This window comes from Rodentibacter sp. (assembly GCF_057314195.1).
Genome location: NZ_DBHLAM010000045.1, coordinates 1 through 57,671 on the forward strand (window position 1 = coordinate 1; position 57,671 = coordinate 57,671).

At 45.9% G+C, this 57,671-nt stretch carries 50 protein-coding genes (1 of these 50 running past the window's edge); 20 read left to right on the forward strand and 30 right to left on the reverse strand.

The genetic code is table 11. From position 1 onward, the window contains the following. Positions 1-2,894: DNA-directed RNA polymerase subunit beta' (locus ACO59Y_RS06255; protein WP_486131614.1), on the forward strand; the 2,894-nt coding region annotated here is incomplete at its 5' end. A gap of 91 nt (positions 2,895-2,985) precedes the next feature. Here the strand turns inward: ACO59Y_RS06255 and pepD are convergent. Further along, positions 2,986-4,440: a beta-Ala-His dipeptidase gene (gene pepD, locus ACO59Y_RS06260; protein ID WP_486131616.1), complete on the reverse strand. Its 1,455-nt coding sequence runs from the start codon at positions 4,438-4,440 to the stop codon at positions 2,986-2,988. A 102-nt stretch (positions 4,441-4,542) separates the two neighbouring features. Here pepD and gpt point away from each other — a divergent pair, with 102 nt between their 5' ends. Beyond that, positions 4,543-5,010 (forward strand): xanthine phosphoribosyltransferase, encoded by a 468-nt coding sequence (gene gpt / locus ACO59Y_RS06265; RefSeq protein ID WP_373603427.1) that lies wholly within the window; start codon positions 4,543-4,545, stop codon positions 5,008-5,010. A 289-nt stretch (positions 5,011-5,299) separates the two neighbouring features. Here gpt and nudE read toward each other — a convergent pair whose 3' ends face one another. After that, complete coding sequence (gene nudE / locus ACO59Y_RS06270) at positions 5,300-5,851, reverse strand: ADP compounds hydrolase NudE (RefSeq protein WP_486131618.1); 552 nt, start codon at positions 5,849-5,851, stop codon at positions 5,300-5,302. A 66-nt stretch (positions 5,852-5,917) separates the two neighbouring features. Between nudE and hslR the strand changes: the two genes are divergently transcribed. From hslR to ACO59Y_RS06325, 11 genes are all read left to right on the forward strand, one after another. Beyond that, positions 5,918-6,304, forward strand: a complete 387-nt coding sequence (gene hslR / locus ACO59Y_RS06275) for a ribosome-associated heat shock protein Hsp15 (RefSeq protein WP_373603429.1) — start codon at positions 5,918-5,920, stop codon at positions 6,302-6,304. Positions 6,305-6,392: 88 nt separating this feature from the next. Continuing rightward, positions 6,393-7,310 carry a dialkylresorcinol condensing enzyme gene (locus ACO59Y_RS06280; RefSeq protein WP_486131620.1) on the forward strand — a complete coding sequence of 306 codons (918 nt, stop codon included), beginning with the start codon at positions 6,393-6,395 and terminating at the stop codon, positions 7,308-7,310. 1 nt (position 7,311) lies between these two features. After that, complete coding sequence (locus ACO59Y_RS06285; RefSeq protein WP_486131622.1) at positions 7,312-8,472, forward strand: beta-ketoacyl-ACP synthase III; 1,161 nt, start codon at positions 7,312-7,314, stop codon at positions 8,470-8,472. Further along, positions 8,462-8,854: a DarG family dialkylresorcinol biosynthesis protein gene (locus ACO59Y_RS06290; protein WP_486131624.1), complete on the forward strand. Its 393-nt coding sequence runs from the start codon at positions 8,462-8,464 to the stop codon at positions 8,852-8,854. The genes ACO59Y_RS06285 and ACO59Y_RS06290 overlap by 11 nt, the downstream gene beginning before the upstream one ends. Next, positions 8,844-9,836, forward strand: a complete 993-nt coding sequence (locus ACO59Y_RS06295) for a virulence RhuM family protein (protein WP_486131626.1) — start codon at positions 8,844-8,846, stop codon at positions 9,834-9,836. Before ACO59Y_RS06290 ends, ACO59Y_RS06295 begins: the two co-directional genes overlap by 11 nt. Positions 9,837-9,843: 7 nt before the next feature. Continuing rightward, on the forward strand, positions 9,844-10,836 hold the full coding sequence (gene darH / locus ACO59Y_RS06300; protein ID WP_486131628.1) for a BtrH-related acyltransferase DarH: 993 nt from the start codon (positions 9,844-9,846) through the stop codon (positions 10,834-10,836). After that, positions 10,833-11,555, forward strand: coding sequence for an ABC transporter ATP-binding protein (locus ACO59Y_RS06305; protein ID WP_486131630.1), 723 nt, complete (start codon positions 10,833-10,835; stop codon positions 11,553-11,555). The genes darH and ACO59Y_RS06305 overlap by 4 nt, the downstream gene beginning before the upstream one ends. Beyond that, complete coding sequence (locus ACO59Y_RS06310) at positions 11,549-12,790, forward strand: ABC transporter permease (RefSeq protein ID WP_486131632.1); 1,242 nt, start codon at positions 11,549-11,551, stop codon at positions 12,788-12,790. The genes ACO59Y_RS06305 and ACO59Y_RS06310 overlap by 7 nt, the downstream gene beginning before the upstream one ends. Next, positions 12,790-13,080, forward strand: coding sequence for an acyl carrier protein (locus ACO59Y_RS06315; protein WP_486131634.1), 291 nt, complete (start codon positions 12,790-12,792; stop codon positions 13,078-13,080). Before ACO59Y_RS06310 ends, ACO59Y_RS06315 begins: the two co-directional genes overlap by 1 nt. After that, positions 13,080-14,066, forward strand: coding sequence for a beta-ketoacyl synthase N-terminal-like domain-containing protein (locus ACO59Y_RS06320; RefSeq protein ID WP_486131636.1), 987 nt, complete (start codon positions 13,080-13,082; stop codon positions 14,064-14,066). The genes ACO59Y_RS06315 and ACO59Y_RS06320 overlap by 1 nt, the downstream gene beginning before the upstream one ends. After that, the gene (locus ACO59Y_RS06325) at positions 14,063-14,653 is read left to right on the forward strand and encodes a hypothetical protein (RefSeq protein ID WP_486131638.1); all 591 of its coding nucleotides are present in this window, start codon (positions 14,063-14,065) and stop codon (positions 14,651-14,653) included. The genes ACO59Y_RS06320 and ACO59Y_RS06325 overlap by 4 nt, the downstream gene beginning before the upstream one ends. Positions 14,654-14,820: 167 nt before the next feature. On the opposite strand, the gene ACO59Y_RS06330 is transcribed toward ACO59Y_RS06325, so the two are convergent. The 18 genes from ACO59Y_RS06330 to ACO59Y_RS06415 are packed head-to-tail and all read right to left on the reverse strand — an operon-like array spanning position 14,821 to position 30,007. Beyond that, entirely contained in the window at positions 14,821-16,065 is a 1,245-nt protein-coding gene (locus ACO59Y_RS06330; protein ID WP_486131640.1) for a beta-ketoacyl-ACP synthase, read from the reverse strand. A gap of 22 nt (positions 16,066-16,087) precedes the next feature. After that, positions 16,088-16,816: a 3-oxoacyl-ACP reductase FabG gene (fabG, locus tag ACO59Y_RS06335; RefSeq protein WP_486131642.1), complete on the reverse strand. Its 729-nt coding sequence runs from the start codon at positions 16,814-16,816 to the stop codon at positions 16,088-16,090. A 36-nt stretch (positions 16,817-16,852) separates the two neighbouring features. Next, positions 16,853-17,311, reverse strand: coding sequence for a hotdog family protein (locus ACO59Y_RS06340; protein WP_373603443.1), 459 nt, complete (start codon positions 17,309-17,311; stop codon positions 16,853-16,855). Beyond that, positions 17,304-18,524 (reverse strand): beta-ketoacyl-ACP synthase, encoded by a 1,221-nt coding sequence (locus ACO59Y_RS06345; protein WP_486131726.1) that lies wholly within the window; start codon positions 18,522-18,524, stop codon positions 17,304-17,306. Before ACO59Y_RS06345 ends, ACO59Y_RS06340 begins: the two co-directional genes overlap by 8 nt. Before the next feature lie 8 nt (positions 18,525-18,532). Next, positions 18,533-19,012 (reverse strand): hypothetical protein, encoded by a 480-nt coding sequence (locus ACO59Y_RS06350; RefSeq protein ID WP_486131644.1) that lies wholly within the window; start codon positions 19,010-19,012, stop codon positions 18,533-18,535. Between the two features lie 52 nt (positions 19,013-19,064). After that, positions 19,065-21,362, reverse strand: a complete 2,298-nt coding sequence (locus tag ACO59Y_RS06355) for an MMPL family transporter (RefSeq protein ID WP_486131646.1) — start codon at positions 21,360-21,362, stop codon at positions 19,065-19,067. 6 nt (positions 21,363-21,368) lie between these two features. Then, positions 21,369-21,962: an outer membrane lipoprotein carrier protein LolA gene (locus tag ACO59Y_RS06360; protein WP_486131648.1), complete on the reverse strand. Its 594-nt coding sequence runs from the start codon at positions 21,960-21,962 to the stop codon at positions 21,369-21,371. 9 nt (positions 21,963-21,971) lie between these two features. Beyond that, positions 21,972-22,412 (reverse strand): acyl-CoA thioesterase, encoded by a 441-nt coding sequence (locus tag ACO59Y_RS06365; RefSeq protein WP_486131650.1) that lies wholly within the window; start codon positions 22,410-22,412, stop codon positions 21,972-21,974. Then, positions 22,409-23,332, reverse strand: coding sequence for a lysophospholipid acyltransferase family protein (locus ACO59Y_RS06370; RefSeq protein ID WP_486131652.1), 924 nt, complete (start codon positions 23,330-23,332; stop codon positions 22,409-22,411). Before ACO59Y_RS06370 ends, ACO59Y_RS06365 begins: the two co-directional genes overlap by 4 nt. Next, positions 23,332-24,060, reverse strand: a complete 729-nt coding sequence (locus tag ACO59Y_RS06375) for a glycosyltransferase family 2 protein (protein WP_486131654.1) — start codon at positions 24,058-24,060, stop codon at positions 23,332-23,334. The genes ACO59Y_RS06370 and ACO59Y_RS06375 overlap by 1 nt, the downstream gene beginning before the upstream one ends. Beyond that, positions 24,041-25,357: an AMP-binding protein gene (locus tag ACO59Y_RS06380; protein WP_486131656.1), complete on the reverse strand. Its 1,317-nt coding sequence runs from the start codon at positions 25,355-25,357 to the stop codon at positions 24,041-24,043. The genes ACO59Y_RS06375 and ACO59Y_RS06380 overlap by 20 nt, the downstream gene beginning before the upstream one ends. 3 nt (positions 25,358-25,360) lie before the next feature. Further along, positions 25,361-25,897 (reverse strand): COG4648 family protein, encoded by a 537-nt coding sequence (locus tag ACO59Y_RS06385; protein WP_486131658.1) that lies wholly within the window; start codon positions 25,895-25,897, stop codon positions 25,361-25,363. After that, the gene (locus ACO59Y_RS06390) at positions 25,898-27,565 is read right to left on the reverse strand and encodes an ApeI family dehydratase (RefSeq protein ID WP_486131728.1); all 1,668 of its coding nucleotides are present in this window, start codon (positions 27,563-27,565) and stop codon (positions 25,898-25,900) included. It lies immediately after the preceding gene. Next, positions 27,562-27,819, reverse strand: a complete 258-nt coding sequence (locus ACO59Y_RS06395; RefSeq protein WP_486131660.1) for an acyl carrier protein — start codon at positions 27,817-27,819, stop codon at positions 27,562-27,564. The genes ACO59Y_RS06390 and ACO59Y_RS06395 overlap by 4 nt, the downstream gene beginning before the upstream one ends. Before the next feature lies 1 nt (position 27,820). After that, a complete protein-coding gene (locus ACO59Y_RS06400; protein WP_486131662.1) occupies positions 27,821-28,084 on the reverse strand; it encodes a phosphopantetheine-binding protein in 264 nt (87 codons plus the stop codon). A 2-nt stretch (positions 28,085-28,086) separates the two neighbouring features. Next, positions 28,087-28,857, reverse strand: a complete 771-nt coding sequence (locus ACO59Y_RS06405; protein WP_486131664.1) for a lysophospholipid acyltransferase family protein — start codon at positions 28,855-28,857, stop codon at positions 28,087-28,089. Continuing rightward, positions 28,842-29,576 carry a beta-ketoacyl synthase chain length factor gene (locus ACO59Y_RS06410; RefSeq protein ID WP_486131666.1) on the reverse strand — a complete coding sequence of 245 codons (735 nt, stop codon included), beginning with the start codon at positions 29,574-29,576 and terminating at the stop codon, positions 28,842-28,844. Before ACO59Y_RS06410 ends, ACO59Y_RS06405 begins: the two co-directional genes overlap by 16 nt. A 2-nt stretch (positions 29,577-29,578) precedes the next feature. Next, complete coding sequence (locus tag ACO59Y_RS06415; RefSeq protein WP_486131668.1) at positions 29,579-30,007, reverse strand: hypothetical protein; 429 nt, start codon at positions 30,005-30,007, stop codon at positions 29,579-29,581. Between the two features lie 146 nt (positions 30,008-30,153). On the opposite strand from ACO59Y_RS06415, the gene ACO59Y_RS06420 reads away from it, so the two are divergent. Next, a complete protein-coding gene (locus ACO59Y_RS06420; protein ID WP_486131670.1) occupies positions 30,154-30,579 on the forward strand; it encodes an excinuclease ABC subunit A in 426 nt (141 codons plus the stop codon). Positions 30,580-30,704: 125 nt separating this feature from the next. On the opposite strand, the gene lysA is transcribed toward ACO59Y_RS06420, so the two are convergent. Both lysA and lptM read right to left on the reverse strand, forming a co-directional pair. Then, complete coding sequence (lysA, locus tag ACO59Y_RS06425) at positions 30,705-31,952, reverse strand: diaminopimelate decarboxylase (protein ID WP_486131672.1); 1,248 nt, start codon at positions 31,950-31,952, stop codon at positions 30,705-30,707. Positions 31,953-32,015: 63 nt separating this feature from the next. Continuing rightward, positions 32,016-32,135 carry an LPS translocon maturation chaperone LptM gene (lptM, locus tag ACO59Y_RS06430; RefSeq protein WP_373603459.1) on the reverse strand — a complete coding sequence of 40 codons (120 nt, stop codon included), beginning with the start codon at positions 32,133-32,135 and terminating at the stop codon, positions 32,016-32,018. A gap of 96 nt (positions 32,136-32,231) precedes the next feature. Here lptM and cyaY point away from each other — a divergent pair, with 96 nt between their 5' ends. After that, positions 32,232-32,537, forward strand: a complete 306-nt coding sequence (gene cyaY / locus ACO59Y_RS06435) for an iron donor protein CyaY (protein ID WP_486131674.1) — start codon at positions 32,232-32,234, stop codon at positions 32,535-32,537. Position 32,538: 1 nt separating this feature from the next. Continuing rightward, the gene (gene recQ, locus ACO59Y_RS06440; protein WP_486131676.1) at positions 32,539-34,395 is read left to right on the forward strand and encodes a DNA helicase RecQ; all 1,857 of its coding nucleotides are present in this window, start codon (positions 32,539-32,541) and stop codon (positions 34,393-34,395) included. A gap of 25 nt (positions 34,396-34,420) precedes the next feature. On the opposite strand, the gene ACO59Y_RS06445 is transcribed toward recQ, so the two are convergent. After that, positions 34,421-36,649 (reverse strand): UDP-glucose:protein N-beta-glucosyltransferase, encoded by a 2,229-nt coding sequence (locus tag ACO59Y_RS06445; RefSeq protein ID WP_486131678.1) that lies wholly within the window; start codon positions 36,647-36,649, stop codon positions 34,421-34,423. 23 nt (positions 36,650-36,672) lie between these two features. Then, positions 36,673-38,010, reverse strand: a complete 1,338-nt coding sequence (rimO, locus tag ACO59Y_RS06450) for a 30S ribosomal protein S12 methylthiotransferase RimO (RefSeq protein ID WP_486131680.1) — start codon at positions 38,008-38,010, stop codon at positions 36,673-36,675. 167 nt (positions 38,011-38,177) lie between these two features. On the opposite strand from rimO, the gene ACO59Y_RS06455 reads away from it, so the two are divergent. The 3 genes from ACO59Y_RS06455 (at position 38,178) to ACO59Y_RS06465 (ending at position 41,182) form a co-directional block, all read left to right on the forward strand. Further along, on the forward strand, positions 38,178-38,897 hold the full coding sequence (locus ACO59Y_RS06455) for an MgtC/SapB family protein (protein ID WP_486131682.1): 720 nt from the start codon (positions 38,178-38,180) through the stop codon (positions 38,895-38,897). A 167-nt stretch (positions 38,898-39,064) separates the two neighbouring features. Next, positions 39,065-40,180, forward strand: coding sequence for an aspartate-semialdehyde dehydrogenase (gene asd / locus ACO59Y_RS06460; protein WP_486131684.1), 1,116 nt, complete (start codon positions 39,065-39,067; stop codon positions 40,178-40,180). Between the two features lie 57 nt (positions 40,181-40,237). After that, a complete protein-coding gene (locus ACO59Y_RS06465; protein ID WP_486131686.1) occupies positions 40,238-41,182 on the forward strand; it encodes an alpha/beta fold hydrolase in 945 nt (314 codons plus the stop codon). Between the two features lie 264 nt (positions 41,183-41,446). On the opposite strand, the gene ypfJ is transcribed toward ACO59Y_RS06465, so the two are convergent. Next, positions 41,447-42,274 (reverse strand): KPN_02809 family neutral zinc metallopeptidase, encoded by an 828-nt coding sequence (gene ypfJ, locus ACO59Y_RS06470; protein ID WP_486131688.1) that lies wholly within the window; start codon positions 42,272-42,274, stop codon positions 41,447-41,449. A gap of 137 nt (positions 42,275-42,411) precedes the next feature. Between ypfJ and lysM the strand changes: the two genes are divergently transcribed. After that, positions 42,412-42,855, forward strand: a complete 444-nt coding sequence (gene lysM / locus ACO59Y_RS06475) for a peptidoglycan-binding protein LysM (protein ID WP_486131690.1) — start codon at positions 42,412-42,414, stop codon at positions 42,853-42,855. Positions 42,856-43,405: 550 nt separating this feature from the next. Here the strand turns inward: lysM and ACO59Y_RS06480 are convergent. From ACO59Y_RS06480 to trkA, 5 genes are all read right to left on the reverse strand, one after another. Further along, positions 43,406-43,732 carry a hypothetical protein gene (locus ACO59Y_RS06480; RefSeq protein ID WP_486131692.1) on the reverse strand — a complete coding sequence of 109 codons (327 nt, stop codon included), beginning with the start codon at positions 43,730-43,732 and terminating at the stop codon, positions 43,406-43,408. Between the two features lie 2 nt (positions 43,733-43,734). Continuing rightward, positions 43,735-53,829, reverse strand: a complete 10,095-nt coding sequence (locus tag ACO59Y_RS06485) for a two-partner secretion domain-containing protein (RefSeq protein ID WP_486131694.1) — start codon at positions 53,827-53,829, stop codon at positions 43,735-43,737. 82 nt (positions 53,830-53,911) lie between these two features. Next, positions 53,912-55,750, reverse strand: coding sequence for a ShlB/FhaC/HecB family hemolysin secretion/activation protein (locus ACO59Y_RS06490; protein ID WP_486131696.1), 1,839 nt, complete (start codon positions 55,748-55,750; stop codon positions 53,912-53,914). Between the two features lie 159 nt (positions 55,751-55,909). After that, positions 55,910-56,296, reverse strand: a complete 387-nt coding sequence (gene mscL, locus ACO59Y_RS06495) for a large-conductance mechanosensitive channel protein MscL (RefSeq protein ID WP_373603476.1) — start codon at positions 56,294-56,296, stop codon at positions 55,910-55,912. A gap of 68 nt (positions 56,297-56,364) precedes the next feature. Further along, positions 56,365-57,671, reverse strand: the 3' portion of a protein-coding gene (gene trkA / locus ACO59Y_RS06500; RefSeq protein ID WP_486131698.1) for a Trk system potassium transporter TrkA. Its footprint extends 70 nt past the window's final position; only the last 1,307 of its 1,377 coding nucleotides appear in the window; its start codon lies off the right edge, out of view — the gene reads right to left on this strand; it ends in the stop codon at positions 56,365-56,367.

A 57,671-nucleotide genomic window follows, 5' to 3' on the forward strand; every position in this document is an offset into this window, starting at 1 on the left:
ACGCGGACTTCGATGGTGACCAAATGGCGGTTCACGTTCCATTAACGTTAGAAGCGCAATTAGAAGCGCGTGCGTTGATGATGTCTACCAACAACGTACTTTCACCGGCGAACGGCGATCCGATTATCGTGCCATCACAAGACGTGGTGTTGGGTCTTTACTATATGACCCGTGAAAAAGTGAACGGTAAAGGCGAAGGAATGTTATTGCAAGATCCACGCGAAGCGGAAAAAGCGTATCGTACCGGTGAAGCAGAATTACATTCTCGCGTAAAAGTGCGTATTACTGAGTATGTGAAAAATGAAGCCGGCGAATTTGATGCGAAAACCACACTTACCGATACCACCATCGGTCGTGCAATTTTATGGATGATCGCACCAAAAGGTATGCCATATTCCTTGTTCAACCAAACATTAGGCAAAAAAGCCATTTCAAAACTGATTAACGAAGCCTATCGTCGTTTAGGTTTGAAAGAAGCGGTCATGTTTGCTGACCATATTATGTACACCGGTTTTGCTTACGCGGCACGTTCCGGCTCATCTGTTGGTATCGACGATATGGTGATCCCGGCGAAGAAATACGAAATTATTTCTGCAGCAGAAGAAGAAGTTGCAGAAATTCAGGAACAATTCCAATCCGGTCTTGTGACTGCAGGCGAACGCTATAACAAAGTGATCGATATCTGGGCGGCAGCGAACGAACGCGTTGCGAAAGCCATGATGGAAAACTTGTCTCAAGAAGAAGTGATCAACCGTGAAGGTAAACCGGAAAAACAAGCGTCTTTCAACAGCATCTTTATGATGGCGGATTCCGGTGCGCGTGGTTCCGCGGCACAGATTCGTCAGTTAGCGGGTATGCGTGGTTTGATGGCGCGCCCGGATGGTTCAATCATCGAAACCCCAATCACCGCGAACTTCCGTGAAGGTTTGAACGTATTACAGTACTTTATTTCAACCCATGGTGCGCGTAAAGGTCTGGCGGACACCGCATTGAAAACAGCAAACTCCGGTTACTTAACCCGTCGTTTAGTTGACGTGGCGCAAGACTTAGTGATCATCGAAGACGACTGTGGTACACACGAAGGCTTAGTGATGACCCCATTAATCGAAGGTGGTGATGAAAAAGTACCACTTCGCGAATTGGTGTTAGGTCGTGTGGTAGCGGAAGACATCTTAAAACCGGGGACAGAAGAAGTTTTAATTCCACGTAATACCTTATTAGATGAAAAACTCTGTGATGTGTTAGATGAAAACTCCGTGGACAGCGTGAAAGTTCGTTCTGTTGTAACCTGTGATACCGACTTTGGTGTATGTGCGAAATGTTACGGTCGTGACCTTGCGCGTGGTCATCTTATCAACCAAGGTGAAGCGGTGGGCGTTATCGCGGCACAATCTATCGGTGAACCGGGTACACAGTTAACCATGCGTACGTTCCACATTGGTGGTGCGGCATCTGCCGCAGCCAAAGAGTCTAGCGTACAGGTGAAAAATACCGGTACATTACACTTAATGAACGCGAAATTTGTGACTAACGATGAAGGTAAATTAGTCTTAACTTCTCGCAACACGGAATTAACCATTACCGATGCATTCGGTCGTACTAAAGAACACTATAAAGTGCCTTACGGTGCGGTGTTAAGCAAAGGTGACGGTCAAGAAGTGACTGCTGGCGAAACCGTAGCGAACTGGGATCCACATACTATGCCGGTTGTGTCTGAAGTGGCGGGCTTCGTGAAATTCATCGACATCGTGGACGGCTTGACCGTCACACGTCAAACCGATGAATTAACCGGTCTTTCATCTATCGTGGTGCAAGACGTGGGTGAACGTGCAACCGCAGGTAAAGATTTACGTCCAACCATCAAATTGGTAGATGCAAACGGTAACGATATCTTCTTACCTGAAACGGATGTATTAGCCCAATACTTCCTACCGGGTAAAGCAATCGTCAGTTTAGACGATGGCGCGGCAGTGAAAGTGGGTGAACCATTAGCCCGTATTCCACAAGAATCTGTAGGTACCAAAGATATTACCGGTGGTCTTCCACGCGTGGCAGACTTGTTTGAAGCGCGTAAACCGAAAGAGCCTGCAATCTTGGCAGAAATCTCCGGTATCGTGTCCTTCGGCAAAGAAACCAAAGGTAAACGTCGTTTATTAATCACCCCAACTGAAGGTGAAACTTACGAAGAAATGATTCCAAAATGGCGTCAGCTCAACGTATTTGAAGGCGAAATGGTACAACGTGGTGACATCATCTCTGACGGTGCGGAAACGCCACACGATATTTTACGTTTACGCGGCGTGCGCGCAGTCACCGAGTACATCGTCAACGAAGTGCAAGATGTTTACCGCTTACAAGGGGTAAAAATCAACGACAAGCACATCGAAGTTATCGTACGTCAAATGTTGCGTAAGGCGATTATCACCAAAGCTTACGACTCCGAATTCCTCGAAGGGGAACAAGTGGAAGTGGCTCGCGTGAAAATCGTGAACCGTAAACGTGAAGCGGAAGGCAAACCACCGGTTGAATTCGAGCGTGAATTATTGGGGATCACCAAAGCGTCTCTTGCAACGGAATCCTTTATCTCGGCGGCATCGTTCCAAGAAACTACACGTGTTCTTACCGAAGCTGCGGTGGCAGGTAAACGTGACGAATTACGCGGTTTGAAAGAGAACGTCATCGTGGGTCGTTTAATTCCGGCCGGTACCGGTTTCGCGTATCACCAAAACCGCATTAAAAGCCGCCAAAAAGCAGCAGAATTAGCGGTAGAAGCGATCGAAGAACCAATCTCCACCTTCGCAAATGATGCTGATATTGAAGCAGAATTTGAATTCATTGCTGATGACGCAACGCAAAGTTTAGCAGCATTATTAAACTCCGAAATGGAAGATTAATATTGTGAAATAGGTAAATAAAAAAGCCCCGAAAGGGGCTTTTTTGTTAAACAGAAATCAATTAATGTAAAAATACTTTTATAGATTATTTTTACTTAGCTGAAATATCCCCCAATACTCTCGTCAACAAATCCCAATAGGTTTCTACCGTGGAAATTTGAACTTTCTCATCCGGCGAGTGGGCGTTGCGGATGGTTGGACCGAAAGACACCATTTCGATATTCGGATAATGTTCTTTGAGAAGACCGCATTCAAGGCCGGCGTGGATAACCTTAATGTCCGGCTGCTTGCCTAACACATCGGCATAATGTTTCATGGAAAGTTTTAAAATTGCGGAGTCGTTTACCGGTTTCCAGCCCGGATAAGGTGCGGAGAATTCGGTTTTAGCGCCGGCGAGGGAGGCGACCGAATCCAATAATTCGGTGACATAGGCCTTGCCGCTTTCAATTAATGAACGCACCAAAATCGTACCCTGCACATGAGTGCTGTTAGTTTTTAACACGCCGATACTGAGCGAACTTTCTACCACGTTTTTAATCACATCGCTGTTGCGAATCACGCCGTTTGGTAAGGCGTTCAATAAATTAATCACGGTTTGTGTACTTTGCGCATCAAACACGCTTTGCGGTTTGGCAATCGGTTCTAAGAATAAGGTCAAATTCGGCTCGGCAATCGCTAATTCTTCTTTTAATAAAACCTGCAAATTTTGAACCGTGCTTTCAAAGGCGTTTACTTCGCCGTCAAATGCCAAAATTGCTGCTGCTTCGCGCGGAATCGCGTTACGAATGGAGCCGCCACGGATTTCCGCAAGCCGGAAGTGCGATTGATGTTGTGAAAGTTTGGCTAACACACGGGCTAACATTTTAATCGCATTGGCGCGTCCGGTATGAATGTCCACGCCGGAATGGCCACCGCGCAAGCCTTTTAACACAAGCTGAAAGCTATGCGCAAATGTATTGACTTCGCATTGTACGGGAATCTCTAATTCGGCATTAATTCCGCCGGCGCAACCGATATAAATTTCACCGATTTCTTCGGTATCCGTATTAATCAAAATTTCCGATTGCAACCAATTACGACGCAAATTTAAGGCACCATCCATGCCGGTTTCTTCTGTCATAGTGAGCAATACTTCGAGCGGCGGATGGGCGATATCGTCGCTTTCCAACACTGCCAAGCAAGAGGCCAAACCGATGCCGTTGTCGGCGCCCAAGGTAGTACCTTGCGCTTTCACCCAATCACCGTCAATGTAAGGGCGAATCGGATCTTTGGTAAAGTCGTGTGAATTGCCCTCATTGGCTTGCGGCACCATATCCAAGTGCGCCTGCAACGCTACCGGAATGCAGTGTTCCATACCGGTGCTTGCCGGCTTACGAATCAGTACGTTACCGACTTCATCGCGTTCCACAAAAAACCGTTTTTCTTGCGCCCAGTTCACAATAAAATTCGCCAATTTGTCTTCGTGATGAGACGGGTGGGGAATCGCACAAATTTGCTCAAACCATTGCCATAATAATTGCGGTTGCAATGTCGTAATTTCAGACATATTCGCTCCTTTTTGCGTAAAATCGCACGAAATAATAGCATAAAACCCTGTTTCGCGTTATCCTTACGCCATTTTTATTTATCGACAAAATAAGGTATCAAAATGAGCGAAAAATATGTGGTGACTTGGGATATGTTCCAAATGCATGCCCGCAAATTATCAGAACGTTTACTTCCGGCCTCTCAATGGAAAGGCATCATCGCGGTGAGCCGCGGCGGTCTATTTCCGGCCGCGGTATTGGCGCGCGAATTAAGCATTCGCCACGTACAAACCGTTTGTATCGCCAGTTATCACGATCACAAAAATCAAGGCGAGTTGCAGGTATTGCATGCTGCCGAGGTGCCGAACGGCGGCGAAGGTTTTATCGTGGTGGACGATTTAGTGGACACCGGCAATACCGCGCGTGCAATTCGCGAAATGTACCCGAACGCAAAATTCGTTACCGTATTCGCCAAACCGGCCGGTGCACAATTAGTTGATGATTACATTGTCGATATTCCGCAAAACACTTGGATCGAACAGCCTTGGGATTTAGGTTTAACCTTTGTGCCGCCTCTCGCCAGAAAATAATTCAAGTTGTAGCGTTACAGAAAAGTGCGGTGAATTTTTGAAATAATATTGCAGTTACGTAAAACGGAAATTGCCTCACAAAATAGCACCGCATTGGAGCCGCTTCCAATGCGGTGCTATTTGTTAAGTACAAAATTCATGCGTCGTTTTGCATATTCAGTAGCTCACGAGATTATTACAACCTTTGCGCGCCGATATTAATGTAGTGAAAATCTAAGCGATACAAGTGTGTTCTATGTTTATGAGTAATTTTTCAGGTTTTAGAATTTGTTAAAAATTAAACCGTTTTTTATTTTGCTAAGTTGTTCAGATAATCCCTTAACGCATAAAGTGCAGTTAAATTTCGTGCTTCTGTAAAATTCGGATCGGCGAGTAACTCATCAATATTTGCCAATGGGAAACGCACGATTTCTAACGGCTCCGGTTCGTCGCCTTCCAGTCGGCAAGAATAGAAATCCCGTGCAATGAAAATATGCATTATGTTGCTCATATAACTCGGATTTGTATTGACTGTACGAAGAAAATGAATTTGTTTGGCGCCTAGACCAAGCTCTTCCTTCAGCTCACGATTAGCCGCGTCTTCCGGCTTCTCGCCCGCATCCACGCCGCCTTTAGGAAAGCCTAGTTCATAGCGCTCCGTGCCAACTGCATATTCGCGAACCAGCAAAAGCCAATCGTCGTCAATAGGCAGCATCATAACGGCGTGATGCTCGCTAGGTTTAAGGCGTTCATAAGTGCGCCGTTCACCGTTAGAAAATCGTAAATCGACAGATTGGATTTCCAACAAGCGGGATTTCGCGGCTGTACGAACGGCCAAAATTTCCGGTTGATTTTGCGACATAACCTTTCCTTTATTCTGTGATACCATCGCACATAATCTATCACAAATGACACTGAGAAATTTAACATGGACAAAAAAGAAGTCAGACTTGACAAGTGGCTTTGGGCCGCACGTTTTTATAAAACCCGCAGTATCGCCAAAGCAATGATTGAAGGCGGTAAAGTACATTACAACGGACAACGCGCCAAAGTCAGCAAAATTGTCGACGTGGGTGCGGTGCTAAAACTGCGTCAAGGTAATGAGGAAAAGGAAGTGGAAGTATTGGCGCTCAGTGATCAACGACGCGGCGCGCCGGAAGCTCAATTACTTTATCGCGAAACTGAACAAAGCGTAAAAAAACGCGAAGAAACAGCTTGGGCGCGTAAAAATAACATGCTTTCCATGCCGCATCCGGATCGCCGGCCTAACAAAAAAGAACGACGGGATTTGTTGAAATTTAAGCATCAAGAATAAATTGAATCTATCTTTTCAATCATATAAAGATTATGATGCGCTTGATAGTTATTGCTCTATTTTTCACGAATTCGTATTCAAAACGACCATGCTTAAAACCAAAAACATTCTCGTTGTTTCCTATTCCCAAACCGGGCAACTCTCCCGTTTGACGGAAAATTTTCTCGTACCGTTGCAAAATCAATCCAATATTTGTGTAGAACATTGTGTTATCAAACCGCAAAAACCTTACCTCTTCCCTTGGAAATTCATGACGTTTTTTAACCAATTTCCCGAATCTGTGCATTTAAGACCGGCGCCTATTGAGCCCCCGCAATTACAACGAAAAAACTATGATCTGGTAATCATCGCCTACAGCGTCTGGTTTCTCTCACCATCACAACCAATCACCGCATTTTTACAGTCGGAACAAGCACATATCCTGAAAGACACGCCGGTAATTACGCTGATCGGTTGCCGCAATATGTGGCTGATGGCACAGGAAAAAATGAAGAAAATATTGACCGCACTTGGCGCGAGTTTAATCGGCAATATTGTCAAAACCGATCAATCCAATTCATGGGCGAGTTTTATTACCACGCCGGCGTGGATGTTTAGCGGAAAAAAACGTTATTTTTCATGGCTACCGAGCGCGGGTATCAGTGATGCCGAAATACAGGATATGCAACGTTTCGGTGAAAAACTTTCGCACACTTTCAAACAGAATATACTGCTTGATCAAACCCTATTTCAGAATATGGGCGCAGTAAAAATTGATGAAAAATTGATGATGAGCGAAAAAGTCGGTCATCGCAGTTTCTATTTATGGGGCAAATTGCTGTTAAAGTGCGGTCAAATTTCACCGCGTTTTCGTCGTGTCGTTCTCTATTTTTACATTCTCTTTTTAATTGCGTTAATTCTCACCGTAGTGCCGTTTTCCGCGCTCATCAAACGCTTACTTAAGCCATTGTTAAAAGAAAAATTAGCGCACCAAAAACGCTATTTTGCCGAACCTTCAGGAGAATAAGTTGACTGCTTTAACCGATGTTTATATCAACCGTGTTGCCGCTTTTTTGCCTAATGCACCAGTGGAAAATGATCAAATCGAACAGATTTTAGGGCAGATCGGTGAGTTACCATCCCGCGTACGAAAAATGATTTTGCGTTCTAATGCAATCAAAACCCGCCATTATGCGATTAATCCGATCACACGAGAAACCACACACAGCGGTACAGAGCTTGCAGTAGAAGCAATCAAAGGCTTATTTGCCCAAGGCTTAAAAGCAGATGAAGTGAGCTGTTTAGCGTGCGGCACTTCTTACCCCGATCAAATTATGCCGGGGCAAGGCGTGATGATTCACGGTTTAATTCCTGACGCGCCACCTTATGAAGTACTCACCACCGCCGGCGTCTGTGTTGCCGGCATGGCGGCGATGAAACACGCTTACAACGGCATTCGTACCGGCGAACACCACAACGCCATCGCGGTCGCATCTGAAAGTGCCTCGGCAATTATGCGTAGCGAACATTTTGAAGCGGAAATCGATCAGAAAAAATTAGAGGATGCGCGCCCGGAAATCGGTTTTGAAAAAGATTTTCTTCGTTGGATGCTTTCCGATGGTGCAGGCGCAGTGCATTTAAGCAACAAGCCCAATCCGCAAGGAATTAGTTTCAAAATTCATTGGATTTATCTGATTTCTTACGCCAACGAAATGCCGGTTTGTATGTATGCCGGTGCCGAGTTACAGCAAGGAAAATTTGTCGGTTGGAAAAATGTGGATAAACAGACCCGCGATGCACGTAGTTTTATGGCAGTGAAACAAGATGTGAAATTGCTGAATGAAAACATTGTGCGTTGTACGGTAGAAAAGACATTGTTGCGTTTAATCGACAAATACGCTTTAAAAGCTGATGAAATTGATTATTTCCTGCCGCATTATTCTTCAGGCTTTTTCCGCGATAAATTATTGGAAGGATTGAAAAACATCAATTTCGTTATCCCGCAGGAAAAATGGTTTACCAACCTTGAAAGTAAAGGAAATACGGGATCAGCTTCCATCTATATTATTTTGCAAGAGTTTCTCGAAAAATACCCGCTTGTGAACGGACAAAAAGTGCTCTGTTATATTCCTGAGAGCGGTCGTTTTTCTTCTTGTTTTATGCTGCTTGAGGTCGTCGATGGACGTTAACGATATCCCGCAAGACGACAGCAAAATCTTCAAAGGACAGCGTAAAGTCATCTACGCCACCCAAAACGGCAACTACCAAACCGCCACCACTAACGGTTGGGAAATGGAAGAATTCGCTACCGAACAGGCGGTAGAAGAACTCAACCGACTCACCACCGAAGCGTTAGCCGCCGTAAAACTCGGCGAAAAGTCACCGCTCTTTTATTATATGTACCGCTACCGCTTCGACCTCCCCAGCCTCGCCCAAGCCACCGGCTTCTGGCAATGGCAAATCAAACGCCACTTTAAACCGCAAGTATTCGCGAAGTTGTCGGATAAGGTGTTGGAGAGATATGCGGAGGTTTTTGGGATAAGTCTTGAGGAAATAAAAAATGGCAGATAATGACATTATTATTTACACCACCGATGATGGGTTTTCGCAATTTACTTTGCGCGAACTGGGGCAGCAACTTTGGTTGAATCAACTAGAGTTGGCAGAGCTTTATCAAACCTCAAAGCAAAATATTAGCAAGCATATTAAAGCGATTTTGGCAGAAAATGAATTGGATGAAGCTTCAGTTGTCAACTTTCAGTTGACAACTGCCACTGATGGCAAGCGATATAATACTCAAATTTATGCGTTACCGATGATTTTAGCCATCGGTTATCGCGTCCGCTCCGCTCGAGGCACGCAATTTCGACAATGGGCAACGCGAACATTAACGGAATATATTCAAAAAGGCTTTGTTTTAGATGAAGAACGCTTAAAAAATCCACCTATCGGAACAAATCAAGCAGAGGATTATTTCGATCTTTTATTAGAAAAAATTCGGGATATTCGAGCAAGCGAGCGCAGAATGTATTTACGCGTTCGTGAAATTTTTACTTTAGCAGCAGACTATCAACCTTCATTTAAAGAAACGACGCAATTTTTCCAAAAAATCCAGAACAAATTACATTTTGCTTGCACGAACAGCACCGCATCGGAAATCATATTTCAGAGAGCCAACGCAAGTTTGCCCAATATGGGGCTGACAAATTTTCGTGGTACCGATGTGGTAAAAAAAGATGTAACCGTGGCGAAAAATTATTTGAATGAAAAAGAAATCACCGCATTAAACCGAATCATATCAATGTGGTTGGATTTCGCCGAAGATCAGGCTTCCCGCAAAAAACAATTTTTCTTAAAAGATTGGACGCAAAAGCTAGATGAATTTCTCGCTTTCAATGATCGTCAAGTATTGCAAAACGCCGGCTCAATCAGTAAACAACAAGCGGACGAAAAAGCCTATTTAGAATACGATAAATTTGCCAAAAATCGCCGGCAAGAAAAAGAGCGGCTAGGCGAAATTTACGTTGAAAAATTATTTAAATTAAAAAAATAACTTAACGATGAACAACAACTTCCACCACCAACACACCGCCCACTGCGAAAGCGGCGTCATGTCCACTCTGCTGAAAGCGCACGGCGTGGATTTTAACGAAGCCATGGTTTTCGGCTTGGCATCAGCGTTGACCTTTGTTTATATTCCGTTGGTGGAAATTAACGGAATGCCGCTGATTTCTTATCGAATGCCGCCGCGTTCGATTATCAAAAAAGTCTCAAAACGGCTGAAAGTGCGGTTAAAAATACAGAAGTTTCGCTCGCCGGAAATCGGGCTGCAAGCACTTGACAAGGCGTTGGCTGAAAATAAATTAGTGGGCTTGCAAACCTCGGTTTTCTGGCTGCCTTATTTTCCGCCTGAAATGCGTTTTCATTTTAATGCGCATAATTTAATCGTGTATGGCAAAGAGCAAAACGACTATCTGATTAGCGATCCTGTGTTTGAAAGCGTGCAACGTTGCGCAACGGAAGATTTGCAACGGGCGCGTTTTGTAAAAGGTGTATTAGCACCAAAAGGATTGATGTATTACTTTGAAAATCAACCGAATTTAGTCCAAATAGATTTACCTGCCTTAATTCATAAAGCCATTCGTAAGAACGCCAAACAAATGCTGGCGCCTCTATTTTTCGTCGGCGTTAAAGGCATCCGCACTGTCGCCAAACAAATTGAAAAGCTCGCAAATCACCCTTCGGAAAAATACAAACGCCTATACCTCGGGCATATCGTGCGTATGCAGGAAGAAATCGGCACCGGCGGCGCAGGTTTCCGTTATTTGTATGCCTATTTCCTCGAACAAGCTGCTGATATTTGCCAACAATCGAAGTACAAACAGGCATCCGAACAGATGACGGAAATCGGCGATATGTGGCGTCAATTTGCAGGATTATGTGTGAAACAATGCAAAAAGCCATCGGCGGAAGGCTATAACATGGTGGCGGACTATTTGCGGGAGATTGCGGATAGGGAACAGGCGCTTTGGCTGGAATTACGCACACTATGATTACGGTTCAAACCCTTTCACATCGCTACCCCAACGCCCAAAACCTCGCGTTGCGCGACATCAATTTCAGCATTGAAAACGCATCCACCATTGGCTTACTTGGCCCTAACGGCGCGGGCAAAACGACACTTATGTCGCTGCTTGCCGGGTTGCAGTCCGTGCAGCAGGGACAGATTTATTTCAATGCGGTACCATTTGCACAGTTGACCAAAAAGCAACGCCATCAAATTTCCTTGGTGCCACAGGATTTTGCTTTTTATCCGTTGCTGACGGTGTGGGAAAATCTGAAATTTTTTGCCGCACTTTATGAGGTGAAAGACAAAAATTATCTGCAAGCCTTGCTGGAACAGGTGGATTTAACGGCGCATAAAAACAAACTTGCGAAACATTTATCCGGCGGTTTAAAGCGCCGCTTGAATTTTGCCATCGGTTTAATTAATCGCCCGAAAGTGATTTTTTTAGATGAGATTACGGTAGGCATCGACCCACAATCCCGCCAGTTTATTTTGAATAGCGTAGCGGCGTTGAAACAGCAAGGTGTCACCGTGATTTATACCTCCCATTATTTGCAGGAAATCGAACAATTATGCGATAAATTGGTGCTGCTGAACGAAGGCGAATTGATTTATCAGGGATCGGTGCAGGACATTTTAAAAGAAGGGCAAAGTCTGGAACGTTTTTATTTGGATTTTTTAAATAAGGCAGAAAAAACGTGTTAATTGCTTCGATTGCCAAAGAAATGCGTCTATTAAGTCGCGATCTGCACGGTGTCGCCGTATTATTTATCATGCCGATTTTGTTCATGCTGATTATGTCGGCCGCGTTGAGCAATGATAATGCCTTAAGCAATCGCTCGGAAATTATGCTACTGAGTGAAAAAAATGCGCTTAACGATGCCTTTTTAGATGCGCTCAAAAATGAAAAACTTGCCGTTCATCAAGCGCCACCGGAAGAGCTGGCGCAATACCAAGAGGCGCTACAAGCAGGGAAATTTGATTTGCTAATTTTCAATCCGAATAAAAAACAGACCGCACTTTCCGAAGAACAAAATCTGCAACTTTGGCTTAATCCGAGCGTGGATCGCAGTTGGTTGTTGGGTGTGAAAGGCGTGTTGCAAAAGCATTATTCGCAACTGCGTTTAAACGATTATTTGGCAGACAATCACATTACGTTAGAAAATAACAAACGTAAGCCAATTAAAGAGATTCAAAATAAAGTCAATAAAGAACTGGATAGCAAATTCGCCCAAATTAACGATTATCTGGCAAAAGATTTATGGCAGGAAATTTATGTGAATCGGCAAGGGAAAGCAGTTTCCAAGCCAAATTCCGTGCAACATAGCGTGCCAGCCTGGCTGATTTTCGGTATGTTCTTTATCATGATTCCCCTGTCCAATGTGATGGCGATGGAACGCCAAACCAACACGCTTACCCGTCTGCGCATGGCGCGCACCTCTGCATGGAGCCAGATTGTTGCCAAATTGATTCCGTATTTCCTCATCAACCAACTGCAATTTGTCGGCATGGTGGCGCTCGGTTATTTTGTATTGCCAGCGCTGGATATGCCGGCGTTTGGGTTAACGGGCGATTGGTTGCCTTATTTTGTGCTATCCGGCGCCGTTAGCCTTGCCGCGTTGGGTTATGGTTTGCTGGTAAGCGTTCTGGCGCGTACCACCGAGCATGCCGTAGTATTGGGCGGTGGCGGCATTATTATTATGGCAGCAATCGGGGGGATTATGGTGCCCGTTTATGTCATGCCCGAGATCATGCAAACTGTAGCGCAATTTTCCCCGATGGGCTGGGCATTAAGCGGTTTTCAGAATTTATTGCTGAATCATTACGCGCTTAGCCAAATTCAGCAACCGCTCTATTTGTTAAGCGCTTTCGGCATTGTTACGCTACTTTTAGCCACATTAATTTATCAACGACAATTGACGACACAAGCGAGATTCTAATGGCTTATCTTTTCACGCTGGAGCATCCGGCATTAGAACAGGAACTCAAAAAACTGATTATCCAAGAAACGGAAAAAGATGAATTTGACCCGACAGAAATCAGCGACGAAGAACCGTTATTTGGCGAACAAAGCCGCATTCAGTTAGATTCTTTAGATGCTTTGCAGATTGTCGTGGCTTTGCAAGCCCATTTCGGCGTACGTTTGCAGGGCGATCGCATGGTGCGTAAACATATGATGAATGTGCGAGATCTTGCCGCCTTTATCCGCGAACAGCACCAAAAAGTCTGATGAATATTTATCTCAACGCCACCTCCGCCAAGTTTGCCGACAGTTTAGGGCAGCGCACCTCCAATATGTTGGGGCAACCGCTCCGTTTTCCGTACTTCAATGCTTTTGAGGAGCCTTTGCTTTCCCTTGAACAGCTTTACGCGTATTTTGATGTGGAAATCGACCGCACTTTACAGGAGGCGGGCTGGAATAAAAGCGAGTTGAAGCATATTCCCATTCTGCTCGGTTCCACCGCTTATGTTATCAGCGATTGTGAAGCCCGCCTGGCGCACAATCTCCCATTGCCGGAAGAACATAGTCTGGCGGTGATTGCCGATGATTTACGTGCCCGTTATCAAACGGAGGTGTTCAGTTTCGCCACCTCTTGTACTTCTTCCGCACAGGCAATGGGTTACGCTTACAAAATGCTAAAAAGCGGCATGTATGAAAAAGCCTTGGTTATTGGCTTTGAGATGTTTAATCGCCTGACGTTTGAGCATTTTCAGGCGATGAATTTGTTATCACAGGAAGCGCAATATTCGCCGCTCACAAACCCAACGGGCATTGTGTTAGGCGAAGGCATCGGCTGTGTGGCGTTATCTACTCAAGCGAATCCACAATTGCCTTGCGAAATAGTGGGCGTCACGACGCTAACCGATAACGAAAATCTCACCAACAGCAGTGAATCGGCATTGCGTAACCTGATTAATGCCTGCCTCAATAATGCCAATTTCACGCCGGCCGACATTGACGGTGTAAAAGTCCATGGCGTTGGCGGCAACAGCGATGAAATGGAGCTACGGTTTTTACAAGAAATTTTCCCTCTCGCGCAATGGCTTTCCATAAAAGCCCAAACGGGACACACCCTTGGCGCAAGTGGGGCGCTTGAAAGCGCCATTTTATTCAATCAATTGAAAAGCGAACCTCAAAAGTGCGGTCGTTTTTTAAATTATTTTTTAGGTTTCGGTGGAAGCAATATAGCTTGGGTGCTTGAGGTAAACAAATGACCTACTTTATCCGACAAATCCATCAGTTCATCAGCAACGATATGGACGACAAAACCTTGCGCCAACAACTCAAAGCACATGGCGTTGATGCCCGTCGTTTAAGCCGCTTCACTCAACTTGCTCTTCTAGGCGCATTACCGCTAAAGCCTTATTTAACGGAGAAAAGCGGTATTTATCTCGGCTCACCGTTTAATTCACCCAGTAAATTCGACAAAATGTTCCACCAACTCACGGCACAAAACCTGCCAAGCCCGTTGGATTTTATGGCGAATATCAATAACGCGGCGACCTTTCAACTGGCGCAAACCTTGCAAATTCATGGCAATTCGCTGTTTTTGGCGGTAAATCAGCAAACCATTTGGCAACCGTTACGGTTGGCGTTGCTGGATCTGGAACAGCAAGAGATGCCATCCGCGCTGGTCGGTTGGGTGTTGGAGAACGACAACGGACAACAAGAAGGGGCGTGCTTTTGGATAGTGTCGAAGGACGCAGAAGGTGCGCTCGAAAAGTTGAATAATCTGCCGAATATTGACAATACGCAAGAGATGGATTTTTTATCTATTGTATTAAATCCGACATTTGTTTAACGCGAAACGCTTGGCTTGAACCAATTATTGAAAGTCCAAAACAGCACCGCATTGAAATGGCTTCAATGCGGTGCTGTTTTGGATGAACGAACGGTAAACCCGGTTGAAATTACGCATGGCTCGAGGTCAGCAAACCTAATTTCCGCGTCCTACCGCCGATTTTATTTTTATCCCTGCCAACGCTTAAAAATCAACGAGGTATTCACGCCACCGAAGGCAAAGTTGTTATTCATCACATAATCCGTGTCAATATAGCGTCCGTCGCCTTGGATGTAGTCCAGTTTACCGCAACGTTCGTCAATGTTATCCAGATTAATGGTCGGTGCAAACCAACCATCACGCATCATTTCAATAGAAAACCAGGATTCCAATGCACCGCATGCCCCGAGCGTATGGCCTAAATAACTTTTTTGCGAGCTTAACGGAATCTTGCCGAACACTGCTTCGGTGGCGAGGGTTTCCGCAATATCGCCTTGCTCCGTCGCCGTGCCATGTCCGTTCACATAACCAATTTTTTGTGGCGATAAATTCGCATCTTTTAACGCCAATTCCATGCAACGTTGCATGGTGTCCTTTTGCGGGCGAGTAACATGCGCGCCGTCACTGTTGGCACCATAGCCCACCACTTCTGCGATAATATTGGCATTGCGCGCGAGGGCATGTTCCAGTTCTTCCAACACGAAAATTCCGGCACCTTCACCGATCACCAAACCATCACGATCTCTGTCGTAAGGACGCGGGGTTTGTTTTGGCTGATTGACATTACGGCTTGCCGCATAAAGAGAATCAAACACATACACTTCCGACGGACAAAATTCCTCGGCACCACCGGCAAGCATCATCGGAATTAAGCCGTATTTAATCGATTCGTAAGCATAACCGATACCTTGGCTGCCGGAAGAACAGGCGCTGGAAGTAGGAATAATACGCCCTGTTAAACCAAAGAAAATACCAATATTGGCGGCGGTGGTGTGTGGCATCATGCGCACATAGGTGTTGGCGTTAAAGCCGTCGGATTTACCGGTCATCAGTAGTTCGGCGGCATCTTTAATATCGTTGGTGGAACCGGTGGAAGAACCACAGGCAACGCCCATTCGGCCATCTTTCAAATAAGCCTGGATTTCACCGTTTTCATCCAATAACCCGGCATCGGCTAACGCGCGTTCGGCGGCTTCCACGGCAAATTGCGACACCCGCCCGAGGCTGCGTAATTGTTTACGATTCCAATGTGCCGGCGGCTGATAATCGAAAATTTCCGCGCCTAAACGGGCTTCCAGCTCAGGATAGCGCGTCGCCCAATCCGCTTTGGCCTGCACGGCGTTTTGCTTACGTCGAAAAGCCGCTTGGATGTCCCGCCATTCTTTACCGAAGGCAGTCACTGCACCGATGCCGGTGATCACAACTCGTTTCATGTTAATTCGTCTCTTTGCTTATTTAACACAAACCGCCGTTTACGGCGATCACTTGGCGGGTAATATATGCGGCTTTTTCGTCCATCAGAAAATTTACGGCGTGCGCGACTTCTTCCGGATCACCCATACGCCCGGCGGGAATCATTTTCAGAATTTCATCAATAGGTACATTTTCATCCAGAATATCCGTGTCAATTAAGCCGGGCGCCACACAATTAACAGTGATTTTACGCTTCGCCAATTCCACCGCCAGCGCTTTCGCGGCGCCGATAATACCCGCTTTGGAGGCGCTGTAATTGACTTGACCGCGATTGCCGATTAAGCCCGATACGGAGGTAATACACACAATGCGTCCCGCTTTGCGACGACGAATCATCGGCATCATAATCGGGTGTAACACATTATAAAAACCATCCAGATTGGTCCGCAGTACCTTGTCCCAATCCTCATCCGTTAACGCCGGAAAGGCGTTATCGCGGGTTAGACCGGCGTTTAACACCACTCCGTAATACGCGCCGTTGGCTTCCACATCGGCAATCAGTTTTTCCGCCGTCTCGACGCGATTACTTACATCAAACTGTAACACGCGGGCATTTTGCCCTAGTTCGCGTACCGCCTGAGCCACCGCTTCCGCTTCTACCGCGCGGTTGCGACAATGCACCACAATATCAAATCCCGCTTGTGCCAAACGTAAGGCAATGGCTTTGCCGATACCTCGGCTGGAACCTGTAATTAAAATGGTTTGCTTCATCTTCTTTCTCAAATTTTCTAAAAAGTGCCGTCAAATTTACGCTTGTTCTTCGCTATGCCGAGGACGAAATACATTTAATGCGCCGTCTAACAGCACGTTACCACTTTCGGCTTCGACCAGTTCACAATCAAACACACCGAATCCGGAAGCGTCTTCAATGGATAATTTCACGCGAATTCGTAATGCCGTGCCAACCGGAATAAACGGCTGATGTTGCGTTAAACGACGCGAACCAAGCCAATAACCCAAGCCAATCGGCTTGCCGGCCCGCACGCATTGATAACCCGCCCAAGCAGCAATGCCTTGCGCGAGAATTTCCGCGCCCATAAAGGTGGAAAGTTGCCCGTTACGGACCAATAAATTATCAGCGCGCAGATAAGTTTCGGCAATCAAATGTTCGCCATCAACTTCCGTGATCGCGTCTAACAACACCATTTCTCCACTATGCGGAATTAACGCGGCGACTTCGGTTATTGGACAAGTTAAATCAATCATCGGCTTCTCCTAAAATCAGTACCGTATTATTGCCGCCAAAAGCAAAAGAACTGCTAGCGCCAATGCGGTGCCCGTACGGCCAGTAATCGTTTCGACTCGTTAAATGAATTTGTGCGGTAACCTCATCGGCTTGATTGTCCCAGCGTTGCGCAGGTAATTTGCCTGACGGATTGGTTTGCGGAGCAATTACCCCCCATAAAATCGCTGCCTCAATCGCTCCAGCCGCCCCCAAGGTGTGTCCGGTATAAGGTTTGGTTGTGCTACAAGGTGTTTGCGAACCGAAAATATGTTTTACTGCGATGGCTTCCATTTGGTCGTTATGGAAAGTGCCGGTGCCGTGCAAATTAATCCAGCCGATTTGGTCGGCGGTCAATTTGGCTGATTTAAATGCGGTGCTAAAAGCCGAGATCGCACCTTCGCCCGCCGGATGCGGCGACGACATATGATAGGCATCGCTGCTGGTGCCGTACCCCAACAGCGCAACAGAAGATTCATCCAAGGCTTCTCTGCTCATCACGAAAACAGCGGCGCCTTCGCCTAAATTAATGCCGTTGCGATTGGCGGAGAACGGGTTGGTTGGTTGCGTCGATAACACGGACAACGAATGAAAACCGACCAACGTGAGTAAAGAAAGCGTATCTACACCGCCACAAATCACCGCGTCGCACAAATTTGCCTTCAATAACCGTGCGGCGCTGATTAAGGCTTTAGCACCCGAAGTGCAAGCAGTGGAAATGCCGTAGCAAATGCCCGATAAACCGTATTGATACGCGATGAAATCCGCAGCGGCGGAAAAGTATTGTTGTTGCTGATTAAACGGAACGCCCGACCAATCATTGTGTCGTGCGGCATATTGAAATACCGGCAAGTTTTCATCCACCCCGGTAGTGGAAGTGCCAATCACCACTGCCACCCGTTGTTTACCGAAGCGTCGAATCGCCCGTTCAATGCGGTCCTCAATTTGCACCAGACCATGCCATAACAATTGGTTATTGCGGCTTCGGTGCGCTCTCGGCAAATCGTCGGGGAACGGGCGCAACGACAACGCCACTTCACCGACCATCGCGGATTTATCTTTTAAACCGCTTTCTCGGAAGAGTTTATCCGACGCATAAAGAGGTGATTCAACTTCATTTAGCAACGCCTTGATGTGATGCTCAAGACCTTCGCCTAAACTGCTAACAATGGCGGGTTTAGTTAAAAATAATTGCACGTAATCCTCTAATTCAATCTCTCGATATGCCACTCGCTGCCATCTGCTAAGACGATTTCCCATTGTTCGGTAAGCGCGCGAGTCGTCCACAGCCACTCGCCTCGGCGGCGATAAATTTTATTTTGCGATGTCTGTTGAACCTCAATAAGATCGGCACGAAGCGGTGGCGAAAATTCATAGGCAAGCGCCAAAAAGAGCCATTGAGCCTGGCTATTCGGCATAACGAAACCGTCATTTTGCCAACCTTGCGGAGTAAGCAACAACCGAGCCAGCGGCGAACCTAAAGGCTCGGTTTGCACCCAACGCCATTGATTCGGCATAAATTGCACGGTCAACAAGCTAGTTTGATAAAGGGTTTGATTCTGCCGCCGCTCCACTTTGAAGGTCTTGCTTGCTACTTGTTGTTGTGGCAATTGCGTGATCGTTGGGAAACTCGTACATGCGCTTAAACAAAGCGCTAGCGCCAACAGCAAAAATAATTTTTTCATCGTTTCTCCGAGAAAAAAATGCAGTGAATTCTAGCGATTAGCCTTATCTAGATCAACGGATAAATTTTGCGCTGCACAACATGCTTAGTAGCACGCCTAAAGTTACCGTTAAGCCGAATCCGGCCACTGCCGGCGTCGAACTCATACCCAGTAATGCAAAGGAAATCAGCGTGGTGGTCGCCGCTAAAAACAGTGTAAATTGTTTTTCGAAACGGGCTGCCCGTACCGTTTGCATATACACCGCATAGTCGATACCGATAGCGGAAACCAACAATAAGCCGAACATTGAAAACAAGCCGATTGGTAAACCAATCCAACCGCACAGCGCAACCGTCAGCACAATCGCGACACAAGGTACGAGCAATAAACGCAAAGTCGTTTTGCCGTTAAACCATTTACGCAACAACAATGCCGCCAATACAAAAGACAGTACTTTTAACCACGCCGCTTGATTACGCGTCATTTGGAAACCGTGGTTGAGTGACGCGCGTTTATCAAGCCAGAAAATATCTTGCTGATTTGCCAATTTTGCCATTTCCGCGCTGTCTGCCTCTTTTACTTTGACCAAGCCGGCAACCTGCGTTTCGCTCAATCGACCTAAATAATAAGGCCGCCAAGCCTGCCCCAATGTTGTGGATAATGCCGCTTGCAAGCTAAGCGGCGGTTGTTCTGCCAACATACGTAAACTCTCTACGACGGCATATTGCGGGATGCCCAATTTGGTTAACGGCGCATAATCCGCCGGTCGAATCGTCGCCGAAATTTGGCGGGCAAGCGTTTGTTGCCGTTGCGGCGTGACAAACCATTGACTTAACGCTTGAATATTCACACCTCGCGCGGTCAAATCCGCCGCCAATGCGGTGCTCTTTTCCAACAACTCGTCATCATTTTCGGCACAAATTAAAAACGCTTGCGCGCCCCAGTCAAAGCCTGTCAGTTGGCCAATTTGGCGCATTTCCTCCAACATCGTTTTCGGCATGGAAACCCACGAGCGAATATCATCCTGCCATTGTGAACGATAAATCCCGACCGCCGTAAAACAAAGCAATAAAACGGCAAACCCGCGATTACCTTGAAACGCCGCAAATTTTTCAAATATTGCGCGCACCTTGTTGTAACCTTTGCGATCTACCAACCGATTCGCGACTTGATAAGAGCCGATTAAAAACGGCAGAAGAAGTTGTGTAGTCCACACGGCGGCGATTAATGCTACTGCAGAAAATAGCGCCGTTTGTTTTAACACCGGTAAGTCGGTAAATGCCAGTAAACCATAACCGAGCAATGTCACCAATAAACTCATGGTAAAAGTAAAACGCAATTTTGCCATGGCGGGGCGTGCTTGCCAGTTCGCTCTAAATAACGAGCCGGCGAACCAATGCAACGGAAAGTCAATCAACACCCCGACCAAACTGGTACCAACTACAATCGTCAGAATATGAATATGCCGAAATACCAATAATGTAGCGGCGATGCCCGCTGCCATTCCGACGACGATCGGCAAAAACAACCACAAAATCCGCCAAGTACGAAAAACGCGCCACAAAAGCAATAGCGTCAAACTAATGCCCGACAGGCTCATTAATGTGCTTTCGCGCTCTGCTTTTTGTTTGGCGTCAGCGGCAAATAATGCATTGCCGGCCACAAGAAAGTGCGCTTCTCGGGCTTCCAATTGGCGACGATTTTGCTCTAACAACGTGGTTAATTTAGCCGCGGGATTAAGCCAAGTTTGCGCATTTAATTCGCCACGCAACAGAACCCAAGTGAGCCCGTCTTGTGTTACCGACAACATCCCGTTTGTCGCATTCCATTGAAGCCGCCCGATTTGTGCACGGTTTATTGCAAAGCGCCCGAAGCCCAACCAATCTTGTTCCAAAGGCAATAAATTGGTCTGTTCAAAAGGGTTGGCTAATTGCTGTGCATAGTGTTGAAAATACTCGGCGGGACGTCGCAACAATTGTTCTTGAATGTGTTCGGGCAAAGTCGCCCAAGCCAATTGCTGAATTTCTTGACGAAGCTGATTTAAATCAGGCTGAATGTGTGCATTTACTTGTGCAAAATCACCGCTTGTTTGCCAAACTTGCGCTGTTTCTTCTGCCAACGTAAAAGCTTGTTCAGGGTCAGTATGACCGACTAATGCGATCAGTTGGCGATTTAATTGCTGTTCTTGCCGTTTGTCTGCCTCAATGAGCACCGCATTGACGCCTTGCTGGGAAGGCAATAACGTGCGTAAGTCCGTTTGCAACCATTCGCCTTGGTGCAAAAAACCGGCTAACAGCGCAACGGTGAATACCAGAAAGAGGGCGTAACCCCAAATTTGATAAGCGGAGAAAAACGCGATCGTTTTTTTCATGGTGTTTTAGTCAGCCGATTCAAGAGCGGATTGTGCAAACGCCGACAGTGGCTGATTTAGTCGAATCTGCTGAAAATCAATTTGTGTGCGGTCGCCTTGCACTTCATTGAGCTGTAGGCGTTTGGCGGTTTGGTCGCCTTCAATTTCGATAGAGGTGAAAATTTGCTTCATCAATAAACTGTTCGGTGTGAGCATCAATTTCCAATTTTGTGCATTGCCCGATAATTTCATGTCAAATTGAGATTTCAACCCATCGATATTGCCGGACAACAACCCCAAGAATAAACCAATTTGCTCGCTTTGCCCCGGTTTTTGATTGCCCGTCCATTGCTTGCCATTCCATTGCGTGATGCCGTCCGGTTTAACACGCAGTTGGTTGGCAAAGGGTTTTTCTAATTGCCAAAGCAGGCCCTTTTTCGCCACTAAGGTAAATTGTCCTTGCAGAGTAATCGGAGCGGCAAGAGATTTTAAGAAACGCTGTTGTACGAACCGACCTTGCACGTTTTGCGGTTGTTGCAGTTGTTGTACCAACTCAGCTTCGGAGAACGCCCAAGTAAAAGCGCTGAACAAAAAACCGCCAATCATCAATAAAATACGCATTGTTTTTCCTTAATCTTCTTTGCTAAAACTCGCATGGTTTTCGACCACTTGCCGCCAACAAGGCGGTGTTTGCCATTGCGTTTCGCGCGTGGCAATGCTGACTGCAACCTGCGTCGTACTGGCCGAGGTGAGTTTTTGACCGCTTTCGGCATCAAAAATCAGATAATCAATGCGCAAACAGCTTTCATATTCGACCACTGCAAGATCAATACGAATACGTTGACGAAACAAGGCGGGTTGTATGTATTTGATATTAAGCTGTACGATCGGCCAGCCGAAACCTTGTTTTTTCATTACGTCGTAGGTGTAACCAATTTCTTCAAGAAATGCGCAACGCGCCATTTCAAGGTATTTGACATAATGGCCGTGCCACATAATGTCCATGGAGTCTACGTCAAAAAATTGAATTTTATGAACGGAACTGTGACGACAATAAGCATGTTTTTTCATTCTTGATCATTCCAGAAGTTATAAAAATTAAACCAAAGTAGCGGATTTTCCGCGCATTCTTGCGCAAGAATATCGGCATATTGTTGCATCACGGTTAGAATCGCTTGCTCGCGTTGGGCACCGCGTCCTTCAATACAAGGCACAAAACGGCGCAATTTCATTCGGTAACGGCCGTGTTCTTTTAAACAAAATAGCGTATTGATCGGTGCTTTGAGAATACTTGCCAGCAACCAGGCACCTTGTGGAAATTCCGCCACATCGCCTAAAAAATTCACCAATGCGGTTTTATCACCGCGTAACGGGACACGATCGACGGCAATGGCAATCCATTCGCCTTGTTCCAAACGTTGCGAGAGAGTGAGCATTTTTTGCGCGTCCAAGTCTTCCACTTGCATTAATGACAACGTATTCGCCCCCGCTGCCGTCAGCGCTTGATTAAACGCTTCAGCATTACGACTATGCACCAACACATTCAATTTAAAAGCCTGATGCGGCCCGTTATCGAGCAAGGCACGGCAAATTTCGATATTGCCAAAATGCGAACAAACTAAAATTTGTCCACGACCGTCGCGATCCATATCGGCAAATAAATTATCTTTATCGTCAATGGTGAGATCATCGTAATGAATTTTATGTTGCCACACGGCAAAGTTATCGCAAACCATTTCGCCGAATCGTAAAAATTGACGAAAGACGGAAGCGTGCGGAAGATTTAGTGTCGGATAATAGCGTCGTAAACGGGTTTGATAGGCGCGAATATTGCGTCGCGCTTTTGCGCTCGTGAGGTAAAAATAACTCACCACGATGACGCTTATCGGTTTAATTAACCAAAGCGGGCCATATTTCACAATGAGCCGTGTGAGCTCTAAAAAAAAGGCGTTGCCGCGTTCCGCTTGCTTTGCCCAATGGGTCGATTTCATTACATTTTTCCCATGAGAAAACGTTTTAACATAGCGAAAAATAAACGCGCGTGCATTTTGCTAATCAACCAATTATCGGCCAAGCTACGAAAGTGCGACACGCCGTCTTGTGCATAACGGATTCGGGTGTCGAGCCAAATAAATTCAATGCGGTGCCAGTGGGCTTTCACGAGAATTTCGATATCGAAATCCATTCGATCGCCCAAAAATTCCCGTCGAATTAACGGGGCGATCGTCGCTAGCGGATAAATCCGAAAACCGCACATACCGTCTTTAATATCAAATGAATGGGTGTGCACGGCGTTCCAAAAGTCGGTGATTTTACGCCCGTATAAACGCGCTTTCGGGGCATCGTCACCATAAATCGGACGACCACAAATTAACGCGGCCGGATTTTCTTGAGATTTCGCCAGCATTGCGGGACAGTCGGCCAGGTTATGCTGCCCGTCTGCGTCTACTTGCAAAGCATGCGTAAACCCTTGTTCTGCCGCCAATAACAACCCCGCTTTCATCGCCCCGCCTTTCCCTTGATTTGGTGTACAGTAATAAATTTTTACGCCTTCTTGCGCAAAAGTCTGAAGCACTTGGCGATGTAATTCGGTTGAACCGTCATCAATCACTAACACGGGCAATCCAATGCGGTGCAGTTCGGCGAGCACGGCGCCGAGGGTTGCAGAATGATTGTAATGAGGAATAACGGCAACCGGGTTAAACATAAAATGACTCATCTTTTTGATTCAAAAATATTTGCTCGAAATCTGCGCGGCTGATTTTTGATTGACTATTACGCGGCAAGGCGCGGGTAAAGCGCCAATAACGCGGTAAAGCGGAATGTTCTTGGCTTTCGCTTAAATCGTGGCGTAGTCGTTGCACTATCGCTTGACGGCCTATGCGACGATATGCGCTTATACCTTCCTCGCTCAAGGCTAGCCATGCAGCCGGTCGGGGATACTTAGGGTGTTGCGCGACATAAGCGTCGAGCACCCAAGGATGTTTCAATATATCTTGTTCAATTTTTACCAGCGAAATGCGCTTGTCGCCGAATTTCACAATTCGGTCGATTCGTCCCAATAAATGAAATTGCGCTCCTGAAATTTCTACCGCATCGGCAGTTTGTTCCCGCTGCTCCAGCCAAGGCGATTCCACCCATAATGCGCCTTGCTCATTTACGCCTAAACGCGTCACCGGCGTCGGTGTCCATAAACCGGGCTGCTCGCGAAAAGCAATCACGCCGGTTTCCGTACTACCGTAACCTTCAATGATTTTTGTGTTTAATTGCGCACGCATCGCTTTTGCCGTGGTCTCGGGTAACATGCCGCCGGAAGACAAAATAGCGACAATTTGACATCGATGTAACGCGGGATCGGATAAATTCAAATGAGTCAACAAGGCCGGACTGCTAATCCAAATACTACGCGGAACAGATAAACTTTCCGCAATAAGGTACTCGGGGTAAGGCAGTTGTTTACGGGCAATTGACCAACCCATCGTCAACGGCAACATCACTCGATAGGATAAGCCGTAATGGTGTTGCGTCGATACGCTGGAAACTACATGGATATTATTATCGGACGGAATAGCTAACGAACGACTAATAGCATCGGATTCTTGCCACATTTTTTCCGCCGTTTTTTTCATGATTTTCGGCTGCCCGCTGCTACCGGACGTTTTCAACCAAATTTCGGTTTGACTGGTTTTGTCGATGCGTAACTCGGGATTCGCTACAGTTTGTGTGATGCCGTAGGTTTCAAAAAGAGCATCATCAAATAAAAAATCGGCATTTTCTTCAATCCATCGGCGATTTTCTTCCAGTAAATTCGGCGGCAATAAAATTTTGACATCAGCCTCAAAACAAGCAAGCATCGCACAGGCAAAATACGCCGCATCATCAAACCAAAAGGCAACCGTTTGAATATGTGCTTGGCGCAATTGTTGACTGATTTGTCGACAACGATGCGCGAAGTCTTGACACGTCCACTGCGGATTGCGTGCGATTAATGACGTCGCTTGAAATGGAAGATTCATAGTTTATTTCCGTTGTTGTACTTGTCGGCGAACCAGCCATTCAACCGACATAACTGATGCCATCAATAGATAAGACCAAACACCGGTGTACCAGGCCCAATCATCATAACGACCGAATAAAATTAAACCGGTGGAAACGATAATATTAAAAATAAAAACGCCGCACCAAACTTCGGTCACCCGACGCGTGTAAAAGACGGCGCGATTTGATAATTGTGGTTCTTGTAAACGAGCGAGTCGTTCGACGAAGGATTGTTTGGTAAACAAGCTGCCGCCGAAAAGACTCAGCATTAAGGCGTTCATCAACACCGGATACCAATACATCGCATCTGTTTGTTTATACCAACCGACTAGCGTGAGAATTATCGCCATTAGGCAAGAAAAATAGCGTTTTGAGGCTTGTTGATGGAAGGCTTTTAGCGCCCATAATATCGCCAGCACATAAGGCAGTTGCACTAACTGTTGTTGTTCACCGAGCAGATAACCGAGCGGATATGCAATGGTGGCCAGCATCAGCACCGCATTGAGCAGAATCGTCACCTAGCGCTCCATCAGTGCAAAACCGCTACAACAAACTTCACGCTCGGTGAGCAATTGAAACTTTATCCGTTGTTTAACCGCATCCCATTGTAATTGAATTTGGAATCGATCCGCCGGCCGTAAGAATTTTTGGAATTTTAGTTGTTCAAAACGTGCAATCGTCGGAGCAAAACCCAAAAATTCGCTAATCTGATCGGTAATCCATTGTAATTCCACCACCCCCGGCACTAACGGGAAATCCGCAAAATGGTCGGTTAAAAATACTAAATCCAACGGCACTTTACCTTCAATGCGGTGGCCATTTTCGGTTTGCTCGGCATTTAACCAAATGGCATCAGTTTGAGTGGTCACGCAAATACGCTCAAATTCCGCTTTGTTGATTTTCGACTGGCTGTTGCGCGGTAATTTATCGGTAAAACGCCAAAAACGCGGCACGGCGGCCTTTTCTTGGATTTGTTCTAATGCCTGTTTGAGTTGATGAATTAACGCGCGACGTCCTTTTTCACGAAATTGCTCAATACCTTGCGCGGTTAAACCGACCCAAGCCACTAGGCGCGATTTTTGCGGGTGCTGCGCGATGTAACAATCCTCTACCCAAAGGTGTTGCATTAAAGCTTGTTCGACGCCAACTAAAGCAATGCGTTTGTCGGCAATTTTTACAATGCGATCCGCGCGCCCCAAAAGGCGGAAACCCTTCGCTTCAAACTCCACCACGTCGGCGGTTTGTTCGCGTCGAGCCAACCAATCGGCTTCAATCCAAAGGGCACCTTGCGCATCACTGCCTAATCGGCTATTCGGCAAAATTCGCCATAAGCCGCTATCTTGACGTATTGCAATCGGACCCGTTTCCGTACTGCCGTAAATTTCCACCAACGGATGCTGAACTCGGCTGCGAATTTCGTCAGAAAGCGTCGCAGGCAAAGCGCCGCCGGAAGAAATAATGCCTTCAATACGACTTGAAATCGGCATCTTTTGCCAATCAATGCTGGACAACATCGCCGGACTGCTGACTATTATCGCGCGATGAGCCTGTTCCGCTTCGCGCATAATACATTCCGGATAAAATTGTTGAATGCGGCCGATTTGCCAACCTTTCACCAACGACATCATAATATGCACGGTTAGCCCATATACGTGTTGTATGCTAACGGTACTGATAGTGTGAATATCATTGCTGTCGTTAAAAGGCAGCGCTTCTGCCAAGGCACAAGCACCCAGCCATAATTGACGGGCGGTTTTGACGATGGTTTTGGCTTCGCCGGTGCTGCCCGAGGTTTTCAACCAGATTTCAGTTTGATTATGCACATCAAAGAGCGGTTGATTTTGCCAATCTTTTTGCCATTCAATCTGCAAACCGAATTCGCTAAATAATACGCTATTCGGCTGATGAAAATCGGTGCGATCGGTAATCCATAGATCCGCATTCTCATTCGCCCAGGCTAAACTCTCCGGCGTGTCATTTGCCGGAAATAACGTGCGAACACCGACGAACCACGCGCCTAATAAGACGCAGGCGAGCTGTGCGCCGTCTTCCATCCACAAGGAAATCGACCGAATTTTACGTTGTGTCAATTCGGCAGCGATTTGTTTGGCACGATATTCAAAATCGCGAAACGCCCAAGCGGGCGATTGGGCGATAAAATGATGTTCTAAGTAAGGTAACATTATACGGTCGGGCGGTTTTGGCTAATTTTCAATACCGCTTGCACTACATCATCCACGGTACGTACATTACGAAAATCTTCCGCTTGCAGTTTATGTCCGGTTTTGCGTTTAATGTGATCAATTAAATCAATTGCATCGATACTGTCGATTTCCAGCTCTTCATAAAGATTAGTTTCCGGCTTAATGCGCTCCGATTCAATTTCAAATAACGTATGCAAGGCATCGGCCAATAAATCGCGAATTTCTTGTTCAGTCATCTTACGCCTCGCCTTTTTGAGAACGAATGAAATCCGCTAAAGTGTTCACACTTTCAAAATAATGGCGGACTTGTTGCTGTTCGCCGTCTAATTGCAAACCGAAGGTTTTTTGCACAGCAAGACCTAACTCCAACGCATCCACCGAATCTAAACCCAAGCCATCGGCAGCAAATAGCGGCATGTCATTTTCGATATCCGCCGGGCTAATATCTTCCAATGCCAAGCTCTCAATAATGAGTTGTTTTAATTGTTGTTCAAGTTGCATGGTTAGTTATCCTTTTGTAAGGTCTGAGAATTAAAATAATCTTCTAAATATTTTGTTAGACGGCGGGAAGCCATCGGAATGGATTGTTTTTGCAGCCATTCTTGCGGATTGATATCTTCTCCGACAATCAATTCATAATGAATTTTTTGATTGGGAATTTTATACCAAGGATCACCTTTTTTGAGGCTTAATGGATACATTTTTATCACTACCGGCGTAATCACTTGTGCGCTGCGCAAACCAATAGAAATCGCCCCCCGATTTAATTTCACGACACTATCCCAACCGGTTCGAGTGCCTTCAGGAAAAAGCAATAAGGCTTGGCGTTGCAGCACCGCATCGGTTTGTTCCAACAGTTCTAAAGATTCGCTATTGGGTAAAAAACCGCAAGCTAAAATTTGATTACGCATTGTCGGATTTTTTAATAAATCCTTTTTCACGATACAGTTAAGACTCGGCGTTCGGCTTAAAATCAGCACCACATCAATTAATGAAGGATGATTGGCCACCACTAATTGGCCCGCTCTACCGAGTCGTTCAAAGCCCTGATACGACACCTGCAACACACCGGTCCAAGAAAGATAGCGCACAAAGAAAAACCAAATTTTACCGACCCAACGACGCACTTTTAGCTGTGTGGCATAGCTTGCGTTTTTAGTTTTTTGAGCATAAGGAAGTAAAACGAGCTGTAATAACACACCAACAATCGCCCACAAGAAAAATGCCAACGCGGTTGCCAAGAAACGACCAATTCGGTTTAGTTTTGGTGCCATTGCCAAGTACTTCCATTTGCATTTTTCACATTAAAATCAACCGCTTGCAAATACTGTTGTCTCACCCACTCCAAAGCGCTGTCCGGAGTGTATTTGCCTTGTCCGTTTTCGTTTAAGGTCAAAGTAAATTGCTCGCCTTTTTCAACCACAAGAGCAAGAGCATAGCCCCAAGGAGAACGATGCACCGGAACAGCGTTATACATTGAGGATAGCGGTGTTTCGGCGATAATAACCAACACCTGCTCAACGCCTTCATTAAGCTGTAAATACGCTTCCAATAAGGCAATTTCTAAATTACCGCCATTCGCCATTAACGACGTGGTTTCCGATTTCACTTGGCGTAATTCCGACCATTGGCCGACCAACGCATTATGCACGGAAAGACTAAAAGAGGTGGGAGAAACGTCACCTTCCCTCAAAAGCGAATGCCAAAGGGCAAAATTGCGCTCCATTTCACTGTTTGCCGATGCATAAACCACCGGAATATCCGGATTTTCGGTTACTAAATCCCAAGCTGCTTCAAAAAACAAACGCGCCGAATGACTCAAACGGCGACGTTTTAATGCCGGTAAAAAAGCTAATTTCGGTGTGAAATCTTCGAAGTTTTCCCGATTGGCCAGCCAATGAGCGTTACCTTTAAGCCAATCCGCTTCGCTTAATGATTTATCGCAAACAATTTTCCATTGTTTAATGGAAAAGGAAAACTGGCAAATCGGCATAATTAGTAGTTTTTAAATAATTGATTAACCATTAAGTCGGTTTGCCCCTGCAAACCGGTTTGTTTTGCACGCTCTTTTTCATCTCCTCGGCGTTTATAGCCAACAACGCCCACTTCCGATTTAGTTTTCGCGTTAATTACGCTGAATTTGGCTCTTGCAATGAGTTGGCGATTTCCTTTTGCATTGGCGATGAGGATATATTCACAATCTTTACCGTCATTTTTCATTGCTTCCGAGCTGATTCTTTTATTTGCCAAACTGGTTTTTAATGCTTCCACAAAATTGTCCGGAGCCGAACGGGTACTTGCTTTAATACAAAGATGGCGAATGTTTAATGCACGCTCAACGCTTTTTAAATTGTCCTCATCCACACCGGACGAACAGCCGGCCAGAACGCTTAACGCCAAACTGGATAAAAGTAGTTTTTTCACTCTGTTTTCCTTAAGTTACTTAGCAATTAAAATAGCCCGGATTCTACACTAATTTAAATTTACAGGGAACCGCTAAATAGCGCTCTTCGCTTTGCATAAATCTGATATACTCGCAAAGACTTTTTTGATTATTCCCGGAGGAAAAAATGAAACTTATCAGTAAACTCGGCATTATTTTGGCCGCCACTTTAATCGTAGCTTGCGCGCCAAGAGACACCGTACACTATTATTCCATTTCCGATGCGCTTAATTCTTCCGAAGCGAAAACGGCGCTTAATCCAAAAGTACAACTTTATTTCGGTAAAGCCGCGCCGGGGAAAGTCGTCGTACCGAATGCGGTGACTAACAAAAAAACCAATGCAGCGAATAAAACCGATGAAGCCTCTTGCCAATGGGCGTTTATCTCCGCGGTTAAACAATTACAAGAACGGGCAGAAAAAGAAGGCGCGACGAAAGTCGGCAATATTGTGAGTTTCTATAAAAAACGCGCTTATCAAAGTACTTCCCAGTACGAATGCCATGCAGGCAATTTAATGAGCGGTGTGGCATTAAAAGGTCAAATCGTAAAATAACCCAAAGCCGGCTGAAAAGCCGGTTTTGTTTATCTTAAAACAGCACCGCATTGGAACCGGCTCCAATGCGGTGCTATTTGGTAAGGTCAATTTTCAGTCTCGCGTAAATGCCGTTTCGGCACCTTCTAAATCATCGATTCTAAGGCCCAAAGTTCTCGCACGCTTTCGCGTCGGCGAATTAAGTACGCTTGCTCGCCGTCCACCAGCACTTCGGCGGTACGTGGGCGGGAATTGTAGTTTGATGACATACTGGCGCCGTACGCGCCGGCTGAGCGTTGTGCGATAAAATCGCCTTCGGCGATCGCCAATTCGCGCTGTTTCCCGAGGAAATCCGAGGTCTCGCACACCGGCCCCACCACGTCGTAAACCGCTTTCTCACGCACTAAAGTCCGATCGACTTCAATGATATTCATGTAAGCTTCATACAACGCGGGACGAATCATATCGTTCATGCCGGTATCGGTGATGGCAAAATTGCGGTTTTCGTTGCTTTTCAAATATTGCACTTTCGCCACCAAAATTCCGGCGTTAGCGGAAATCGCACGTCCCGGTTCAAGAATGATTTCAAGTTCTTGATAATTTTTGAGTTTTTCCAATAACGCCTTGGCATAATCGCTCGGATGCGGTGCTATTTCGGCATGGTAAGTCACGCCCAAGCCGCCGCCTAAATCCAAGTGTTGCAGTTTGATGCCGTCTTGTTTTAATTGTTCCATTAACAAAACAAGGCGATCCGTAGCGTCTAAGAACGGTTGCAATTCGGTGAGTTGCGAGCCGATGTGGCAATCCATCCCGGTAATTTTCACATTCGGCAAAGTCGCGGCGAATTGATACGCGGCGCGGGCCTCGTCCGCACTTATGCCGAATTTATTTTCCTTCAAACCGGTAGAAATATAAGGATGCGTATGCGCGTCCACATCCGGATTGACACGCAGGGAAATCGGCGCAATTTTGCCCATTTCGCCGGCAATTAAATTGATGTGTTTGAGTTCAGACAAGGATTCTACGTTAAAACAACGAATACCCACCTCCAATCCGCGCATAATTTCTTCGCGCGATTTCGCCACGCCGGAAAATACCACTTTCGACGGATCGCCACCGGCCGCCAATACACGTTCCAATTCGCCTTGCGACACAATATCAAAGCCCGAGCCGAGCTTAGCCATTACGCTCAATACGCCAATATTCGAGCAGGATTTCACCGCAAAGCAAATCAAATGCGGATGCTCGCCCAATGCGCTGTCGAACGCGTGCCAGTGGCGTTCCAACGTGGCGCGGGAATAAACGTAAAGCGGTGTGCCGAATTGTTCGGCGAGTTGTTGAACCGGGAGATTCTCGGCGTAAAGTCGGTCGTTTTTATATTGGAAGAAATCCATCTTGTGTTCCTTGTCGCAACCATGTTGACTTGCTTTCAGGACGAATACCTTCGCCCCGACAATTTATTTTACTTGCTGTTGTGCCGGCTCTTTTTCCGGAAAATACAACGGCCCTTTTACGCCGCAGCCGGAAACCAGCGCGCAAACCGCGCTTAATAAGAAAACAGATAGTAACTTTTTCATTTTTTCTCACTTGCTCATTGGTAAATCCGCCTTTCACAAGGGTGCGAAAGGCTTTATAATCTGCCGCATTCTATCAGATTTAAGCGGGAAAATTTTATGAATATCGCAGAATTTCACCAAAATATCGAACAAGTTTGGCAAAAAATCGAAGAAGATTTAGAGGAGCAAGGCGTCGACGCAGATTGCGAAACCCAAGGTTCTGTGTTCACCATTACATTCGACAACCGCACTCAAATCGTGCTCAACAAACAAGAGCCACTGCTTGAACTCTGGCTTGCCGGCAAACTCGGCGGTTTTCATTTTGCCTTTAAAAATGGCGATTGGCTCACCAATGACGGTAAACGCTTTTGGAACGTTCTGACGGAAACTTGTGCCGCCCACGGTGAGACCGTGCATTTTTAATATGACCGATTGTTCTTCGTCATCAACGCACTGCCCAAATAGCACCGCATTGGAGGTACTCCATTCGGCCTTCGGTTATCAATCTTTCCGCAAAGGGCAAGAGGAAGCGATTAACGCCGCGCTAAACGGGCAAGATGCGCTGGTGGTGATGGCGACAGGTAACGGTAAATCGCTCTGTTATCAAATTCCCGCCCTTTGTTTCGACGGACTGACGTTAGTCATTTCACCGCTGATTTCATTGATGAAAGATCAGGTGGATCAGTTGCAAGCCAACGGTATCGAGGCCGATTTTCTCAATTCCAGCCAAACCCTGCAACAGCAGCAACAGGTGCAAAATAAGCTAATTTCCGGCCAACTAAAATTGCTTTACGTGTCGCCGGAAAAAGTGATGACGAACGGCTTTTTTCAGCTGATTTCTTACACTAAAGTGAGTTTTATCGCCATTGACGAAGCGCATTGCATTTCTCAATGGGGACACGATTTTCGCCCGGAATATACCCAACTCGGCGGGCTAAAATCGAGCTTTCCCGACGCGCCGATCATGGCACTCACAGCAACCGCCGATTACGCCACGCGACAAGATATTCTCACTCACTTAAAGCTGCAAAATCCGCTCCAATACATCGGCAGTTTTGATCGCCCGAACATTCGTTACACGTTGGAAGAAAAATTCAAGCCAATGGAACAATTAACGCGTTTCGTGCTGGCGCAAAAAGGCAAAAGCGGCATCATATATTGCAACAGCCGTAGCAAAGTAGAACGCATTGCGGAAAGCTTGCGTAGCAAAGGCGTGCCTGCCGCAGCTTATCACGCGGGCATGGAAACGGCGCAACGCGAACGCGTACAGCAGGATTTTCAGCGTGATAACGTACAAGTGGTGGTGGCGACCATTGCGTTCGGCATGGGCATTAATAAATCCAACGTGCGTTTTGTGGCACATTTCGATTTGCCGCGCAGCATTGAATCCTACTATCAGGAAACCGGCCGCGCGGGGCGTGACGATTTGCCTGCTGAAGCGGTGCTGTTTTATGAGCCGGCGGATTATGCCTGGTTACAAAAAATGCTGTTGGAAAAACCGGAAACACCACAACGTCAAATTGAGCAGCACAAACTGGAAGCCATCGGTGAATTCGCCGAAAGTCAAACTTGTCGCCGTTTGGTGTTGTTGAATTATTTCGGTGAACATCGTCAAACTCCTTGCAATAACTGCGATATTTGCCTCGATCCGCCGAAAAAATACGATGGTTTGATGGATGCACAAAAAGTGATGTCAACCATTTATCGCGTGGGACAATGTTTCGGTGCGCAATATATCATCGGCGTGTTGCGCGGGATGCACAATCAAAAAATTATCGAACGCGGCCATGACAAACTCAGCGTGTACGGCATCGGCAAAGATAAAAGCAAGGAACATTGGCAATCGGTGATTCGTCAATTGATTCACTTAGGCTTTGTACAACAAGTTATCGGTGAATTTAATGCCACGTTGCGACTCACCGAAAGTGCGAAGCCTATCTTAAAAGGCGAAGTACCATTGGAATTGGCAATGCCGCGTATTTCTGCGATCACCAAAATTACCCATAGTCCGCAACGCAATGCGGTGCCAAATTACGACAAGGATTTATTCGCCCGTCTGCGCTTTCTGCGTAAACAAATCGCCGACAAAGAAAATATTCCGCCTTACATCGTGTTCAACGACGCGACCTTACAAGAAATGGCGCAATATATGCCGACCTCTAAAACTGAAATGTTGCAAATTAATGGCGTGGGCGCAATAAAGCTGGAGCGTTTCGCCCAACCGTTTATGGCATTAATTAATGAACATAAAATGCTTTTAATGAAAGCTCAGAACGAATAAAAAATCCCCTTGCGGGGATTTTTTCTTAAGCGTCAGTTTTTTTTGTCTTCTTTGTGCTTGCTTTTGCTGTTGCACTGGCCTTCGGCTTTACTTCGGCTTTAACGGCGGTTTTCGCTGTTGTCGCTTTCTTCGTGGCCGCTTTCTTCGCAGGCTCTTCTACGACTACCGTTTCTTTTTTGACCGTTTCTTTTTTGGCCGTTGCCTTTTTAGCGGTTTCTTTTTTAGCGGTTTCAGCTTTCTTCACGGTCTCCGCTTTCTTCACGGTTTTTGGTTTCTCTACAGTTTCTTTTTTCTCTGCAGTTTCTTTTTTCTCCGTGGTTTTCTTCGTCGTGGTTTTCTTCACCGCCGTTTTTTTCGTTGCCGCTTTTTTCTTCGGTTTTTCGGTCAAATATGCCATTTTCCATTCATTGAGTTTTTCCAACAAAACTTTACCCATCGGGCTTGGATCACCGGTGAATAAGGTTTGCAAGCCGTTATTTTCAATGATATGGCGACGTAACGCTAAACGCTCTGCGTGGTTTTCCGCTAAACGAATTGCACATTCCACGTATTCATCCGCATTTTGCGCAATCAACCATTCCGGTAAACCGAGACGTTTAAATAAGCCTTCATCGATATGTTCGTGCACTTCCGGCCCGGTTTTACACACACCGACTAAACCAAGCGTCACCATGTCAATAATACCGTTGGTGTTACCGAACGGGAACGGATTCACCATCATATCGCAGCCTTGTAATACACCAAGATATTCATTGTAAGGAAGGTGGGAGTGTGCAGTGGCATCATCACCTAAATAATTTTTAATGAAGCGTTCTACATAAGGATGAGTCAGACCGATGGATTGTCCTAACGCAAAATGGAAATGGACTTTTACTTTTGCGCGATCGCGAATTGCTTTCAGCGATTCCATGAAATAAGGATTGAGTTTCATGGTAGTGGAGGCGATACCAATATTCACCACTTCCGGATTTTCGCGTAATTTGTATTCCACATGTTGTGGCGCTAAAGCGGAAGGCACGTAAGGCAAGGCATCTTTTGGTAGGCGCAATAAAGTTTCGCTGAAACAGGCTTCGGAACCGACGTAATCGTCTTCCACAATCACGTATTCGATAAAATCGGAGTGAGTTGTCGCCGGGTGCCCCAATGCGACCACTTGAATCGGCGCAAGACGGGTATTGCTAGCAAAAATAGGTAATAAATCCATCCCGATACTCGGCATATAAAATACCGCCGCCTTATTTTCTTCACAAATCCCACGAATAAAATTCAAGCGCTCAAAAATATTCTCGCCTTTTAGTTCTCTAAACTCGTCAAAAACCTCGCGGCCGGCTTGATCCACCGCGTCGTTGCCGATTCCGATTAAATGAAAACGTTCACGTGCCGCAATCATCGATGTAGAGTGGGTACGATAAATAGAGTGGGAAGAATGGAAATGTTCAAGTAAAACGACCATGACCGGTTTGCCATTAATCTCACCGATTTCAGTGATTTCTCGGTCTTGGAATCCACCGGTTAAAATATGTCGGCGAATAACTTGATTTAACGCCTTTTTCACGAGATGTTTATTTTCCGCAATATCGTAACTACAATGCATGTACACATCGTGAGAAATCGCGCTCGGCAAATTATTGAGGTTTTCGATTTGCACAAGTTTTTCCGGGAACCATTGCAACAAGGTACCGCGTTTACTAAAAGCTTGCGTGGTCCCCACAAAACGCGGTGATTGCAAAGCAAACGCTAATGCCGCGCAAAAATCGCGATCTAAATTCCATAGCGCATCTAAATTTAAATTAATATTAGATTCCGGCAGATAAAGAATACAGAATTTAATTAATGCCTCTTTGCTGTCACTTAAACGAAAATCGGCGAAATTATAAGGGTCTTCGTTTTGGTTTAAGGTGGCGAGAATATGATCCGCATTAACGTAAGGTGAGGCGGCAAAAATAACGTTAATCCAACGTTGTAATGTGAGGAAATGTAATGCGCCGGATTGTGAAATCACAAGTTTAGGATCTTTAAACAGCTCCGTCATCGCGTGTGCCATACGGGTGGCAAAATACACCGTTCTGTCTTGCTCTAAGTATGCCGGTTGTAATTGTTCCGGAAAGGTAAATTCTATGCCGTTAACAGCACCAAAATTTGAATCGATCTTGCTTAAAATATCAAGCAATTCTAGGCAAGCGGCTTCATAATTTTTGTCCGCTACCGCTTTTTCAAAGCGTATTAAACTTGGCTGTTTTTGTTGTTCAGTCATAATTTTGTTTCCTTAAACTAAAATTAACAGGTTCCCCACAGATCATATTCGTCCGAATGGGTAATATTCACTTTAATTACATCGCCGACTTTCACGTCGATGCCGCTAAAATTTTCTACATAAACCAATCCGTCTACTTCCGGCGCATCGGCTTTCGAACGACCGATAATTCCTTGCTCGTCAATTTCATCCACTAAAACATCGAATGTTTTGCCCACTTTTAATTGTAAACGATTCGCTGAAATTTCTTGTTGTAATTGCATAAAACGGTGGAAACGTTCCTCTTTCACTTCTTCCGCTACTTGATTTTCCATCTCTGTCGCCGGTGCGCCCTCTACCGCGCTAAATTTAAAACAACCTACATGATCAAGCTGCGCTTCTTTTAAGAAATCCAATAGCATTTGAAAATCTTCTTCCGTTTCACCCGGGAAACCGACGATAAAAGTCGAACGTAAAGTCAAATCCGGACAAATCTCGCGCCATTTTTTAATCCGTTCCAACATACGCTCAATACTGCCCGGTCTTTTCATGGCTTTTAAGATTTTCGGACTGGCATGCTGCAACGGAATATCTAAATACGGCAGTAACGTACCGTCCGCCATTAACGGAATCAAATCATCGACATGCGGATAGGGATAAACATAATGCAAACGCACCCAAATACCAAGTTTACCGAGCTGTTTACACAGTGTCATCAAATCGCTTTTAATCGGCATTCCGTTCCAGAAAGACGTTTTCACACCGCCGTCTTGTTGTTTTAAATCCATTGAATAAGCCGAAGTATCTTGCGACACCACAAGTAATTCTTTCACGCCCGCGTCCGCCAAACGTTTGGCCTCATCCAACACCTGCGTAATGGAACGACTTTCCAAATCGCCCCGCATTGAAGGAATAATGCAGAAAGTACAACGATGATTGCAACCTTCAGAAATTTTCAAATAGGCATAATGTTTCGGGGTGAGTTTCACGCCTTGTTTCGGTACCAGGCTAGTGTAGGGACTGTGAAGCGGTTTCGGCACATGTTTATGCACCTGTTGCATCACTGCTTCGTAGCTGTGCGGGCCGCTGACCTCTAATACTTTGGGATGCACTTCTCGAATGCGGTCCTCTTTGGCACCCAAACAACCGGTGACAATCACGCGACCGTTTTCTTCCAACGCCTCGCCGATGGCTTCGAGAGATTCCTGCACCGCGCTATCGATAAAACCGCAAGTGTTAACGATGACCAAATCCACGTTTTCATAGCTCGGTACGATGTGGTAACCGTCACTGCGCAATTCGGTCAAAATACGTTCGGAGTCCACCAGATTTTTCGGACAACCCAGACTGACGAAACCGATACTCGGCGCTGAAATTTGCATAAATTATCTCTATATTTCCTCATTTTTCGGGTTGCAGATTGTACTCAATTTAAACAAAAAAGGCGATAAGTTAAAACCAAAAACATTGTAAATAAAGAATTTGCTATATTTTGCCAAATGAAGTCGTTAGAATTCGGTAACCTGTTTATCCGTTGCTTAATATTATTATGGAAAATTCATCTCTTCTATTGGCCCCGCTTTTGGGGTCATATCATTTAATGGTGCTCGGTAAAATGTTTTTAGCCTTTTTGTTGGGCAGTATTATCGGTTTGGAACGCGAGCTTAAACACAAACCCGTCGGCATTAAAACTTGCGCCATTATCGCAATTACTACATGCACGCTAACCATCGTTTCCATTCAGGCCGCGGAACATTACGCGCAAGTGTCGGAAAATATTCGTACCGACCCAATGCGCCTTGCCGCTCAAGTAATTAGCGGTATCGGTTTCTTAGGCGCGGGCGTCATTTTGCATAAAAAGAACGATGCTATTTCCGGTTTAACCACCGCCGCGATTATTTGGGCAGCCGCCGGTATCGGTATTGCTACCGGCGCGGGTTTTATTTTTGACGCATTAATTGCCACCGCGATGATTTTAATCGCTATTCGTTTCAGCCCACTGATTCAGCGCCTTGTGCGCCACAAAGGACGCAAAAAGAAAAACAAAATTATCATTCATCTCGGTTCATCGGCGGCCATCGCGGCAGTGACGAACTTATTGATACAAAATGACTACCGCATTGAAAACCTTTCGGTGAAAGATTTAGCCAATGGCGAAGTACGCGTACAAGTGCGTTGTCTCGCCATCGAGCAATCTATGTTGAAGGATGTTTATACGCTGTTGAAAACCGAACCGGAAGTGTTAAGCGTAGAATTATTTGAAAATTAATATGGCGTCAAATACATCATCGACACTTAATTTGAACATGCCAAATAGCACCGCATTGAAATCGCATAAAAACAAATTATCTTGCTCGGAACGGAAAAAACTTGATTTTGAATGGACTATCTTGTAATTAATAGCCCTTCAAACACAACATTAACTAAGGAAAAATTATGAAAAAAGTCGGTTTTATTGGATGGCGCGGAATGGTTGGTTCCGTATTAATGGATCGCATGGTGCAGGAAAATGATTTCGCAAATTTAAATCCTGTTTTCTTTACTACCTCTCAAGCCGGTCAACCTGCGCCGGTTTTCGGCGGCAAAGCGGCGGGCGAATTAAAAAACGCCTTCGACATCGAAGAACTGAAAAAATTAGACATTATCGTCACCTGTCAAGGCGGTGATTATACCAATGAGGTCTATCCGAAACTCAAAGCCAGCGGCTGGGACGGTTATTGGGTGGATGCAGCCTCCGCCTTGCGTATGAAAGACGACGCCATCATCGTGCTCGACCCGGTAAATCAACATGTCATTACCGACGGCTTAAAAAACGGCATTAAAACTTTTGTGGGTGGCAACTGCACGGTGAGTTTAATGTTAATGGCAATCGGCGGTTTATTTGAAAAAGATTTAGTCGAATGGATTTCTGTCGCTACTTACCAAGCGGCCTCCGGCGCCGGTGCCAAAAATATGCGCGAACTTTTAGTACAAATGGGATTATTGGAACAATCCGTTAGTGAAGAGTTAGCCAATCCGGCCTCGTCTATTTTAGATATCGAACGCAAAGTCACCGCGCAAATGCGTGCCGATAATTTCCCGACCTCGAATTTTGGCACCGCATTGGGCGGCAGCCTGATTCCTTGGATTGACAAACTGCTGCCAGAAACCGGACAAACTAAAGAAGAATGGAAAGGCTACGCGGAAACTAACAAAATTCTCGGTTTAAACGATAAACCGATTCCGGTAGACGGTTTATGCGTGCGCATCGGCGCATTACGTTGCCACAGCCAAGCGTTCACGATTAAATTGAAAAAAGACTTGCCGTTGGCTGAAATCGAACAAATCATCGCGGCCCATAATCCATGGGTAAAAGTGATTCCGAACGATAAAGAAGCCACGCTCCGCGAACTCACGCCGGCGAAAGTCACCGGCACCTTAAGCGTGCCGGTTGGCCGTTTACGCAAATTGGCGATGGGGCCGGAATATTTAGCCGCCTTCACGGTGGGCGACCAATTATTATGGGGCGCTGCCGAACCGGTGCGTCGTATTTTGCGACAATTAGTTGCATAATTTTGATTCACATAATAACGGGCGTATTTAATACGCCCTTTTGCATTATTAAACCTTATGATTCGAGAACCCCACTTCACCGAGTTCGCCCTCAAAGAACTGTTGCCTTTCTTCGCGCAATTTCCCACCCAATATCTGGTGGGCAAAAATGATGTCAATATCACTTATCGCCATTTAACGCATAACGAAAGTGCGCTCAGAAAATTAATGATTTTAGTCAACGGACGCGCGGAGAATATGCTGAAATGGTCAGAACTCGCCTATGATTTTTATCATCAAGGCTACGACGTGTTACTTTTCGATCATCGCGGGCAAGGCTATTCCGACAGATTGTTAAAAGAGAGCGAAAAAGGACATTTGGACGAGTTCCATTTTTATGTCGATGACATGGCAAAAATTGTCGAAAAAACAACTGCGCTTTTCAACTACCAAATTCAACATCTGCTTGCCCATTCTCTCGGTTCGTTAATTGCCACTTATTATTTGGCAAACTGTGCTCACCGCATACAAAAAGCTGTCCTGTCTTCGCCCTGTTTCGGCCTGCCACTAAAACATCCGCTGCGTGACGAATTTATTATTGCGCTGATGAATTTGTTTGGCCAAGGTGAGCGTTATGTATTCGGCAAGGGTGCTTATAAACCGGCTCACCTTGAACACAATGAACTGAGTTTTTGTGAAACTCGGATGAAATGGATGAATCGGGTAAATCGCAAACACGCTGAACTTCATTTGGGCGGCCCGACTTTCCGTTGGGTCCATTTGTGCCTCAACGCCGTCAAGCGCTTACCGAACATTATTCCGCGAGTGGAAATTCCGGTGCTGATTTTGCAATCGGAAAAGGAAAAAATCGTCGATAACAAAAAGCTGGGAGAATTGGCCGCGCGCTTTCCTAACGCCCGTTGTGAAACGGTGCAAAATGCTAAGCATGAGATTTTATTCGAACGCGACGAAATTCGCGCCAAAGTGATGGATAAGTTACGCGCGTTTTATTGCTCATGCTGAGCTGGCACGCCGTACCGCGCGGGTTCAATGCGGTGCTAAATCAGCGATCCACTTCAGCTTATCTATTTTTAGTTATATCAGCACGCATTAGTTTGAATTTAAGTCAAATCTGATTAAATTCCCCTTTCAATAAATCAAAGGCTGATTTTGACATATCGTCAACATCAGCCTTTTTGATGAATAAATGCGGTCGGTTTTCAACATGTTTTTCTGCATTGAAAAACGCCTCAAAAATCTACCGTACTTTTTTGTTTCTGCCAACCGTTAAAAAGTATCACATTGTGCCGGATTGCCGCTGGTTAGTCCCACTTTAAACCATTGCAAACGCTGGGCTGAGGTGCCATGGGTGAAACTATCGGGAACCACATAACCTTGACTGCGTTTTTGCAGACGATCATCGCCTACGGATTCCGCTGCGTTAAACGCTTTTTCAATATCACCACGTTCAAATAAACCGCTTTTTACCGCTTGTGATGCCCACACGCCGGCATAGCAATCCGCCTGAAGTTCCAATTTTACGGAAAGTTGATTCGCTTCTGCGCGGGATGAGCGACTTTGCAGACGATGCACTTGTGTCAACGTGCCTAATAAATTCTGTACATGATGCCCCACTTCATGGGCAATCACATAAGCAAACGCAGATTCGCCGGCTGCACCCAGTTTATTTTTCATGTCGTTATAAAACGATAAATCCAAATAGACCCGTTGATCATTCGGGCAATAAAATGGTCCCATGGCAGATTGCCCCGTGCCACACGCCGTTGGGGTTACGCCGTTGTAGATAACCATTCGAGGTTCTACATATTGTCGGTTATTTTTGGAAAAGTATGTGGACCACACTTCCTCGGTGTCGCCTAGCACCACTTTAGAGAGTTTAAATAATTGGTCTTCTTGCTGGGATTGCAAAGGTGAGCTTTGCGTAGTGCCCACCTCCATCTCACCGACCAAGCCTGATAAATCCACGCCATAATAAGCGCCGACCAAAATAATGATCAGCCCCAAAACACCGGTCGGTTTTCCGCCACCGAAACCACCGCCCGATGAGCGTCTATCTTCCACATTTGAACTTTCTCTACGACCTTGCCAACGCATAATTTTTCCTATCTTCAAATTAAATTCGCGTTATTCTAATCTAGAACCCTTTTTTCCGCCTAACATTTTATTCCTAGACTTATATAGCTGAATTGGTTATGTTGTGGCTCCCTGAATAAATCAATAAGGAGATGAAAATGGGATTATTTGATTTTGTCGGCGATATCGGCAAAAAAATTTTTAACAAAGAAGAAGAGGCTTCCGCCGCAGTAACCCAACACATTAACGAAGACAACCCGGGTGTTGCGGATGTGGCGGTAAAAGTCGAAAATGGTGTGGCTAAAATTTCTGGCCTGGCCAGCTCTGCCAGCGCTTTAGAAAAAGCGGTATTAATGGCGGGTAACATCATCGGTATCAGCAACGTCAATATTGATGAGGTGACAGTAAAAAACGGTGAAAACCTTGCCGGCGATGATGAATTTTATGTTATCCAAAAAGGCGATACGCTTTGGAAAATTGCCGAAAAACATTACGGTGACGGCAACAAATACACGGCGATCGTAACGGCGAATAAAGAAGTAATTAAAGACGCAGATAAAATCTTTCCGGGGCAAAAAATTCGTTTACCAAAAAACTTATAGTTTTATTTAAAAACGTTTCGATAAAAAACCGCACTTTAACATTTAAATTATAAACGTCATCTGCACGTGAATAAGTCAACCCCATAAACGACTTATTCACGTGCAGATTTTTTATGGAAAACATTATTCAATCGAATTTTAAATACTCCCCCAAAAAAGGAGCTATCCAGGGGGAGGCATAAATGATTACTTTCTTACTTTATTTAAAATTATCAATGCGGTGCTATTTTGACCTTCCGCCACTGCTTGATTGTTCCCCCACGATAGCGCGCGTCTCCAGACCACAGCTATTCGAAACCTTAACTTGGAGCCCCAAGACGGTTAACACCGCTTGGGTCTCCGACACAAATTAAAACAATCTCTTTAATTAAAAGACTCTCAATTTCTATCGCTAATTTTAATTTAGCCATCTTATAACCGGATAAACCGTTTTCTTTCTTAAATAGCCTTGGCTTCCTAACGCGTGCACAAATCTCAAACTTACCTGAATGAGATCTTCACTATTTTTATTAATAAATCTAGTTCATCACTCTCCTTCTAAAAAAGTAAATTAAAAAAAGAAAAAAACACCCGTTGAATACTTGATTGCAAACTTAATTAATTCATATAGTTCCTTGAAAAATACATTTTTATCTAAGTACTTCAGTACAATTTCTAGTAATAATTCAAGTTCTTCCTTTTTATCTATATATTCATCCTCATAATCATCTATATTTTTATTTATGACGGAATTTACCTCATTAAAGAAACCCAATTTCCAGATCTCATTATATAATTCATTGGTTAAATTAATTTCTATTAAATCACCATCAATTGACAAATCATAGTCAAGTCTTTTCATTGCCTCTACAGATACAGGGACACTGATAACTTTCATTATTACTCCTTAATTTTAAAATGTGTTACTTGATTATACTCTGCTTTAGTACGACCTTGCTTTTTCCCATTTTCCAAAGTTTTATTATTTGGCACATGTCCGTTCAAATCTAAATAATTTCTTTTACCTGAAATACTAGGATCAAATATACGAAAGTATTTTCCATTAACATCTTCTACAACTTGGACTTTTGTTATTGGATTTTCATATATTCTTTTCCCTTTATCCGTCGTTGTGATAATCGGATTTTTTCCTGCAAACTTTTCTATAGACTCACTTAAACTAGCCTCTGCCCAATTTTTAGAATAAAGGTTTGCTCTATACTCCCCACCAGAAATCCTAACACTCTGATTCTCATACCCCTTGGTATCCCCAACAACCGGCAATGCCTCATTCGCATTAGCCCCCTTAGGTAACTTAGCTCCTGCATAATTCAATGCCGTTCCTGCTCTTACCGCTCCGACCAATTCTGCAAAGGCTTTATAGGTATAAACTTTATTTAAGAAACTTTTCGCCTCGGCTAAAGACATATTATTTTCTTTTGCCAGATTAATCGCTATCTTCTCAAACTCGACCGAATTCGCATCTTTACCTTTGAGAATAGCTTCTACATTTTGATAATCCTGAGGGTAAAGCTCTTTAAATTTAAGGTTATAACTTAAATTTTGTTCATAACCGAATCTGGCATAATCCGCTTCATTTACCAAAGACTGGCATGCCTGACTACTTACACCGTTGGAACAGGCACTTATAATCGCACGGTCTCTTTCCGAATCCAGTTTTTCAAGATAGGAAAGTCTTGCTTTTTCTTCTTCGGTAGCTTGATTATTTTTAAATTTTCGCGCTAAAACCGCTTTTTCTTCCGCTTCCTGTCTGAAAAGATAGTTATACTCCACCGCATTATTCGCCACAGTCGCCCCAATGGAGGATTCGCTCAATATCTTAACCGCATCAGCATCTTGTCCCGCTGCCGCTAAACCACCGGCCACACCCGCCAAGGCTTTTGCCATTTCTTTAATTTGACTACGTTCGGTTTCGGTCAGGTCTTTTGCCTCTTTGCCGTAAAGATGTTCGGTGAGGTATCTCGCGCCAAGTTCACCGGCTGCCGTGGAGATAGCCCCCGTTTGTGCGTTGCCGTCCGTCAGTTCGGCTTCTACCGCGCCCCATAAAATATGGGTTGGTATGTTGAGTGCAGGATAATCTTCTGTGGCTTTTTTAATAAGCTGATTCACATAAGGTGAAGCCGCTGCGGTAGCTACACTTTGTGTTCTGCCGCCACTAAGTGCAATTAGGCCCGCATTAGTGATGGCGTCAATGGCCCGTTTAGTACTGCCGCCCGTTCCCCAATTTTTGACTTGAGTTTCGGCTTGGATAAGTTCATCTTTGAGCTTATTAATCGCTTGTTGATTACCCTGTGATTCGGCTGTTGCCAAGTGTGATTTTAAACGTCTAACCTCCTGTTCTGCCGCTTCCCGTTGGTTGGAGATGTAAGTCTCCACCGCACTTTTCACATGTCCCACGGCAGTAGCAATTTGTTGCTGCTCTTGGATTTGCGCTTTCACATCCTTCGTCTGTGCCACTTGATTGTTAGCTTGGGCAAGGTCTGTATTGATGCCTAACTCTTTTGCTGTCGTTTGAGTAGGATTCTTATCTTTATTCAAGATGACCGTCCCTTCCGTCAACGTCGCTTTCGTGGTTGAGCTGTCGCTGCTTTGTTGCAACATCGGCAAGCCCGAGCTTAAACCACCACTGCGTTGGCTTGGAATAAAGGTGCTATTTGGGCTGTGCGGTTTGACTTTTTCTCCCGTTTCGTTATCCACCCATTTTTCTTTCGATTCTTTGATGCTGCCGCTAATACTTGCGCTAGCCGCTTTACTGCTTGATTCATTTTGAATGTCTTCAAAGGTCAGTGTGTTGGTTTGGAGAAGGCTGTTTTGCGCATTGGTGCTTGCAATGGCGCCACCTTTTAAGTGAACGCTATCCGCATTGATATGATATCCCCCGTCTTCAGCAAAAATCCCTGCTTGTTCCTTCACTTGTTTTCTCGAGGTTTTGCCGCTTGAGGCGTTGCCGTAACCGCTTGCGCTCCAGTTGTTGCCAAAACCGAATTCCACTTCTAAGCCGCCTCCGCTTGATTTGGTTTTAAAGTGTTCTTCGTCTTGAAGGCTTTCAATGTTGAGCTTGCCGCCTACGTTAGTCGTGATGGTATTGCCTTTGATTTGGCTGCCTATCAGGTTGGTGTTGCCTTGGCCGGTTAAGCTTACGGTATCGGCATCCAAGTGGCTTGCTTGGTAGGTTTTACTTTTGCCGTCTTCTTTGCCCGAGCTTGCGCCCACTCTTGCATACACGCCTACGCCGGTTTGTGCGCCGAGTGTGGCGGCAACCCCTACTTCAACGCCGACACTTTGATTGCGGGCTTTAAATTGGGTGCGGCTTTCACCCGCCAGGATATTCAGTTCGTGGCCGGTCAGGCTGATTTGACTGCCTTCAATGCGGTGCCCGTGGGCATCTCTGCTTGTTAGGTCGGTGTGCGTGAGGTTGATGTCGCCGAGTTTTTGTTCGCCTTTTTCATTTGTCTTTTGGGCGTCATCACCTCGTGCAATGAGGGCAATATCTTTGGCGTTAATGCGATTACCCACGCTGATATCGGCCAGTCCCGCTTGACTTTGGCGACTGTGCGCTACGCCGCTGCCCGATTCCACGCGCAGCAAATACGTGCTGTCTTTCGGGTTACCTTTTAGGTTGCGGCTCACCAAGTCATAAACGTTATAACCTTGTGCCGCAATGCTCATGGCATTGGCTGCATTCAAGCGGTCGGACGCTTTTTTGTTTTTTACCGCACTTTCGATGGTGTTGAGTAAATCGATTATCGGCGATTTCACGCGGGCGAACTGGCCGATTTTTAAATCGCTTTCGCTTTGACTGTCGGCTTGATGATTGAATGCGTTATTCATGGTGATATTTTGTGCGTTGATGTTAACGCGGTCTTTCGCCAATACATCACTTGCCGTTTGTCGGTAATTTTTGCCCGCGTAAACTTCAACGCTGTCATTAAGGCTCGTCAATTGGCTACCTTGGTGGACAACACGTTCACCGCTTTGATTCATGCGCGTGCGGTTGTAACCAAAGAAGCGTTCGGTATCCGATATCACCGCTTCGCCGATAGCATGGCCTTTGCGCGCCTGACGGCTGTCGTCACGGGTTTCGGCGGTCAATAACGTAATGTTGCCTTCGTTGGCTTGTAGGCGATTGTGACCTTGCGCCACCAATGCGGTGCCCTTCAAGATAATGTCTCCCTGTTCGGCAATGGTGGTGCTGTTACCACCAATGGAAAGGCTGCCGCCCGTTTCTTGCGTCATCGCCGTGTTGCCGTTTTCATGTTGCAGATGTACGCCGGCCACATATTTATTTAAACCGTCCGCGCTAAAGCCTTTTTGACGGCTGTTTGCCTGCTGTCCTTGGGTGTGGGTAGCGGTACCAAACTCGACATTGTTTTTAGCGATAAACTGCGCATCGCCTTCCGCTGAAATTCGACCGCCTTGGCTGAGTATATTACCTTCACGCGCCTGCATGGAAAGCTTTCCGCCGGCGTCCAATTCGCTGATTTTGGCTTCGTCTTTTTGCGTGAACTTGTGCGATTGATATTGATTGTGACGCAAATAAGGTTGCAAACCGCGCGCCGTAGATTCCGCCGCATCGCTTACCGCCTCCTGTGCCGTCAGGCCTTTGCCGACCAGCGTATTGGCGCTGCCTTGCGCTTCTTTTTGGCGATAATTTTCTTTCGCCCGACTTTCCGGCCCATATACAAAACCTAGCCCCAAACCGCTTGCCTTTTGTTTGCGGTGAATTTCGTCGTCATGCCGTTCGAGCACCGCATTGAACGACACATTTTTAGCCGAAAGCATCATATCGCCGCCTGAAGCCAAGCGCGAAGCGTTCACCTTGATGTCTTTTCGGGCGTTCAAGGTTAAATCGCCCTGTTCAGTGGCAAGTTGACTGCCGATAACGGTTTCATCATAACCTTTGGCATCAAAATCAGATTTACTGCGTTGATAGCCGATTTGCGCAACACCGCCGGAAAAAGCGCGGCTCAAGCCGGATTTTTTATGTTTTTCCCAATTTACGCTTGCATGACGGTTCATCAGCGTATCAACATTGATTTCGCCGCCGGCCGTTGCAACCAGGTTTTCCGTCGCTTTTGCTTGTGTGCCTTGTAAGCGAATCTCATGTTTGGCACTTAATTCGATATTTTTACCTTGAAGTCGGGTGGCTTCATGGGCACTGAGTTTGTCATAAGTGTAGCGTTCGGAAGAATGGGAGGAGAGGAATCCGCGGCTTTTGGTTTTAGCGTATTGTTCAAGAGTTGCCGTTTTGTTCGCCGCGCCGAGCACCGCATCGTTTTCCGCAATCAGTGTGAGACGTTGTGCCGCCTCAAGCTCTCCGCCATCCGTATGGATGTTTTTAGCTTGTAATTGCACATCACCGCGTCCTTTCACGGAAGAGGTCACCACATCCTGCAAATTCGCATTACGATAACTATTGGACTGACCTAATTTTTCATCATAACCCACAGAAAGCGCAGTCAGATTCAAGCCATTTTTGGCATCCAGTAAGGTTAATCCTTTGCCCTCATTAAGCACTTGGGCACCATCTAGCGTAATGTTGTCGGCACTGACGCTTAATACGCCGTTTTCGCCTCTGACGTATAACAAGGCATTGCGGTCGAGATTGGTTTCCGTGCGGCTAAGGCCGTGTGCTTTAATTTCATTGGTTTGCGCGGTTGAACGATGAATGAAATCGCCTATTGCGCGCAGCAGCATGGCACGATCGGCTTCTAATGTACCGCCGATATTTTCAAGCTGCCCCGCTGCCGTAACATTTAATACTCCACCGCTCAATTTGCCGCTATTTTTGAGGTTTTCCGTATTGATGTCGGCGAAATCTTTGCCGGCGATTGTGCCTTGATTGATAAATTCAGAGCCTTTTACATAGAGTTTCTCCGCTGAAATCAAGGTGCCATTGCCGTCTAAATCGCCTTTTTTCACCACAGCATAAACACGAGGAACTAACGCTTCCACTTGTTTGCCGCTTGGCAACGTCACCGTTTGTTTTTCCAGCCAGACAATATCGGAAGTCAATTGCGCCGTTTGCGCCGGTGTTAAACTAATGCCGACGATGAGATTAAATTTCTGTGCAAAGGTTACACCCGCATCCATTAAGGCTTTGTACTGTTCCTCAAAAGTGCGGTTATTGCCACTGAAATGGCGACCTGTTAAGCGGTTCATTTGTTCACGCACCAAGCGTTGTTCATAATAGCCATCACCTAAGCGTTTCAGCATATTTTGCGGATCGCTGCGCAATTGATTGAACATATAATCAGAACTTAACCAACGATTTTTATTGGTAAAGGCCGGATCGGTTTCGATAATCGGTCGGCCTGTCGCGGTCGGATTAATTCGATACAGGCTTTGTGTCGGCAAACGGCTATCCGGTTGAATCGTGCGAATTTCCAAACGATCATCCCACCGACTGTCGATTTGTTGTAAACCTGCCGGTTTGTCCGCATATCGTACTTTCATCGGCGTTAAGTCGGTTAGTTCGACGCCGTTATGTTGTTTTATTTTGTGCTCGGATTGATCTGTATAAAAAGGATTCGCCGTTTGTTTATTCGCTTGCGTCAATGCGGTGAAAAGATTCATATCAAAAGATTTGTTTTCTTCGCGACGTTTAACGACATCGTTGTAATTATCACCGTACCAACGCCAGCCTTTGAGTTTGCCGCGCCATCTCGGGTGCACCCATTTCGCCGTGCCATACAATTGACGGGATTCAATGCCTTTTTCATCCAAATTGTTGAGCTCGCCGTTTGCCTTATGAAGCAGTCCGCCGGCAATCAGGGTACTTTTATCGTTTTCAAGATAGCTATCGCCCAATTCAATATCGCCGCCTGCGAGAATCTGTCCGGGTAAGGATTGGACCACGGTTGTTTTAATGACTTTTTCTTCTTTTACCTGCATCGTCCAGCGATCCCGATAATGGTCGGGCAACTTGCCATTACTTGCTTGAATGCGCTGATTAAGTTGATTAAACGCCTCGGCGTTTTTGTCCGCCCAATCCGTATAATCTTTTAACGCTTCATTGTAGCGCGCGATATCTTGCCGATAAGCCACCATTTCCGCCGTGTATTTTGCCATCGCTTCGTCATATTGCGCTTTACGGGCGGGATTTCTCGCCTGTCGTTTGCTTAATGCCTTTGGCTTTGTTGGCTCGGCGCGAATACTCGGTAGGTTTTCAACCTTTGGCGCATCTTTCGGCACATCAACACCGAAACGTTGCCAAATGCCGTAATTGCCGTCATAAACCGTGGATGGTTTGACATAACAAAGCGATGGATCGGACTTAGCACACGCGTTTTGGTTAGCCGGCGGAATATAACCGGCATCAAGTTCGTCATCGGACAGCTTGCGTTCGAGATGAGTGTTCCAAACGAGATCGTAAACCCCGGCTTTATTTTTCCCCGGCGTACGACGTTGATCAAAGCGATCCATTTTCACTTTGCCACCCGCATTAAAATTCGTGCCGTTGACGCCGACCATCACATATTCGACTTCATTTTTATTGCCTTCGTCAGGGTACTCCGCCAATGCGGTGCTGAAATGCGTATTCGTATTAAAGGTTTGTTTAACGTGATTAAGCCCGATGCGGTCTTCCGCTTCGATGATAGCGCTTTGATTGCGAAGTACGCCCGCCTCGCCTTCGGCTTGATCTTCGGCATTTAAATGCTCACCAAATTCAATTTGACCGCCACTGTAAATGGTGGTACCACCTTTTTTGTCCGCTTCGTAAATTGCCGTGTCATTAATGATCGCTTTGCCGGCAAGCACAACTTTTTGACGACCGGCAATGGTCGCCGAATTCACTTTCCCATTCGCATCACGTTCATCACGGTTTTCAATTTTGTCGGCTTGAAGGGCAACATGATCGCCATAAATACGTCCGCTTCCCAAGTTATCAAGGTGAGCGGCTTTAATCACGGTTTTACTGTTGTCTTCATCAGAAAACGAATTGATTAAACCGCGGTTCGTGACGTTACCCACTGCCGTTACACGGGTTTCGCCGCTGCTTAACCGCCCATTTTCTTGGTTATCCACATTTTGCGCATTAATGGTCAACTGCTCAGCAGCGGAAAGTTTATGATTATTTCGTACGTTACCTGCAGTATTCAGCGTAAATTCGGTCGCGGCATTAATATCGCGCTTGGTATTAAAATCATGCTGTAGCGTCAAACGCAGTTTATCGGCTTCTAAATGACCGTCTTCGCTAATCGAATGCGCATGCATCGCTAAAATATTGCCGGACTGCAAACGTCCGTCATCGTTATTAATCACAAGATTTTCGCCATTAATTTCCGCATTTCCCCAAGTTAAGACTTCACCTTTTTGATTGTTGAAGGCTTGTGCTACATTTAGTCGCCCTTCATTTTGCACATAAATTCCCCCCTCGGTATTGTTCACTACTTGCGCATTTAACTTGAGGTTGTTGGCTGAAATTCCCTGCGTAATGACGTTCCCGGCGGAATTTTTTGTGTCTTCGTTATTAATATTCTGCGTATGGATCGTTACATTGCCCGCCTGAATAAAAGAGCCGGATTCTCCGACTTTATTATTCAAAATAGTCGGCATCGATAAATTCAATATTTCGGCAACCTGAACAACCCCACCGCGATTATCAAACTGTTCAGATTGAATAGACAGCTTACCAAGGCTGATAATTTTGCCGCCATCTCGGTTATTTATTTCATTATTTACCTGAATTCGTCCGCCCTCATCGCCATAAATCAATCCATTTTCATTGTTAAGCGATCGAGCGCTAATGTCGGTATTTGTCGTACCTTTAATCATGCCTTGCGCATTATTTAAATCAGCAGTTACGTGCAGAACAAGGCCTGCCGAGGACAGCAGTAATCCTTGCTGGCGATTATCCAGAGAGTCAACCTGAATGCGACTCGTCACGCCATTGATACGCCCTTCACGATTATCAATTTGTTGCTGAACCCCAATTTGCTGATTGCCTTGAGCGGAAATTGCCCCACGTCGATTCTCTAATTGCGTCACATCAATTTGTTGATGAGCGCCGGAAAGCATTTTTCCTTCCGAATTGAACAGATTTACCGCGTGAATTTGTTGTCCGCCCAAACTGACGAGTTGACCTTGTCGATTATTAATCTCTTGAGCATTAACCGATAAACGCCCTTGGGTCGCGATATTAGCCGCTTGATTGTCGATGCGGTCGGCTTGAAGCCTAAGCTCATTTGTACCGCGTTGTACCCAAGTTCCGCCTTGGTTATTTAAATTTTGCTGATTTGTGGCAATGGCATTCGCATTAAGTTGGCTTGCCTTTGTGGAAAGCGTGTTCGGTGTAGCTAAATCCAGTTTATCGGTCGCATAAATATGGGCGTGATTAAGGTTTAAATTCGCTTGTTTTGAATTGACGGCAATATCGTGCCCAACGCTTTGGCTGTGGTCGAGCTTGATTTCGTCGGCTTCAACTTTGATTTTTCCCGAGGCAATGTGTCGACCTTGTGAAATGACTTTTTCCTCGGCATTTAATCTAATGTCGCTGCCATGCGGATGGGTGGCGTCAAGCGTGCGAACGATTTGACCGTTTTGTTCAACGGAATTGACACCGGCGGCAATACGCGCATTTTTTGAAGCGGAAATGGCTTTCGCTTGATATTCAATGTTGCCTTTCGCTGCCGTTTCGCCGCTTTGCTTTATTTGCGCTTTGGTTTGAATTGCCACGCCGGCGTGTTGAGCGATAAGCGAGCCGTGCTGTTCAACATTACTTTGGGAAGCTAATTGAATCTTGCCATGTTTAGTTTCAATTTTACCGCTATTTTGAATATCGCCTTTGGCCTGAAGGTGGGCTTGTTGGGTTGCGCTGAGGGTGCCTTCGTTGACAATTCGCCCTTGGCTGTCAATTTGTACATTGCCCGCCGAGGCGCCGATGTGGCCGGCATTGCGTACGCCTAAACCCGCGCCGTTATCCACCAGCGTGATTTTCTCGGCGTACATACCGCCGAGACGGCTGACGTCCACGGTGTAAACCGGGTTTTCGGTGTCCTCTGCGTTCAATGCGGTGCTATTTTGAGAGTTCAATGCGGTGCTATTTGGGGCGTTCGCGTGGTCGCCAACGTATACGACACTTTGATTATTCTTGTCGACTTTGTTTTTTCCGGTGGTGACTTTAATGCCTTTGTTCGCCCACAGGCCGCCGTCGAGTTGCGCCCGTTCGGCGATGATGTCGGTGTAATCGGCTTGGCGGTTGTCCAGCCCGTTGCCGCCGACGCTGAGCTTGCCGCCTTTGACTTCAAAGCCTTTTAATTCGCCGTTTTCCATTTGTGCGTGGCCTGTCGTCATTGTTGCTCTGCCGGCATTGATGATGCCACAGCCGTCGCACGCAATGCCGTTCGGGTTGGCAATCACCACATCGGCTTTTCGCCCCGCCACTTCCACGTAGCCTTTTAAGCGACTCGGATTTGCCGAATTGACTTCGTTTAAAATCACTTTCGCTTCGCCACGCGCCAAATTCGGGTTGCCCTGCACCCAGCCGGCCATTTGTGTTTGTGCGGTGTTGCGCGCATTGTTTAAAATCGCGCCTTTTTCGGCGACGTCAAATTGAGCATATTGATTACGCGACACGCCCGCCGCGCTCGGCGTTTGGATGTTCACTTGCGGCAAGCCGTTGGCAGTTTGCAAAATCGTTGCTTGTTGATTACTTGGTGCGGATTTATCGGCGCGAATGGCCATTTCCGCCGCACCGTTTGGCACCGCATTGGCGGTCGGATTCGGCGTCGCCAAGGCGCTCTCGGAAAAACTTACCCAGCCCAAAGCCAACATCAGACCGAAACAAAGCGGCTTTAAAGACAGCCTCAATGCGGTGCCATTTTGGAACTTCAATGCGGTGCTATTTTGACCTTCCGCCACCGTTTGATTGTTTTCATCCGCCGCTTTGCCTTGCGCTTTTGCCAATTCGGACACGACCACCGGTTGATTTAACACGCGGCTGAAAATGACTTTGTAGTGATGTTTGTTCATTATTTTTTTCCTTTATTTCTTTCTTTATTTCTTTATTTCTTCTTTTTCAGGTGGAACCTTAGCGCATAGAGCATGCTTTTATTTAAAAACGATAACTGAGGTTGAATCCCGTCGTGACATGGCTTGTCCGGAATCCTTCTGGTTTACGTATCGGCGTGCCGACAAAATATTCGTAATTTAAGCCCCAAAGTTTGCCGCGTAGGCCGATGACGCCGCCGGTCAATTTATTGCCCACTTGCCATTCCGGTCGGCTTGAACGCACTTCGCCGTGGTCAAGACCGAGGTAGAGTTCGTGGCCTTTGTTCATGACGTTCCATGCCAATTCATTGCGCCACAGCCAGCCACGTTCGCCGGACAAGGTTAGTTCACCGTCAAAGCCGCGCACGCTGTAACGCCCGCCGAGGCTGAATTTGTCTTGTTGCACCAGTGGCGTAAGGTGCCATTGGGCGTTCCAGTTGGTGTTAAAACGAAAGGCTTGGTTGTGAATGCTGAAGGGGTAGGTGAAATCGAGTGAAGCGGTGATAATTTGCATTCGGGAAGTGCCTTCGCCGAAAGCTTCTTCCGGGGCGCGCAGTGCGCGATGGGCACCGGTGCCGCGTTTGTAATTGGCGGTAAGTTGAAGCGTGACCTGCCCGAGATATTGCGTATGGCTCAGTCCCACTTCCCAGCCGGCCGTTCGGCGACGCTGCACTTCGATTTCGGTGTCATTGATGTAATTGGACGATTGGCGCGCCCACAGCCCCGCATTGAGATAGGTTTTGTGTTGGCTGCCACGGGTAATCAAACGGCTTAGGTTCGCTTTCATTTGTCGGCTTTCGCCGGAATAGGTGTAGGATTCAAAGGCGCCGGCAACGGTTTGATGATAAGTGTAACGCGAGCCGGAAAGGGCGAATAAATAATTTTGCCAAGGAATTGAATAATACAGGCTGACATTTTTACTGCCGTAATCGCCTTCGGCTTTGTCGCTGTTGCGTTTGAAACTGCGCGTGCCGCTAAGGTAAAACAGGTCGTTTAAGCGCAGCGCATTGTCCCAAGAAAAGGTTGCCGAGCCTTGCAAACGCCCGGTTGTCTTTGTGCCGGCATCGTCTAAACCGAGTGTTAAATGAAAAGGCAGGCTTTGTTTATATTGAATCACCACGTCCGTTTCGCCCACCGAGTCGGTAGGCGTCAATTCAATGTCGCTTTCCGCACTCGGCACACGTTTTAAATTTTCCAAGCCTTGCTCAATATCGCGCACATTTAATATATCGCCTTGCGCTATCGGCATGGCAAACCACAGAGTACCGCGTGTAGCAAAGGGAATCGCGCTTCGGTCTTGTAATTGAATGCGCCCGACTTTGCCCGGAATCACCGTGAGCACTAACCTTCCCGAACGCAAATCTTGTGGCGCCACCACCACGCGCGTGGTTACAAAGCCATCATCAATCAGCTGATTTTGGATACGACGCAACAGCACATTAATACCTTGCGAACCAATACAGGCCGGCAGGGCAAAATCACCTTTGGCATAGGCGGCCTGCAAGGCCCAAGAAAAACGGCTTGGTTGAATCCGTTGCAGCGGTTTAGATGTCGTTTTGAGCACCGCATTGGCGGGGTGGGCGGTATCGGTATCAGCATTGGCATTGACATCAGCCTCGGCATCGGCATTGAAATCGGTGAGGACCAGTTGATTAATCGGAAAGCATTGCGCTTCGTTGACCGGAAAAGCAACAGATTTCGTTTTTTCGCTTTCCAAGTGCACGTTTGGATTTTGCACTTGCTGCGCTTGAATTTCTGCATCAAGCGCGGTTTGTTGTTGCTGTTGGCGGGCACTGAATTGATTTTCGGCGGTGGAGGGTGTGGTGGGGGCGGCTAATGCAATTGAAGATAAACCCGAAATAAAAACAGATAAAATAAGTTGGAATAAATGGATTTTCTGCATAAAAATAGATAGGTTATTTGTATTTAAATAATATTTATCCTAAGTAAATATATAAAAATTCAATTAATACAATGTGTTAAGTAGCAAATTAAAGCAATTAACCGAAAGGTCATATCATTGAATAATAAAAAGTCGGCATTGGCCAACTTTTTTTAGAGATTATTTTTTTAATAAATCGCGAATTTCCGCAAGCAATTTTTCTTCGTTGGTCGGTTCTGCGACTTTTTCCGCCGGTTTTTTCAGTTTGTTGATGCCTTTCACCATCATGAATATGGCGAATGCGATAATGATAAAGTCAAAAACGTTTTGGATAAACATACCGTAGTTTAAGGTTACCGCCGGAATGTCGCCGTTTGCCGGTTCTAACACTAATTTCAGATCTTTGAAATCTACGCCGCCGGTTAAGATGCCCAATACCGGCATTACCACATCGCCCACGAGGGAACTGACAATTTTGCCGAATGCACCGCCGATAATTACCCCGACGGCCATATCGACCACATTACCGCGCATCGCGAATTCGCGGAATTCCTTAATAAAGCTCATTGAATTGTCCTTTTAGTTAAATTAAGAGGAGGCGTATTATATGAAGTTGACTTAAAAAGTAAACCTCGTTAAAGAAAGAATGAACTCGGCTGGAACAGTTTCTCAATGTCGGATACATTTTTCTTGTCGCTTAAATAAATGACTACGTGATCGCCGTCCTGAATCTCGAGGTTTTTACGTGCAATCAACACGTCGTTATTACGTAAAATCGCACCGATAATACAACCGATCGGCAAACGAAGATCACGTATGCTTCTACCCACGATATTGGACGTATTGACATCGCCGTGCGCAACGATTTCAATCGCCTCGGCAATGCCGTGATGCAAACTTGCTACATTTTTCACGTCGCCTTTGCGCACGTGCCCGAGCAAAGCGGAAATGGTCGCTTGTTGCGGCGAAACGGCAATATCTATGGTGCCGCCTTGAATCAAATTGATATACGCCATACGTTGAATCAACACCATCGCTTTTTGCGCCCCTAAACGTTTCGCCAGCAAGGCGGACATAATATTGGCTTCGTCATCACTGCTCAAGGAAAGGAACACATCAACGGTTTCGATATGTTCTTCAAATAACAAATTTTGATCCGACGCATCGCCGTGAAATACCAGCGTTTTTGATAGCTTTTCCGCCAACATTAGCGCGCGTTCTCCATTGCGTTCAATCAATTTCACCGCGCAATGATCTTCCAATCGCTTCGCCACGCCCGCGGCAATATTACCACCACCGACAATCATCACGCGTTTGTACGGTTTTTCCAACCGCTGTAACTCGCTAATCACCGCTTTAATGTGTTCCGTTGCGCAAATAAAGGTGATTTCGTCACCCGCTTCGATAATGGTTGAGCCTTGCGGCCGAATGGCTTTGTCGTTACGCAAAATCGACACAATGCGGCAATCAATATGCGGCATATGCTGTTTAAACGCCGACAATGCATGCCCCACCAAGGCACCGCCGTAATAAGCTTTCACTACCACTATGCTGATGCGATTTTGAGCGAAGTGCGCCACTTGCAAGGCTCCGGGATACGCGATTAAACGCGTGATTTCTTCCGTCACCAAATTTTCCGGCGAAATCAAGTGATCGATAGGAATGTTTTCATCATTAAACAGCTTGTCTTTTTCACGCAAATATTCGGAATTGCGAATGCGCGCAATGCGTGTTGGGGTGTTGAACAGCGTGTAGCCCATTTGACAGGCCACCATATTGATTTCGTCCGAGGCGGTGACCGCCACCATCAAATCTGCGTCCGCCGCACCTGCATCGCGCAACACCTTCGGTGATGAAGGCGAACCTTGAACCACGCGCAAATCGTGCTTTTCCTGCAACGCTTGCAGTTGTGGCGATTCGTTATCCACCAGCGTGATGTCGT

What these genes read in the sequence shown, in the direction of transcription:
- pepD (WP_486131616.1), bottom strand. Translation starts at nt 4,440, where the DNA reads ATGTCTGAAATTACGACATTGCAACCGCAATTATTATGGCAATGGTTT.
- gpt (WP_373603427.1), top strand. Translation starts at nt 4,543, where the DNA reads ATGAGCGAAAAATATGTGGTGACTTGGGATATGTTCCAAATGCATGCC.
- nudE (WP_486131618.1), bottom strand. Translation starts at nt 5,851, where the DNA reads ATGTCGCAAAATCAACCGGAAATTTTGGCCGTTCGTACAGCCGCGAAA.
- hslR (WP_373603429.1), top strand. Translation starts at nt 5,918, where the DNA reads ATGGACAAAAAAGAAGTCAGACTTGACAAGTGGCTTTGGGCCGCACGT.
- ACO59Y_RS06280 (WP_486131620.1), top strand. Translation starts at nt 6,393, where the DNA reads ATGCTTAAAACCAAAAACATTCTCGTTGTTTCCTATTCCCAAACCGGG.
- ACO59Y_RS06290 (WP_486131624.1), top strand. Translation starts at nt 8,462, where the DNA reads ATGGACGTTAACGATATCCCGCAAGACGACAGCAAAATCTTCAAAGGA.
- ACO59Y_RS06295 (WP_486131626.1), top strand. Translation starts at nt 8,844, where the DNA reads ATGGCAGATAATGACATTATTATTTACACCACCGATGATGGGTTTTCG.
- darH (WP_486131628.1), top strand. Translation starts at nt 9,844, where the DNA reads ATGAACAACAACTTCCACCACCAACACACCGCCCACTGCGAAAGCGGC.
- ACO59Y_RS06305 (WP_486131630.1), top strand. Translation starts at nt 10,833, where the DNA reads ATGATTACGGTTCAAACCCTTTCACATCGCTACCCCAACGCCCAAAAC.
- ACO59Y_RS06315 (WP_486131634.1), top strand. Translation starts at nt 12,790, where the DNA reads ATGGCTTATCTTTTCACGCTGGAGCATCCGGCATTAGAACAGGAACTC.
- ACO59Y_RS06320 (WP_486131636.1), top strand. Translation starts at nt 13,080, where the DNA reads ATGAATATTTATCTCAACGCCACCTCCGCCAAGTTTGCCGACAGTTTA.
- ACO59Y_RS06325 (WP_486131638.1), top strand. Translation starts at nt 14,063, where the DNA reads ATGACCTACTTTATCCGACAAATCCATCAGTTCATCAGCAACGATATG.
- ACO59Y_RS06330 (WP_486131640.1), bottom strand. Translation starts at nt 16,065, where the DNA reads ATGAAACGAGTTGTGATCACCGGCATCGGTGCAGTGACTGCCTTCGGT.
- fabG (WP_486131642.1), bottom strand. Translation starts at nt 16,816, where the DNA reads ATGAAGCAAACCATTTTAATTACAGGTTCCAGCCGAGGTATCGGCAAA.
- ACO59Y_RS06340 (WP_373603443.1), bottom strand. Translation starts at nt 17,311, where the DNA reads ATGATTGATTTAACTTGTCCAATAACCGAAGTCGCCGCGTTAATTCCG.
- ACO59Y_RS06350 (WP_486131644.1), bottom strand. Translation starts at nt 19,012, where the DNA reads ATGAAAAAATTATTTTTGCTGTTGGCGCTAGCGCTTTGTTTAAGCGCA.
- ACO59Y_RS06355 (WP_486131646.1), bottom strand. Translation starts at nt 21,362, where the DNA reads ATGAAAAAAACGATCGCGTTTTTCTCCGCTTATCAAATTTGGGGTTAC.
- ACO59Y_RS06360 (WP_486131648.1), bottom strand. Translation starts at nt 21,962, where the DNA reads ATGCGTATTTTATTGATGATTGGCGGTTTTTTGTTCAGCGCTTTTACT.
- ACO59Y_RS06365 (WP_486131650.1), bottom strand. Translation starts at nt 22,412, where the DNA reads ATGAAAAAACATGCTTATTGTCGTCACAGTTCCGTTCATAAAATTCAA.
- ACO59Y_RS06370 (WP_486131652.1), bottom strand. Translation starts at nt 23,332, where the DNA reads ATGAAATCGACCCATTGGGCAAAGCAAGCGGAACGCGGCAACGCCTTT.
- ACO59Y_RS06375 (WP_486131654.1), bottom strand. Translation starts at nt 24,060, where the DNA reads ATGAGTCATTTTATGTTTAACCCGGTTGCCGTTATTCCTCATTACAAT.
- ACO59Y_RS06380 (WP_486131656.1), bottom strand. Translation starts at nt 25,357, where the DNA reads ATGAATCTTCCATTTCAAGCGACGTCATTAATCGCACGCAATCCGCAG.
- ACO59Y_RS06395 (WP_486131660.1), bottom strand. Translation starts at nt 27,819, where the DNA reads ATGACTGAACAAGAAATTCGCGATTTATTGGCCGATGCCTTGCATACG.
- ACO59Y_RS06400 (WP_486131662.1), bottom strand. Translation starts at nt 28,084, where the DNA reads ATGCAACTTGAACAACAATTAAAACAACTCATTATTGAGAGCTTGGCA.
- ACO59Y_RS06405 (WP_486131664.1), bottom strand. Translation starts at nt 28,857, where the DNA reads ATGGCACCAAAACTAAACCGAATTGGTCGTTTCTTGGCAACCGCGTTG.
- ACO59Y_RS06410 (WP_486131666.1), bottom strand. Translation starts at nt 29,576, where the DNA reads ATGCCGATTTGCCAGTTTTCCTTTTCCATTAAACAATGGAAAATTGTT.
- ACO59Y_RS06420 (WP_486131670.1), top strand. Translation starts at nt 30,154, where the DNA reads ATGAAACTTATCAGTAAACTCGGCATTATTTTGGCCGCCACTTTAATC.
- lysA (WP_486131672.1), bottom strand. Translation starts at nt 31,952, where the DNA reads ATGGATTTCTTCCAATATAAAAACGACCGACTTTACGCCGAGAATCTC.
- lptM (WP_373603459.1), bottom strand. Translation starts at nt 32,135, where the DNA reads ATGAAAAAGTTACTATCTGTTTTCTTATTAAGCGCGGTTTGCGCGCTG.
- cyaY (WP_486131674.1), top strand. Translation starts at nt 32,232, where the DNA reads ATGAATATCGCAGAATTTCACCAAAATATCGAACAAGTTTGGCAAAAA.
- recQ (WP_486131676.1), top strand. Translation starts at nt 32,539, where the DNA reads ATGACCGATTGTTCTTCGTCATCAACGCACTGCCCAAATAGCACCGCA.
- ACO59Y_RS06445 (WP_486131678.1), bottom strand. Translation starts at nt 36,649, where the DNA reads ATGACTGAACAACAAAAACAGCCAAGTTTAATACGCTTTGAAAAAGCG.
- rimO (WP_486131680.1), bottom strand. Translation starts at nt 38,010, where the DNA reads ATGCAAATTTCAGCGCCGAGTATCGGTTTCGTCAGTCTGGGTTGTCCG.
- ACO59Y_RS06455 (WP_486131682.1), top strand. Translation starts at nt 38,178, where the DNA reads ATGGAAAATTCATCTCTTCTATTGGCCCCGCTTTTGGGGTCATATCAT.
- asd (WP_486131684.1), top strand. Translation starts at nt 39,065, where the DNA reads ATGAAAAAAGTCGGTTTTATTGGATGGCGCGGAATGGTTGGTTCCGTA.
- ACO59Y_RS06465 (WP_486131686.1), top strand. Translation starts at nt 40,238, where the DNA reads ATGATTCGAGAACCCCACTTCACCGAGTTCGCCCTCAAAGAACTGTTG.
- ypfJ (WP_486131688.1), bottom strand. Translation starts at nt 42,274, where the DNA reads ATGCGTTGGCAAGGTCGTAGAGAAAGTTCAAATGTGGAAGATAGACGC.
- lysM (WP_486131690.1), top strand. Translation starts at nt 42,412, where the DNA reads ATGGGATTATTTGATTTTGTCGGCGATATCGGCAAAAAAATTTTTAAC.
- ACO59Y_RS06480 (WP_486131692.1), bottom strand. Translation starts at nt 43,732, where the DNA reads ATGAAAGTTATCAGTGTCCCTGTATCTGTAGAGGCAATGAAAAGACTT.
- ACO59Y_RS06485 (WP_486131694.1), bottom strand. Translation starts at nt 53,829, where the DNA reads ATGAACAAACATCACTACAAAGTCATTTTCAGCCGCGTGTTAAATCAA.
- ACO59Y_RS06490 (WP_486131696.1), bottom strand. Translation starts at nt 55,750, where the DNA reads ATGCAGAAAATCCATTTATTCCAACTTATTTTATCTGTTTTTATTTCG.
- mscL (WP_373603476.1), bottom strand. Translation starts at nt 56,296, where the DNA reads ATGAGCTTTATTAAGGAATTCCGCGAATTCGCGATGCGCGGTAATGTG.